The 57,413-nt window shown below is 59.5% G+C and carries 50 protein-coding genes (2 of these 50 running past the window's edge); 33 read left to right on the forward strand and 17 right to left on the reverse strand.

What is annotated here, in order from left to right; all coding sequences use genetic code 11:
• From speA to GQR90_RS01095, 3 genes are all read right to left on the reverse strand, one after another.
• Positions 1-675: the 5' portion of a biosynthetic arginine decarboxylase gene (speA, locus tag GQR90_RS01085; protein WP_158772528.1), read on the reverse strand. 1,224 nt of this gene lie to the left of the window's left edge; only the first 675 of its 1,899 coding nucleotides appear in the window; its start codon is at positions 673-675; its stop codon lies off the left edge, out of view.
• A 243-nt stretch (positions 676-918) separates the two neighbouring features.
• Complete coding sequence (locus GQR90_RS01090) at positions 919-1,881, reverse strand: homoserine kinase (RefSeq protein ID WP_158772529.1); 963 nt, start codon at positions 1,879-1,881, stop codon at positions 919-921.
• Between the two features lie 162 nt (positions 1,882-2,043).
• The gene (locus tag GQR90_RS01095) at positions 2,044-2,373 is read right to left on the reverse strand and encodes a DUF2782 domain-containing protein (RefSeq protein ID WP_158772530.1); all 330 of its coding nucleotides are present in this window, start codon (positions 2,371-2,373) and stop codon (positions 2,044-2,046) included.
• A 246-nt stretch (positions 2,374-2,619) separates the two neighbouring features.
• On the opposite strand from GQR90_RS01095, the gene polA reads away from it, so the two are divergent.
• Positions 2,620-5,502: a DNA polymerase I gene (gene polA, locus GQR90_RS01100; protein WP_158772531.1), complete on the forward strand. Its 2,883-nt coding sequence runs from the start codon at positions 2,620-2,622 to the stop codon at positions 5,500-5,502.
• Positions 5,503-5,566: 64 nt separating this feature from the next.
• On the opposite strand, the gene GQR90_RS01105 is transcribed toward polA, so the two are convergent.
• On the reverse strand, positions 5,567-6,163 hold the full coding sequence (locus GQR90_RS01105; RefSeq protein ID WP_158772532.1) for a hypothetical protein: 597 nt from the start codon (positions 6,161-6,163) through the stop codon (positions 5,567-5,569).
• 275 nt (positions 6,164-6,438) lie between these two features.
• Between GQR90_RS01105 and GQR90_RS01110 the strand changes: the two genes are divergently transcribed.
• From GQR90_RS01110 to GQR90_RS01130, 5 genes are all read left to right on the forward strand, one after another.
• Positions 6,439-7,929, forward strand: a complete 1,491-nt coding sequence (locus tag GQR90_RS01110) for a sigma-54 interaction domain-containing protein (RefSeq protein ID WP_233266374.1) — start codon at positions 6,439-6,441, stop codon at positions 7,927-7,929.
• Positions 7,930-8,377: 448 nt separating this feature from the next.
• On the forward strand, positions 8,378-9,502 hold the full coding sequence (locus GQR90_RS01115; protein ID WP_233266375.1) for a TRAP transporter substrate-binding protein: 1,125 nt from the start codon (positions 8,378-8,380) through the stop codon (positions 9,500-9,502).
• Positions 9,499-10,224 (forward strand): TRAP transporter small permease subunit, encoded by a 726-nt coding sequence (locus GQR90_RS01120; protein WP_158772533.1) that lies wholly within the window; start codon positions 9,499-9,501, stop codon positions 10,222-10,224. Before GQR90_RS01115 ends, GQR90_RS01120 begins: the two co-directional genes overlap by 4 nt.
• Positions 10,199-11,563, forward strand: coding sequence for a TRAP transporter large permease (locus GQR90_RS01125; RefSeq protein WP_233266376.1), 1,365 nt, complete (start codon positions 10,199-10,201; stop codon positions 11,561-11,563). The genes GQR90_RS01120 and GQR90_RS01125 overlap by 26 nt, the downstream gene beginning before the upstream one ends.
• A 106-nt stretch (positions 11,564-11,669) precedes the next feature.
• The gene (locus tag GQR90_RS01130) at positions 11,670-12,257 is read left to right on the forward strand and encodes a hypothetical protein (RefSeq protein ID WP_158772534.1); all 588 of its coding nucleotides are present in this window, start codon (positions 11,670-11,672) and stop codon (positions 12,255-12,257) included.
• A gap of 136 nt (positions 12,258-12,393) precedes the next feature.
• Here GQR90_RS01130 and GQR90_RS01135 read toward each other — a convergent pair whose 3' ends face one another.
• Positions 12,394-13,071, reverse strand: a complete 678-nt coding sequence (locus GQR90_RS01135; protein WP_158772535.1) for a TetR/AcrR family transcriptional regulator — start codon at positions 13,069-13,071, stop codon at positions 12,394-12,396.
• A gap of 276 nt (positions 13,072-13,347) precedes the next feature.
• On the opposite strand from GQR90_RS01135, the gene GQR90_RS01140 reads away from it, so the two are divergent.
• Positions 13,348-14,505 (forward strand): HlyD family secretion protein, encoded by a 1,158-nt coding sequence (locus tag GQR90_RS01140; protein WP_158772536.1) that lies wholly within the window; start codon positions 13,348-13,350, stop codon positions 14,503-14,505.
• A 2-nt stretch (positions 14,506-14,507) separates the two neighbouring features.
• A complete protein-coding gene (locus GQR90_RS01145; protein WP_158772537.1) occupies positions 14,508-16,085 on the forward strand; it encodes a DHA2 family efflux MFS transporter permease subunit in 1,578 nt (525 codons plus the stop codon).
• A gap of 139 nt (positions 16,086-16,224) precedes the next feature.
• On the opposite strand, the gene GQR90_RS01150 is transcribed toward GQR90_RS01145, so the two are convergent.
• The 4 genes from GQR90_RS01150 to GQR90_RS01165 all read right to left on the reverse strand — a co-directional run bounded on the left by GQR90_RS01150 (position 16,225) and on the right by GQR90_RS01165 (position 19,737).
• Positions 16,225-17,670, reverse strand: a complete 1,446-nt coding sequence (locus tag GQR90_RS01150) for a 4Fe-4S binding protein (RefSeq protein WP_158772538.1) — start codon at positions 17,668-17,670, stop codon at positions 16,225-16,227.
• A 35-nt stretch (positions 17,671-17,705) separates the two neighbouring features.
• On the reverse strand, positions 17,706-18,566 hold the full coding sequence (locus GQR90_RS01155) for an FTR1 family iron permease (protein WP_158772539.1): 861 nt from the start codon (positions 18,564-18,566) through the stop codon (positions 17,706-17,708).
• A 123-nt stretch (positions 18,567-18,689) separates the two neighbouring features.
• Positions 18,690-19,052, reverse strand: a complete 363-nt coding sequence (locus GQR90_RS01160) for a cupredoxin domain-containing protein (RefSeq protein WP_158772540.1) — start codon at positions 19,050-19,052, stop codon at positions 18,690-18,692.
• Positions 19,053-19,176: 124 nt separating this feature from the next.
• A complete protein-coding gene (locus tag GQR90_RS01165; protein WP_199269453.1) occupies positions 19,177-19,737 on the reverse strand; it encodes an iron transporter in 561 nt (186 codons plus the stop codon).
• A 308-nt stretch (positions 19,738-20,045) separates the two neighbouring features.
• On the opposite strand from GQR90_RS01165, the gene GQR90_RS01170 reads away from it, so the two are divergent.
• Positions 20,046-22,466, forward strand: a complete 2,421-nt coding sequence (locus GQR90_RS01170; protein ID WP_233266377.1) for a GNAT family N-acetyltransferase — start codon at positions 20,046-20,048, stop codon at positions 22,464-22,466.
• Positions 22,467-22,806: 340 nt separating this feature from the next.
• Positions 22,807-24,270 (forward strand): aminoacyl-histidine dipeptidase, encoded by a 1,464-nt coding sequence (locus tag GQR90_RS01175; protein WP_158772542.1) that lies wholly within the window; start codon positions 22,807-22,809, stop codon positions 24,268-24,270.
• An 89-nt stretch (positions 24,271-24,359) separates the two neighbouring features.
• Here the strand turns inward: GQR90_RS01175 and GQR90_RS01180 are convergent, their stop codons facing one another.
• Positions 24,360-24,734: a hypothetical protein gene (locus GQR90_RS01180; protein ID WP_158772543.1), complete on the reverse strand. Its 375-nt coding sequence runs from the start codon at positions 24,732-24,734 to the stop codon at positions 24,360-24,362.
• A gap of 332 nt (positions 24,735-25,066) precedes the next feature.
• A complete protein-coding gene (locus tag GQR90_RS01185; protein WP_158772544.1) occupies positions 25,067-25,630 on the reverse strand; it encodes a type 1 glutamine amidotransferase domain-containing protein in 564 nt (187 codons plus the stop codon).
• A gap of 185 nt (positions 25,631-25,815) precedes the next feature.
• Between GQR90_RS01185 and rmuC the strand changes: the two genes are divergently transcribed.
• The 5 genes from rmuC (at position 25,816) to GQR90_RS01210 (ending at position 30,551) form a co-directional block, all read left to right on the forward strand.
• The gene (gene rmuC / locus GQR90_RS01190; RefSeq protein WP_233266378.1) at positions 25,816-27,561 is read left to right on the forward strand and encodes a DNA recombination protein RmuC; all 1,746 of its coding nucleotides are present in this window, start codon (positions 25,816-25,818) and stop codon (positions 27,559-27,561) included.
• A gap of 287 nt (positions 27,562-27,848) precedes the next feature.
• Positions 27,849-28,148, forward strand: a complete 300-nt coding sequence (locus GQR90_RS01195) for a BufA1 family periplasmic bufferin-type metallophore (protein ID WP_158772545.1) — start codon at positions 27,849-27,851, stop codon at positions 28,146-28,148.
• Between the two features lie 90 nt (positions 28,149-28,238).
• Positions 28,239-29,165: an MNIO family bufferin maturase gene (gene bufB / locus GQR90_RS01200; RefSeq protein WP_158772546.1), complete on the forward strand. Its 927-nt coding sequence runs from the start codon at positions 28,239-28,241 to the stop codon at positions 29,163-29,165.
• Positions 29,162-29,992, forward strand: a complete 831-nt coding sequence (locus GQR90_RS01205; protein WP_158772547.1) for an HvfC/BufC N-terminal domain-containing protein — start codon at positions 29,162-29,164, stop codon at positions 29,990-29,992. Before bufB ends, GQR90_RS01205 begins: the two co-directional genes overlap by 4 nt.
• Positions 29,993-30,077: 85 nt before the next feature.
• Positions 30,078-30,551: a DoxX family protein gene (locus GQR90_RS01210; RefSeq protein ID WP_158772548.1), complete on the forward strand. Its 474-nt coding sequence runs from the start codon at positions 30,078-30,080 to the stop codon at positions 30,549-30,551.
• A gap of 101 nt (positions 30,552-30,652) precedes the next feature.
• Here the strand turns inward: GQR90_RS01210 and GQR90_RS01215 are convergent, their stop codons facing one another.
• From GQR90_RS01215 to GQR90_RS01225, 3 genes are all read right to left on the reverse strand, one after another.
• Complete coding sequence (locus GQR90_RS01215) at positions 30,653-31,765, reverse strand: App1 family protein (protein ID WP_233266379.1); 1,113 nt, start codon at positions 31,763-31,765, stop codon at positions 30,653-30,655.
• 238 nt (positions 31,766-32,003) lie between these two features.
• Positions 32,004-32,480 carry a Dps family protein gene (locus tag GQR90_RS01220; protein ID WP_158772549.1) on the reverse strand — a complete coding sequence of 159 codons (477 nt, stop codon included), beginning with the start codon at positions 32,478-32,480 and terminating at the stop codon, positions 32,004-32,006.
• A gap of 386 nt (positions 32,481-32,866) precedes the next feature.
• Positions 32,867-34,864, reverse strand: a complete 1,998-nt coding sequence (locus GQR90_RS01225; protein ID WP_158772550.1) for a BCCT family transporter — start codon at positions 34,862-34,864, stop codon at positions 32,867-32,869.
• A gap of 356 nt (positions 34,865-35,220) precedes the next feature.
• On the opposite strand from GQR90_RS01225, the gene GQR90_RS01230 reads away from it, so the two are divergent.
• From GQR90_RS01230 to GQR90_RS01255, 6 genes are all read left to right on the forward strand, one after another.
• On the forward strand, positions 35,221-35,832 hold the full coding sequence (locus tag GQR90_RS01230) for a hypothetical protein (protein ID WP_158772551.1): 612 nt from the start codon (positions 35,221-35,223) through the stop codon (positions 35,830-35,832).
• Complete coding sequence (locus GQR90_RS01235; protein ID WP_158772552.1) at positions 35,832-36,260, forward strand: hypothetical protein; 429 nt, start codon at positions 35,832-35,834, stop codon at positions 36,258-36,260. The genes GQR90_RS01230 and GQR90_RS01235 overlap by 1 nt, the downstream gene beginning before the upstream one ends.
• Positions 36,261-36,303: 43 nt before the next feature.
• Positions 36,304-38,304 carry a sensor histidine kinase gene (locus GQR90_RS01240; RefSeq protein ID WP_158772553.1) on the forward strand — a complete coding sequence of 667 codons (2,001 nt, stop codon included), beginning with the start codon at positions 36,304-36,306 and terminating at the stop codon, positions 38,302-38,304.
• 2 nt (positions 38,305-38,306) lie between these two features.
• Entirely contained in the window at positions 38,307-39,788 is a 1,482-nt protein-coding gene (locus GQR90_RS01245; RefSeq protein ID WP_158772554.1) for a sigma-54-dependent transcriptional regulator, read from the forward strand.
• A 131-nt stretch (positions 39,789-39,919) separates the two neighbouring features.
• Complete coding sequence (locus tag GQR90_RS01250) at positions 39,920-40,624, forward strand: DUF1007 family protein (RefSeq protein WP_233266380.1); 705 nt, start codon at positions 39,920-39,922, stop codon at positions 40,622-40,624.
• Positions 40,621-41,961 carry a nickel/cobalt transporter gene (locus GQR90_RS01255; RefSeq protein WP_199269454.1) on the forward strand — a complete coding sequence of 447 codons (1,341 nt, stop codon included), beginning with the start codon at positions 40,621-40,623 and terminating at the stop codon, positions 41,959-41,961. Before GQR90_RS01250 ends, GQR90_RS01255 begins: the two co-directional genes overlap by 4 nt.
• A 171-nt stretch (positions 41,962-42,132) precedes the next feature.
• Here the strand turns inward: GQR90_RS01255 and GQR90_RS01260 are convergent, their stop codons facing one another.
• Positions 42,133-42,561: an HIT domain-containing protein gene (locus tag GQR90_RS01260; protein ID WP_158772555.1), complete on the reverse strand. Its 429-nt coding sequence runs from the start codon at positions 42,559-42,561 to the stop codon at positions 42,133-42,135.
• Positions 42,562-42,890: 329 nt separating this feature from the next.
• Here GQR90_RS01260 and GQR90_RS01265 point away from each other — a divergent pair, with 329 nt between their 5' ends.
• The 8 genes from GQR90_RS01265 (at position 42,891) to GQR90_RS01300 (ending at position 50,290) form a co-directional block, all read left to right on the forward strand.
• Entirely contained in the window at positions 42,891-43,898 is a 1,008-nt protein-coding gene (locus GQR90_RS01265; protein WP_158772556.1) for a TAXI family TRAP transporter solute-binding subunit, read from the forward strand.
• Between the two features lie 461 nt (positions 43,899-44,359).
• Positions 44,360-46,432 carry a TRAP transporter permease gene (locus GQR90_RS01270; RefSeq protein WP_199269512.1) on the forward strand — a complete coding sequence of 691 codons (2,073 nt, stop codon included), beginning with the start codon at positions 44,360-44,362 and terminating at the stop codon, positions 46,430-46,432.
• A 159-nt stretch (positions 46,433-46,591) separates the two neighbouring features.
• Positions 46,592-47,371, forward strand: a complete 780-nt coding sequence (locus tag GQR90_RS01275) for a sulfite exporter TauE/SafE family protein (protein ID WP_158772558.1) — start codon at positions 46,592-46,594, stop codon at positions 47,369-47,371.
• A 190-nt stretch (positions 47,372-47,561) separates the two neighbouring features.
• Positions 47,562-48,557, forward strand: coding sequence for a zinc-dependent alcohol dehydrogenase family protein (locus GQR90_RS01280; RefSeq protein WP_158772559.1), 996 nt, complete (start codon positions 47,562-47,564; stop codon positions 48,555-48,557).
• Positions 48,558-48,619: 62 nt separating this feature from the next.
• Positions 48,620-48,754: an entericidin A/B family lipoprotein gene (locus GQR90_RS01285; protein ID WP_158772560.1), complete on the forward strand. Its 135-nt coding sequence runs from the start codon at positions 48,620-48,622 to the stop codon at positions 48,752-48,754.
• Between the two features lie 45 nt (positions 48,755-48,799).
• A complete protein-coding gene (locus GQR90_RS01290; protein WP_158772561.1) occupies positions 48,800-48,931 on the forward strand; it encodes an entericidin A/B family lipoprotein in 132 nt (43 codons plus the stop codon).
• A 222-nt stretch (positions 48,932-49,153) separates the two neighbouring features.
• The gene (locus GQR90_RS01295) at positions 49,154-49,285 is read left to right on the forward strand and encodes an entericidin A/B family lipoprotein (RefSeq protein ID WP_158772562.1); all 132 of its coding nucleotides are present in this window, start codon (positions 49,154-49,156) and stop codon (positions 49,283-49,285) included.
• A gap of 147 nt (positions 49,286-49,432) precedes the next feature.
• Positions 49,433-50,290 carry a LysR family transcriptional regulator gene (locus tag GQR90_RS01300; protein ID WP_158772563.1) on the forward strand — a complete coding sequence of 286 codons (858 nt, stop codon included), beginning with the start codon at positions 49,433-49,435 and terminating at the stop codon, positions 50,288-50,290.
• Between the two features lie 115 nt (positions 50,291-50,405).
• Here the strand turns inward: GQR90_RS01300 and trhO are convergent, their stop codons facing one another.
• Positions 50,406-51,452 (reverse strand): oxygen-dependent tRNA uridine(34) hydroxylase TrhO, encoded by a 1,047-nt coding sequence (trhO, locus tag GQR90_RS01305; protein WP_158775221.1) that lies wholly within the window; start codon positions 51,450-51,452, stop codon positions 50,406-50,408.
• Positions 51,453-51,791: 339 nt separating this feature from the next.
• On the opposite strand from trhO, the gene GQR90_RS01310 reads away from it, so the two are divergent.
• From GQR90_RS01310 to GQR90_RS01325, 4 genes are all read left to right on the forward strand, one after another.
• Entirely contained in the window at positions 51,792-52,610 is an 819-nt protein-coding gene (locus GQR90_RS01310) for a formate dehydrogenase accessory sulfurtransferase FdhD (RefSeq protein ID WP_158772564.1), read from the forward strand.
• 123 nt (positions 52,611-52,733) lie between these two features.
• The gene (locus GQR90_RS01315; RefSeq protein ID WP_158772565.1) at positions 52,734-55,127 is read left to right on the forward strand and encodes an FdhF/YdeP family oxidoreductase; all 2,394 of its coding nucleotides are present in this window, start codon (positions 52,734-52,736) and stop codon (positions 55,125-55,127) included.
• A gap of 220 nt (positions 55,128-55,347) precedes the next feature.
• Positions 55,348-55,788, forward strand: a complete 441-nt coding sequence (locus GQR90_RS01320) for a VOC family protein (protein ID WP_158772566.1) — start codon at positions 55,348-55,350, stop codon at positions 55,786-55,788.
• A gap of 294 nt (positions 55,789-56,082) precedes the next feature.
• Entirely contained in the window at positions 56,083-57,279 is a 1,197-nt protein-coding gene (locus GQR90_RS01325) for a GGDEF domain-containing protein (protein ID WP_158772567.1), read from the forward strand.
• A gap of 59 nt (positions 57,280-57,338) precedes the next feature.
• Here the strand turns inward: GQR90_RS01325 and GQR90_RS01330 are convergent, their stop codons facing one another.
• Positions 57,339-57,413 carry the final stretch of a phosphatase PAP2 family protein gene (locus GQR90_RS01330; RefSeq protein ID WP_158772568.1) on the reverse strand. 636 nt of this gene lie beyond the right edge of the window, so only the last 75 of its 711 coding nucleotides appear in the window; its start codon lies off the right edge, out of view; the stop codon is at positions 57,339-57,341.

Raw genomic sequence — 57,413 nt, forward strand, 5'->3', positions numbered from 1 at the left:
GCTGGCGGTCAGCCCGAACTTGGATTTCTCGCCGCCGGTATTCTGCCAGTTGCCCTTGCCGATGGTCGCCAGACGGGCGCGCAGGCCGATGCGTGGACGCACGCCCAGGCGCTCGGCCTCTTCCAGCACCAGCTCAAGCTCGCTGGCCTTCTCGACCACCAGATGCACGCGATGGCCGAGCTTTTCGCCCATCAGCGCCAACCGCACGTATTCGCGGTCCTTGTAGCCGTTGCAGACGATCACTGACGGGCCGTTGTCCGACAGCGCCAGTACCGCCAGCAGCTCCGGCTTGCTGCCGGCTTCCAGGCCGACTCGTCCGCGTGAGCGCTCGTTGGTCGCCAGCAGCTCTTCGACGACGCGACGCTGCTGATTGACCTTGATGGGATACACCGCGGTATAGCTTGAGCCATAGCCGCGTGACTCAATGGCGGCATCGAAGGCGGCACACAGCTGCTCGACGCGGTCATGCAGGATGTCGGCAAAGCGGATCAGCAGCGGCAGGCGCAGGCCTTGCTCGCGTGCCTTGTGGATCAACGAGATCAGTGGCAACGCGGGGGTGCCCGGCTCGCCCTGAGGGCGGACGAGTGTCAGGCCATCCTGACCGACGTCGAAATAGCCGCTGCCCCATTGGTCAATGTTATAGGTACGGCGTGCTTCGGCTGCAAAGGAGGTCATCGCGGTCTCCGGAGATGGACGGCGTGAAGATAAGCCCGACAGCGCCGCATCCACATGAGATAAGGCGCATCAATAAAGTGAGCGCGTCATGTGAAGAGTGTGGGCGCGGCAGCGCCGGAGAAGACAAGGACGCCCGCACGGAATGCGGGCGCTCAGGGGGCGCATTATGCCTGCTGACAGGCTGCAGGCAATCGCTTTCACGCGTGACAGCGTGAGGAATGTCGAAATGTCCACCGTCTCGAATCAGACCGGTAGCGCTGCGTCGGGCAGCGGCAGGACGCCTTCTTCGATGCGACGGCCCAGCAGCTGACGATATTGTGACGGATCTTTCGGCGTCAGGCTGTGCGCAGGCGGATCGACATACACCACCAGCAGGCGTGATAGCCAGTAACGCAGCGCAGTCATGCGCAACATCGTCGGCCATAGGCGGCGTTCGTCGGCATTCATCGGGCGCTCTGCAAGATAGGCGCCGAGCAGGGCGTCATGACGTGCGACATCCAGGCGGCCATCTTCACCGGAGCACCAGTCATTGACCACGATCGACAGATCGAAGATCAGGTCGCCAGTGCAACCGTTGTAGAAGTCGATGATGCCGCCGAGGCGATCGCCATCAAACAGGGTGTTATCGCGGAACAGGTCGCCGTGCAGCGTGCCCTGTGGAAGATCAACACCACTGAAGGCCTCTTCACAGATATCTATCTCGTCGGCCATCAACGCCTGATCGCTCGGTGTCAGATAGGCGAGCACCTTGTGGTGCATCGGCTTGATCCAGTGCAGATCACGTGTATTGGGGCGCTGGCCAGTGAAGTGGCGCGATACGGCGTGCATGCGGCCGAGTGCGGCACCAATCTCGGTGCATTGAGCCACATTGGGTGCGACAGGCCACTGCCCCGGCATGCGCGGGAAGAGTAGCGCAGGCTTGCCGGCCAGCATCTTGAGCGCCTGGCCGTCGTTGTCATGCAGTGGGCCCGGTACGGGCAGCTTGTGATTGGCGAGGAAGTCGAGCAACTCGACGAAGAAGGGCAGCTCATCGTGCTCGCCCTGTTCGAAGAGAGTCAGCACCATCTCACGGCGATCCGTGGTGACGAAGAAGGTCGAGTTCTCGGTACCGTGCGCGACATCCTCAAGGGAGGTCAGTGTGCCTGCGTCGTACTCTGCCAGAAACTGTGCGACCTGCTCGTGGCTCAGGGGGGTAAAGACTGCCATCTGTGACTCTCGCCGAATGTGCCTGTCCCAGCGCTGCCCTGCACGTCATGAGCGTGCAGGGCAGCGGAAGGAATTATTGTAGGGATGCAGAGGTGAGACTGCGCCCAAGGGCAGGCCGCCAGGATCAGGCCTGCCATCAGGCATATTACTGACTGGAGCTTATCATTTTTTACGCGCCCAGCCCGGCACCTGCAGCTGGCTTGCATTTTTTACGCCGGACTTGATGAAATTGCCGTTGCCATCGCTGTCGAGCAGGAAGAAGGACGGCGCGCTCTTGGGGATGATCTCGATCGCGAACAGCTGGCCGTTGACGCGATATTCACGCAGCGTGCGGTCATCCTGCTGGCGGCTGGTGACCTGCGGCTTGGGGGCGTCACTCTCGGCCACGGCCAGTGGTGCGCTCAGGCTGGTGACCGCCACCAGCAGGCTGGCGGCCAGCAGGCGAGGCAGTGTCAAGGTAGAACGCGTGGCGGAAGATGCAATCGTGCGCATGGCATGTCTCCTGAGCGCAAAAGTCCTGTGCGCTGACGTACAGAAGGGAGGTTTGCCTGTCGTCTGGCAATCAGGCGCTCCCGTTGCAGGCAGTTTACGCCGCCCGTCTCTCGGCTGCACTAGCCCACCTGCGTGTCGTTGATGGTGGATGGCGGCTGGGCGTGTCGTCAGCCCTTGCGTATCATGAGCGCATTGCCGCCGGCGTTTACCCCGGCCCCACCTTTCAGCCTACGGATGCGACTGCTCATGGCCGCCACGCCGATCGTTCTCGTCGATGGATCTTCCTATCTCTATCGCGCCTTTCACGCCCTGCCGCCGCTGACCACCTCCAAAGGGCTGCCGACCGGCGCCGTGAAGGGGGTGATCAACATGCTCAAGAGCCTGATTCGCCAGTACCCGGATAGCCCCATGGCGGTCGTGTTCGATGCCAAGGGCAAGACCTTCCGCGATGACATGTACGCCGAGTACAAGGCGCAGCGCCCGCCGATGCCGGATGACCTGCGTCTGCAGATTGAACCGTTGCATGCCTGCGTGCGCGCTCTCGGACTGCCGCTGCTGTGTGTCACGGGTGTCGAGGCGGATGACGTCATCGGTACCCTGGCGCGCCTGGCGACCGAGGCCGGGCGTGATGCCGTCATCTCTACCGGCGACAAGGACATGGCGCAGCTGGTGAATGAGCACATCACGCTGGTCAACACCATGAAGAACGAGACGCTGGACGTGGACGGCGTCACCGAGAAGTTCGGCATTCCGCCGAATCTGATCATCGATTTCCTGGCGCTGATGGGTGACAAGGTCGACAACATTCCCGGCGTACCGGGTGTGGGCGAGAAGACCGCACTGGGCCTGCTGCAAGGCATGGAAGGCGGTCTCGACACCATCTATGGCGATCTGGATCGCATCAAGACGCTCAGCTTCCGTGGCGCCAAGACTCTGGCCAAGAAGATGGAAGCGCATCGCGACGAGGCCTATCTCTCCTATCGCCTCGCCACCATCAAGCTGGATTGCGAGCTGGAACACGGCCTGGATGATCTCGCGATTGCCGCGCCGGACACCGCTGCGCTGGTCGAGCTGTATAAAGAGATGGAATTCAGGGCGTGGCTGAAGGAGCTGCAGGAAGGCGGTGACATGGCCGCCACGCCGCACGCCGACGAGAAGGACAGCGGTGTGGCCGCGACAGATCTGTTCGGTGACAGCATCGCGGCGGTGGCGACTCCTGCCGCTGGCAAGGACAAGGCCGCCTCGGCGCCCACGCCGGTACTTGAAGTGGAAGGCGACGAGGACATGACGCCTGACGTGCTGCCGCCGCGTGAAGCGCGCAACTATCGCGCCATCACCACACAGGCCGAACTGGATGAGTGGCTCGAGCGCGTGCGCAAGAGTTCCTCGCTGTGCTTCGATCTCGAGACCACTAGCCTCAACTACATGGAAGCCGATATCGTCGGCATCGGCATGGCACTGGAAGTCGGTGAGGCCGTCTACATTCCGGTCGCGCACAGCTATCTGGATGCCCCCGCACAGCTGGACCGCAAGGCGGTACTGGCGGCGCTGACGCCGATTCTGGCCGACTCCGCCATCACCAAGATTGGCCAGAACCTCAAGTACGATATCGAGGTGCTGGCGCGCTACGATATTCCCGTCTCTGGCCCACTGGCCGACACCATGTTGATGTCCTACGTGCTCAACTCCACGGTGACACGTCACGACATGGATTCGCTGGCGCTCAAGTATCTGGGTGAAACGACCATCAGCTTCACCGATATCGCGGGCAAGGGCGCCAAGCAGCTGACCTTTGATCAGATCGCGCTGGAAGAGGCGATGCCCTATGCCTGTGAAGATGTCGATATCACCCTGCGTCTAGCGGCGCTGCTGGGGCCACAGGTCGCCAGAACCGGCCGTCTGGAAGAGGTGCTCCAACAGCTCGAATTTCCGCTGATTCCGGTGCTGGCGCGTATCGAGCGCAATGGTGTCGCGATTGACCCGGAGCGGCTGCACACCCAGACGCGTGAGCTGATCGAGCAGATTCATACAGCCGAGAAAGAAGCCTTTGCGCTGGCGGGCCGTGAGTTCAATCTCGCCTCGCCCAAGCAGCTGGGGGAAATCCTCTTCGAGGAGCAGAAGCTGCCGGTCAAGAAGAAGACGCCCAAGGGCGCGCCGTCGACGGCTGAAGCGGTGCTGGAAGAGCTGGCGCTGGACTTTCCGCTGCCCAAGATCATCATGCGCCATCGCGGCATGACCAAGCTCAAGAGCACCTATACCGACAAGCTGCCGCAGCTGGTGAATCCGGTCACGCGTCGTCTGCACACCAGCTATCACCAGGCGGTGACCGCGACGGGGCGTCTGTCATCGTCTGATCCGAATCTGCAGAACATTCCGGTGCGCAGCGAAGAGGGGCGGCGTATTCGTCAGGCCTTCATCGCACGTCCCGGTTATCGCATCGTCGCGGCGGATTACTCGCAGATCGAACTGCGCATCATGGCGCACCTCTCGGGGGACAAGGGGCTGCTGTCAGCCTTCGCCGACAACCGCGATGTGCACGCTGCCACGGCGGCGGAAGTCTTCGGTGTCGAGGAGTCGCGTGTCAGCACGGACCAGCGCCGCAGCGCCAAGGCGATCAACTTCGGGCTGATCTACGGCATGTCGTCGTGGGGGCTGTCGCGTCAGCTCAATATCGAACCGGGCAAGGCCAAGACCTATATCGAACGCTACTTCGATCGCTATCCGGGCGTTGCGACCTACATGGAAGACACGCGCCGTCTGGCCGCTGATCAGGGCTATGTCGAAACCATCTTCGGCCGTCGCCTCTATTTGCCGGAAATCGGCTCGCGCAATCACGCGCGCCGCAGTGCCGCCGAACGCACCGCCATCAACGCCCCGATGCAAGGCAGCGCCGCTGACATCATCAAGCGCGCCATGATCGACGTGGATGCCTGGCTGGCGGACAGTGATTCAGGCTACGACGCCATGATGGTCATGCAGGTACACGATGAACTCGTCTTCGAAGTCGCCGAAGCGCAAGTCGACGCCTTCATGAAAGACGTTGCCCAACGCATGCAAGACGCCGCCGCCCTCGACGTCCCGCTGCTCGTCGAAGTCGAGCAAGGCGACAACTGGGAAGAAGCGCATTAGGTTTTAATTTAAAAAGTATAGAAAAGCCAAGATTGATGATTTCGGTCTTGGCTTTTAATGTTATTTATTTACCCTCGAAGCAGTGCTCTAACTCCGGATCTATCGAGAACATATATTGGCGAAGTTCGTTTACATAATCCTCTAACTCCTTCATTGTTGTTATTTCGGCAAGGTTTTCTTTACAATCGTACTCTTTTTCTAATTCCACTGCGTGATCGGTGTTTTTGTGTCTACATATAACGGTCGCACATATATAGACGCAGTATTCTGAAAGCAGCATTATTTCTGCATAGCTCTTGGGCACTTCAGCATCGAAATAGCGCTTTTTTAGGCATGTTATCTTTCCATTTTTATTATCGTCCCTAAACCCATGTGCTAGCATAGTATTTCGCATACCTTCTATGCCTCGCCACTTTTTTATTCTATCGATAGCAGGTTTAACTATTTTCATTGTTTCTCTGACTCTTAAATCGTCTCTTGCATAAGTGTTGAACCTCTTCCATTTGTTCATAATAGAGTATATATCTATAATCATCTTGATGCTGATTGAGAATTTTAGTTCTTCATCTTGCTTGTAACGCCTTATTAATTTCAGGTCACTTTCCATAAGGCCTTTTATTGCACCAAGGATTACTATTGAGTCTTGTAGTGCCGTGGACATTTTTATGCCCTCCACTATTACTTGTTTTTTTATTGTTGATTGATTTTCTCAATGCTCATTTTCACTGTAGTGGTCGTAGAAAATAATTAAAAATTTATTTTCTACGACCACTGGCTACGTTGATCCTTGGCGGCGGTAGGCCGATGCTGTGAGTGGTGTCCGGTTTTCCGGACGCTGGCTGCGTGAGGGCGCAGCTCACAACAATCAGATCCGGCGGGTGTGGTGGCGGAGGATGGCTACCCACGATGATCGGACACGCCAAGGGGGAGCGGAAGATGGCTCAGCAGATGCCAGTGTTAGGCGGTGCAGGAGTGGTGACGCCGCTGCGCAACGATTTACCTGCAACGTCGATTCTTCTGGAGAGTGCACGTCGAGAGCTGTTGAAGGCGGCGATGAATGCGGTGGAGGAGTGGGTGGTGGTGGTGGATGCCCGCGGCTGCATCCAGTTTCTCAATGCGCCGTACGCTGAGTTTCTCGGCGTCGACCCTGAGGCGGTATTGGGACGTGATGCCCGCGAGGTGATCGAGAACACCCGCATGCATGAGGTGCTGGAGAGCGGACGGGCAGAACTTGCCCAGCTGCAGTTGATTCGTGGCCATCACATGATCGCCCATCGCTACCCCATCCTGCGTGATGGCGAGGTCATCGGCGTCATCGGTTCGGTGATCTATCACGATACCTGGGAATGGCGGCAGGTGAATGCGCAGGTGCAGGCGCTTGAAGCCGAGGTGGATTACTACCGTCAGGCACTGGAAACTACCACCGGTGCCCGCTGGAAGCTGAGCGACATCATCGGTGAATCCCCTGCGATGCGTGAGTTGGCGGCACGCGTGCGCAAGATTGCCCCTGGTGGCGCATCGGTGTTGATTCGCGGTGAATCGGGTACCGGCAAGGAGCTCTACGCCCACTCGCTGCATCGTGCCTCGGCACGCGCGGAAGGGCCTTTCATCAAGCTCAACTGCGCCGCGATTCCCGAAGCTCTGTTGGAGGCCGAGCTGTTCGGCTACGAGGAGGGCGCTTTCACGGGTGCACGGCGTGGCGGCAAGCCCGGCAAGTTCCAATTGGCGGATGGCGGCACGCTATTTCTCGATGAGGTCGGCGACATGCCGCTGGCGATGCAGGCCAAGCTGCTGCGCGTTCTGCAAGACCGTGAAGTCGAGGCCGTCGGCGCGACGCGGCTGGTGACGGTGGATGTGCGCGTGATCGCCGCGACCCACCGCCCGCTGGAGGCGCTGGTCGAGAGTGGCGAATTCCGTGAAGACCTCTTCTATCGCATCAACGTGGTACCACTGGTGATACCACCGCTGCGCGAACGCCGCGAAGACTTGCCTACCCTGGCCTCTCATCTGTTGGGGCGGCTGGCACGACGTAGTGGCCGCCGCCCGCCAGTGTTGTCACCCGCGGCGTTGGAGCGACTGTGTGCCCATCATTGGCCCGGCAATGTCCGCGAGCTGGAGAACGTGCTCGAAGCGGCCTTCTATCTCGGTGGCAGCCATATCCAGCCGACAGACCTGCCGGACGCCATTGGGACTCGGCGTAATGAGATATCCACACCCCCTTCCTGCCAAGCAGTCAGCGCAACTCCATCGATGACGCTGGATACCTTTGTGACGACGGGCTCACTGCGTGAAGCCATGGCATACGCTGAGCGGCAGTTGATCGAAGAAGCCCTGTGCAGCTGTGGCGGCAACCGCACGCAGGCGGCGCGCCAGCTGGGCATCGCCAAGTCATCACTCTACGAGAAGCTCGCGCGGCATGGGGTGTAGGCGGCCGAGTGAGAAGAATGTCACAAGGCGTCCGGAAATCCGGAATTATGTCCGGCTTTCCGGACGTTTTTGGGAAATCACTCTGTCATCACGCTACATGCCCCATCAGCCGTGAACCTTGCAAGATTCATGGCGGATCAGAAGGTCTTGGCTACTGTCATTGGTACGCGACCTTGGTGGCGATTTTAGGCAAGCAAACCTGCGAGGCGTCCGGATAACCGGACGCCTCGCAGGTTTTGGGGAGGACCAAACTGCATGGCAGGCAGAAATTGCGCGACGATGTGAGTGTAGATGGCTGAAATAATTGATATTCCAGTGGAGTGGTCAGTGACTTGCGTTACTCAAGGGCGAGTTGACGTAAGCGTAAGCTATGCGCGTGGCAGCATGTTTCATCAGTACGTCTGGCCAGCACCATGGGTCAGTAAAACAATAATCAGGGAGCCGCCCCATGCCTCATCACGCTGTTTCTCATCTGTCCGCCACTCCACGTCGTCTGCGTCTCGGAGTCGCCATCGCGGCAGCCGTCGCTACCACGACGTTGATGGTCGCCATGCCCGCACAGGCCGAAGGCCCGAAGAAGCTCGACGTGGCCAGTACCTTCTCGACCAAGAACTTCCTCGGTGCAGGCGCGGTGCGCCTGTCTGAGGAGCTCAAGACTGCCACCGGCGGTGCCGTCACCCTGCGTGTGCATGAACCGGGTGATCTGGTACCGGCCTTTGAAGTCTTCAACTCCGTATCTTCCGGTGCCATTCAGGCCGGTTGGGACTGGATGGGCTACTGGGCAGGCACGGTACCGATCACCAATCTCTACGGCGCACTACCGTTCGGCCCGAGTCCGGAAGCCTTCATGTCGTGGATGTGGGCCGGTGAAGGCACCGAGCTGATACAGGCCGCCTATGACCCGTACGGCGTGAAGGTGCTGCCGTGCTTCATCTCTCCGCAGGAAACGGGCGGCTGGTTCAACAAGGAGATCAACACGCCGGACGACTTCAAGGGGCTGTCCATGCGCATCTCGGGCCTCGGCGCCAAGGTGCTCAACAAGCTGGGCGCTTCGACGCAGCTAGTGCCGGGCAGCGAGATCTACCTGGCGCTTGAGCGTGGCCGCGTCGATGCCACCGAGTTCTCGGTGCCGCAGGTCGATCAGGCGATGGGCTTCAATGAAGTCGCCAAGTATTACTACTTCCCGGGCTGGCATCAGAGCGCGAGCTGGTTCTCGTTGCTGGTCAATCAAGAGGTGTGGGACAGCTACAGCGATGAGCGCAAGGCACAGTTCCAGACCGCTTGCCGCGCGACACTGCAGTGGGCTATGGCAGAAGCGCCGCCGGCACAGGTCAAGGCGATTCACGAGCTGGAGGCCAAGGGTGTCGAGGTCAAGCGCTTCCCGGAGCCCGTCATGACGGCGCTGCAGAAGGCGTGGGGTGAGGTGCTGGAAGAAGAGAAGAAGACCAACCCTGACTTCGCCAAGGCCTATGATTCGCTGATGAAGCACGCGGCGCTGATCGACGAGTGGTATGAACTGCAAGCCATGCCGCCACCGATGGCCATGAAAGACGATGGGGGCAGCGCACAATGACCGACCCCCGCCTTGCGCCCTGGCGGGCAAGAGGCGGGGCGGTGTGTGGAGCCCTGGGGCGACCGTTGGTCGGCCTGGGGCTGTGGGTGGGTCGCTGGACCAGTTGGCTGGGTCTGGCGATCATCCTGGCTGTGCTCACCACCGTCACGCTCAACGCCCTGGGTATCAATGAAGTCGCCAACTGGGGGTCGCCCGATGTGCTGCTGTTCGGCACCGCGATCACCATCAATTCCGTCACCGAGCTGCAATGGCATCTGTTCGGGATCCTGACGCTCTTCGGTGGTACCTACGCTCTGCACAGCGATACGCATGTGCGGGTCGATCTGTTCTATCAGCGGCTTACGCCGCGTGGCCGTGCCGTGGTCGATATCCTCGGCCACCTCATCATGCTGATTCCCTTCTGCCTATTGATCGCCTGGCTATCGAAGCACTCCGTGATCATGTCGTACACCTCGGGCGAGAAGTCCAACTACGGCGGGCTGGTGGATCGTTATCTGATCAAGGCGATATTGCCGATCGGGCTGGTATTCCTGGCCCTTGGGGCGCTCGGGCAGATCTTCGAGAACCTGTCCTGCCTGTTTGACCCGGCGCGTGTGCCGGAACGTCTGAAAGATCATGAGATTGCCAGTCTGACCGGCCTTGCCCCCCAGACGGCAGGCGCGTCGACTGACGCCGCGGCCCCCCACGACTCTGCCCATGGGAGCCACGACAATGCTCGCTGAATACGCTCTGCCCATCACCATGGTGGTGGCGCTGCTTGTTGGTATCTTCTCCGGCTACCCGGTGGCCTTCCTGCTCGGCGGGCTGGGTATTCTGTTTGCCTTCATCGGCGATATACCCGTGGCATTTCTGGGTACCGTCGGTTCACGCATCTTCGGTGGAGTGATCGAGAACTGGCTGCTGATCGCGATTCCACTGTTCGTGTTCATGGGGCTGATGCTCGAAAGCTCCGGCGTGGCGCGCAATCTGCTGATGACGCTGCAGCGCCTGTTCGGCCGTGTGCATGGTGGCCTGGCGGTATCGGTCGCGCTGCTCGGTGTGGTGATGGCGGCCAGTACCGGCATCATCGGTGCCTCCGTCGTGATGCTGGGGCTGCTGGCGCTACCCGTGATGCTGGGCCAGGGCTACAAGCCGGAGATGGCCTGTGGCGTGATTGCGGCCTCCGGCACGCTGGGCATCCTGATTCCGCCCTCGATCATGTTGGTATTGATGGGCTCCATCCTGCAGATCTCGGTTGGCGCACTGTTCAAGGCGGCACTGGTGCCCGGCCTGCTGCTTGGCGCGCTCTATGTCGCTTACCTGCTGATCACCGCCAAGCTGCATCCCGACTGGGCACCACTGCCAGACCAGAAGCTGCTGGGCACCGACAAGACACCGCTGGCACTGGCGCTGCTGCGGGATCTGTTCGGCCCGATGGTGTTGATCGTCGCGGTGCTCGGCTCGATCATGACCGGTATCGCCACGCCCACCGAGGCTGCGGCCATCGGCGCGGGCGGAAGCTTGCTGTTGGCATTGGTGATGGGCGGGCTGTCCTTCTCCACATTGCGCAACACACTACGTGATACCTCACGCACCAGCGCGATGATCCTGTTTGTCGTCATCGGCGCGACCTGTTTCTCGGTGGTATTCAAGCGTCTCGGCGGCGATTACCTGATTGAGGACGTCATCACCGGCACTGGCCTGGGCCCCTACGGCTTGCTGCTGCTGTTGATGGGACTGATCTTCGTGCTCGGCTTCTTTCTTGAGTGGATCGAAATCAGCTTCGTGGTGCTGCCGCTAGTGGCACCGGTGGTCGAGGTGCTGGACTTCGGCATGGGGCTTTCCGGTCAGGGCCTGCTGGTGTGGTTCGCGATTCTGGTCGCCATCAACCTGCAGACGAGTTTCCTGACGCCACCGTTTGGCTATGCCCTGTTCTACCTCAAGGGCATCACTGCGGGTCAGATCTCCATCGGTACCATCTATCGCTCTATCCTGCCCTTCGTTGGCCTGCAGCTGGCGGGACTGAGCTTGTGCATCCTGTTCCCGTCACTGGTGCTGTGGCTACCGGGATTGATGCCCTGACCCTGGGTGTCACGCTGGATGTCAGGCAACACCATGGCGCATCACAAGGTGGTGATGCGCTCGATGAAAGCGGTAATTCGCTGAGTGAACGAGCAGGGAGAACATCATGCTGCCACGACGCAGGGTGTTGATCGCGGGGCAGGGGGCATGGCTTGAAGCCATGGCGCGCACCTTCCTGGAAGAAGGCGCCATCACCGGGCTGATGGGCACCGGGCTTGCGGATCTTGAGCAGGTGCTGGATGCGCTGGGCGGCGAGCAGAGTGATCGCTTTGGGCAGGTGATGGGCGAGGGCTGCTTCGAGGCATTGGTGGCCCGCCTGGGACGACTCGATGTACTGGTTTGCATGCCACCGTCTGCGGCCATTGCTCAGTCGCTGGAGGAGTGTCTGGTGCAGCAGGTGGCCGGGCCGGCGGCCCTGCTCAAGGCTGGCTGTGCGCGGATGTTGCGCCACGGCGGACGTCTGCTGGCCGTCGCACCACCGCTGTCCTCGCTGGACCATCACGGCACTGCCATGGCACAGGCGGCACTGAGTGAGTTGATCCAGCGGCTGGCATCACGCGCGCCGGACAAGGTACGCGCCAATCTGCTGTGTCCCCAGGGCAGCGGGCCTTCTGCTGTCGCGGAATGTGCGCGATTTCTGGCAGGGGGAGCAGGGCGCTCGCTCAATGGCCAGGTGCTGCATTTGAGTGAGTAGCATTGTGCCTCTGCTTCACTCCTGCCCCTCTCGCTGTACTATTTCTCCGCACTCTCCGCACTCTCCGCACTCTCCGCACTCGACGCGTGTGTCTGGCGTTGCCTTCGCGACGCTCATGCGCCGACACCGGCTGCTCTCAACTGGCCCCAAAACCGGCAATGAAGACACGCACGCAGCGTTGTACATGCGGGCGATGGATTTCCATGCTGTCGGTTCGGCAAGCGCGTCCCAGCAACGCATCGATATGCAGCGGACTCAGCAGCATGCCCATCAGCATGTTGGCGGCGTTCAGCGGCTGCGTGCCCAGCCCGCTGCCGGGTAGCGTGCCTTTTTCCACCTGTTGACTCAGATAGTCGGCGAGTCTCTGGCGCGTGACGTCGGGGCCATTCTCCAGAAACAGGCGACCCAGTTCGGGCGTCCGCCCGCTTTCGAAAGCCAGCCCGCGTAGTAGTCGGATCAGGCGTGGCTGCAGTGCCAGCGAGAGAATGGCCATGCCGAAGCGTTCCAGTGCCTGTGGCGGATGGCTGCCATCGCTGACCTGCTGGTCCATCAGCGCCCACACGGATTTGGCCTCCTGCTGCATGACCGCCAGAAACAGACCCTCCTTGTTGCCGAAGTTGCGGTACAGCGTCGCCAGCGAACCGCCTGCTTCGCGTGCGATGTCATTGATGCTGGTCGCCGCAAAACCCTGCTCAAGGAAGTGCTCGCGTGCCACGCTCAGCTGGCGCTTGCGACGCGCATCGCCACGTGGAGAGGCACGTGTGACAGAAGCCTCTAGCGGTAGTGCCGTCAGTTCTTCAGGGTTGTCGGTCATGTGAATGTCCTGCTGGAGAGTGGGGCGTGTGTCTCATGACATCATGCAGTTCTGTGGTTGCAGTTACCTGAACGGACAGGGACGTAAGGTGCAACTGTTGGAGTGCGCAAGTTAACTGTAGTATTTATTACACTTAATAGCGATGCATGGCGGTAACTGTCCAACGCTGGTGGTGGGTTGGATGGTCGTCGCGACCACGTCGCTCGACAGATTCTGAGTGTGCTTCCTGCTAGTCACGAGACTGTCGGCAAGACGGGCAGTAAAAGAGGTTTGCTAATGAACAAGGCAGGAAAAGGCGTTGTAGCCATCGTCGTCATCGCAGGCATCATTGCGGGCGGGGTGCTGGGGTTGGAGTGGTGGCGGGTTGGTCGCTTCATGCAGGAAACTGACAACGCCTACGTGCGTGCCGACAGTGTGCCTGTGCGCGCCGAGACCACGGCGCGTATCACGCGCATGCTGGTGCACGACAATCAGCCGGTGACGGCGGGCCAGCTGCTGGTGGAACTTGATGATGGTGATGCCAAAGCCAATCTGGATCAGGCCAGTGCCCAGCTGGACAACTCGCGCACCGGCGAAGTGCAGGCCGAGCGCCAGTTGACGTTGCAGCAGGCGAAGATCGACGAGGCCAAGGCCGCGTTGGATTCCGCCAAGGCTGAGCGCGATCAGGCGGCACTCCACCTCAAACGCTCCAAGAGCCTGGAAAGCCGTAGCTACGCCTCGCAGCAATCCTATGAGGATGATCAGGTGACACTGCGCACCACCGAGGCCAGTGTTGCGCAGAAGCAGGCCGCACTGACGTCTGCCCGCGGACAGCTTGAGGTCTACAAGGCCCAGCTGGATTCGGCGCGCGCCGAGATCGTCTCTGCCGCGGCGGACCTGGCCTATGCCCGCCATCAGCTGAACAAGACGAAGATCATCGCGCCGCAGGATGGCGTGATCGGTAATCGCAGTGCTGAGGTCGGTACCATGGCCAGTGCCTCGCTGACGCTGATGCAGTTGGTGCCGGTCGAGAGTGCCTACGTGGTCGCCAACTACAAGGAAACCCAGACCGAGCGCATGCGCGTCGGGCAGCCGGTGAGTCTTGAGGTGGACGCCTATCCTGACGTCGAGTTCGAAGGGGTGGTGGATAGTCTCTCGCCCGCCACCGGGACCGAGTTCAGCCTGTTGCCGACCGACAATGCCACCGGCAACTTCAACAAGATCGTGCAGCGCGTGCCGGTGCGCATTCGCCTGACCGGCCCCAGTGAGGCGCTGCCGCGTCTGCGTGCGGGCCTGTCGGTCATTCCGTCGATCGACACGCGCGAGCTACCGGACACCGGCACCTATGCCCTGGGCGATGCCCACCTCGATGCGTCGGCGGCGGGTGATGCTGCTGCGCCAAGTCTGGCGCCGGCCAGCAAGACTGACGCTGCTGTCACGGCCGGGGCGCAGTAAGCATGGCCGAGGCAGGTACCGTATCGGGGGCCACCCACAATGACATGCCGACGCGCACGCAGCAGATAGGCTTCATTGCGGCGGTGTTCGGCATGTTCATGGCGATTCTGGATATTCAGATCGTCGCAAGCTCTCTCAACGAGATTCAGGCGGGTCTCTCGGCCAGCCCCGAGCAGGTCTCGTGGATCCAGACCAGCTATCTGATCGCCGAGATCGTGATGATCCCGCTGTCCGGCATGCTGGCGCGCATCTTCTCGACCCGCGTGGTGCTGACGGTCTCGGCGCTGGGCTTCACGGTGGCGAGTCTGGGCTGCGCGCTTTCGACCTCATTGGAAGCCTTGATCGTGCTGCGGGCGGTACAGGGCTTCATGGGCGGGGCGATGATTCCACTGACCCAGGCGGTCAGCTTCTCGATCTTCCCGCGCCGCAAGATGGGCAGCATTCAGGCAGTGATCGGACTGGTCGCGACCATGGCGCCCTCCATCGGGCCGACCGTGGGCGGCTATCTGACCGAGTACTTCAGCTGGCACTGGCTGTTTCTGGCCAACCTGATCCCGGGCATCATCGTGGCCACGCTGGTATGGCGCAATCTGGATATCGATCAGGGCGATCGCGCTCTGCTCAAGCGTCTGGATACGCTGGGACTGTCACTGATGGCAATCTTCCTCGGCAGTCTGGAGTACGTGCTGGAGGAGGGGCCGGGTGACGACTGGTTCTCGGACACGGGCATCCTGCTGTGGACCATCGTCTGCGCGCTATCCTGCATCGGCTTCTTCTGGCGGGTGCTGACCACGGACAACCCCATCGTCGATCTGCGCGTGTTCAAGAATCGTAACTTTGCACTGGGTGCTCTGGTGGGCTTCTGGCTGGGTGTGGTGCTCTACGGGCTAGTCTATCTGGTGCCGCTGTTTCTCGGCACCATCCGCGGCTTCTCGAGCCTGCAGATCGGTGAGGTCATGTTCGTGGCGGGTGTCGCGATGTTCCTGATGGCGCCGTTGTCCGGCAAGCTCTCCGATCTCATCGATCTGCGGCTGATGATGTTCATCGGTCTGGTGCTGACGGGGTTGGGGACGGGCATGAATGCGCATCTCACCTCGGGCTCCGGGTATGACGAGTTCTTCTGGCCGCAGGTCGTGCGTGGTGTTGGCCAGATTCTGGTACTACTGTCGGTCTCACGGCTGGCCATGGGGCTGCTGGCGCCGAAGGAGATCGGCAACGCCAGTGGTCTGTTCAACGTGATGCGCAATCTGGGCGGCGCGGTGGGGCTGGCGTTGATCGATACCGTGCGTGACATGCGCGAGGACTATCACTGGAATCAGATGATCAGCTCCATTGATCTGGGCCAGCAGGCAGTGGTCGATCAGCTCTACAGTTATCAGCTGTCCTTCCAGAGTCTGGATGATGCCTGGCGCGCCGGCGTCGGGATGATCGCGCAGCGCATCAGCACCCAGGCTGAGGTACTGGCCTTTGACAACATCTTCCTGTGGCTGGGCGCGGTCTATGTCATCGGCAGCGTGGTGGCGTTTGCCTTCCGCAAGCCTGAAAGCGCAAAGGATGCAGAAGATGGTGGGGCGCACTAGGTCGTGATTCATCAGGGCAGCCATCAGCTATCAGTCATCCTCGTTCTCTGTGCCACAGACAAGAAGACCCGCCAATCGGCGGGTCTCTTGCGTTGTCACTGCTGATGTCCGGCTGAAGTGGCCAGTGGGAAACGCGGGCTTACCAGCCCCAGAACATCAGGTACCAGATGGCCAGTACCGGCAGACAGGCGACCGCGACACTGGCAGTCCCGATCACGCGGGCAGCGCTGCCTGCCAGCTGGCCGCTGTTCTGTTGCTCACCGGTGATGCGCCAGGCAAGACGCAGCCCCCACAGACACGCCAGTGCCAGCAGGGTGGCGCGCAGGTCATTGGCCCACAGCAGGTTGATGCCATCACCGCGCAGCAGCGTCATGGTGGTGGAGGAAAGCCCGAGGAAGACGCCAAGTCCGCCCAGTGGAATCAGGCTCAACGAAAGATGCCACATGCGCGAGAGCGTAGCCTTGCCGCCCATCAGCAGATTGCCCAGCAGCAGCGGCAGACTGGTAATGGCCCCCAGCAGACAGCCACCGGCCACGATCCACAGCGTGATCAAGCCGCCATCGAGCAGGTTGAAGACATCGTTGTGCTCGGGGTAGTTGGTCAGAATCCACGCGGGCAGCGATGTCGTCAGCGCCCACATCATGTCGTGCTCGATCAACCACACGGCCAGCTGCTGCTTGATGGCCACGAACCACGGGCTGGCGCTCCAGCTGAAGGCGCCGATGGCGATACCGAGCAGGCCGAACACCAGCACGGAATAGTGCGTGAACTGCACTGGCTGCGGCGGCTCGACCAGCTCGGCCCCCGGTGCGCGCCATTCCAGCTGCATGGCGTCCTTGTAGCCGCTGCAACGTCCGCAGGCATGACAATCGCCGGCACTGTCGAGTTGCTTGAGCGGAATCAACGGCGCGCAGTCCGGTGCGTGCGAACGAACGGCGTCACCGTTTCTCACGGCTTGATTGTGTGCTGCCCACTGGGCCTGATCAGTACGAAAGTGGGTCGGCGACAGGCGTGCCAATAGATTGAACACGCCATTGACCGGACACAGCTGCCGACACCAGACACGGGTGCCCTTGCCGTAGATCAGTCCGACGATGATCGCCGCCACCGTCGATCCGCCCAGTACCATCAGCGCGCCAAGCGGATACTGATACACGCTGGCCAGCTGGCCGTAGAGCGTCGTGCCGAGAAAGGCCACGAAGGGCCAGCCGCCCCAGCGCATCCAGTTGGGGATAGGGCGGCCGAGGCCGATGCGGCTGGCGGCTTCGGTCAGCGTGCCTTCCGGGCAGAAGACGCCGCACCACACCCGCCCCATCAGCACCATGCTGATCAGCACGAAGGGCCACCACAGCCCCCAGAACACGAATTCGGCGAACACCGTCAGACTGGTCAGGATATGCGCCTGATAGTCTGGCAGTGGCAGCAGCGCGGGCACGACCAGCAGAAAGGCATAGATCCCCACCACCAGCCATTGGATCAGCTGGATCAACCCACGGCGCTGCTGCATCGCCTGCCCGAAGCGCGCGATGCGCGTCGGGCGTGAAGTCATCGTGCCATTTGCTGTCTGAGTGCCGCAGTTGGCCATGGATGCTTTCTCCTCGGAATTGGCTGCCTAGCGACTTAGCTACGTGCCCGTGCGGCCAGCTGACTGCGCTGATCACTGCGTTCATTCTTGCGTTGGTTCTTCATCATGCTGATCACGACGACCCAGTAGAGAGCGTAGCCACCCACCATGGTGGCGGCAGGCCACGCGCGATAGCCGGCGAAGGTTGCCAACAGGCCACCCAGGCCGCTGCCGTCATCCAACAGCCAGCTGGAATCCCATAGCGGGTCCATGCCTGCCGGCAGATAGCCGAGGCCGATCAACTGCTCAAGACCCGACATCAACAGCGAGGCGGCCAGTAGCAGCAGCAGTATCTCGGTGACACGGAAGAACAATTTCCAGGAGAACAGGCGCGACCCCAGCTGCAGTGCCATGAAGGTCGCTACGGCGAGTGCGAAGCCGATGCCGGCAGCCAGCGAGAAGCTGGCGATACCGCCGGATTGCAGGCTGGCGGCGCCCATGCCGTAGAGGAAGACGACCGTCTCGGCGCCTTCACGTGCCACGGCGATCGCGACCAGAATCGCCACGCCCCAGTAGCTGCCGGAGGAGACGGCATTCGCCAGTCCACTCTCCAGTTCTGCCTTCAGCGTGCGGCCCTTGGTACGCATCCATAGCACCATCTGGGTAATCAACAGGCAGGCGACCAGCACCAGGATGGCCTGGAAGACTTCCTGCGCGGTGCCGGTCAGCCACGTTTTGGCGCCCATCAGGGCAGCCCCCATCAGACCGGCGAGTACCAGACCGGCGACAACGCCACCCCACAGGTAGCGCAAGCCGGCGCGGGTACCGGACTGGACCAGCCAGGCATGCATGATGCCAACGACAAGAATGGCTTCGACGCTTTCGCGCCAGACGATAAACAGAACCTGATCAAACATGGCGGGACTCTCGGGAGCAGCGTGCGGATGAAAGGAACCGCGAAGCAGTTCGCACACGGACAGAGGGGAGATGGATTGCGCAGCGTTGCGGGACGTACGTGACAGCGGACATGAGGCTAGCCATCAGTCCGTCGCCACGACCTGGCCACGTGCATCTGGCAGATGGAAATCATCGAAGTAGTCATAGCTTCCCGCGCGCAGTGGATGGATGACCACGAACGATTTCACGCCCGGTGCCAGCACCTTTTCCTTGCGCAGCGAGTTGCTCTCGAATTCGGCGGGCGTATTGCCTGAGTTGTGCAGCTGAATGATGAATTTCTCACCGGCCTTCACTTCCAGCACGCGCGGCGTCAGTGTGCCGTTCTTGAGCGTCAGATCATAGGAAGGCATGTCGGAGGCTGAGGCCATGCGTGGCAGCAGGGCGGCTGACAGGATGAGCAGCAGTACAGTAGATAACCGGGCGTACAAGCGACGGGACAGACGCATGGTGAGCTCCATGGCAGGGAGTGAGGAGCAAGATGCCATCAGCATGGAAAGCGGATTGGCAAAGCGACCAATGGCCGCCACTAGGGCAGCCATTGAGCGCGGGCAACAGTAGGCGTGTCAGGGATCAGTAGCCGCCTTTCTTGCCGATGCCAGCGTAGACGAAATCGTAGTCAGTCGTGATGGTCTCCGGCCATTCAGCGACACCGGTTTCCTTATCGATATGACGCGGCATGTCAGGGTGCTGAATGGCGAGGGTCAGGTGGTACTTGCCCGGGCCGTCCAGCTTGACGTTTTTGCCATAGTGAGTGCCATCGTTGGCGATCATCGGGACCAGATCACCCTCGATCGGCGTCTCGCTGCCCTTCTTGGTCAGGGTGTAATGGATGCTGAGATAGGGAATCCAATCGCCCGGTGCGAAGCCGTTGTCATTCTCCATCAGTGCGTGGATGTCAGCTTCCAGGTGAATATCGGCCTTGTTGGCCGGCAGCTTGCCCGCGGGTGCCATGACGACTGGCTGCAGATAAACGGCAGCGATTTCCATGCCGCCTTCCTTGGCCGGCGTACCGATGGGGTATTCCAGTGCCGATGCCTGACCTGCCACAAAGGGTGCTACCAGGCTCATGGCGAGCAAGGCAGGCTTGAGCGCACGAGACAGTGTGGTGGTGACAATGTGACGTTGTGGCATCAGTAGAAGCTCGCATGATTGGGGAAAGGTGGTCTCATTATCCTGATAAGCATAAATATAACCATTCTCATTAGTGCGCCGCGTGTGTTGCTTATCTTGCAACCTGGCGTTTTCCTATATGCGATAGGTCTCAATTATCAGATATCTTGTCGCTGCCGGTTTTCTCTGCCATGGGCTGTCTCGACAAGCCGTCTAGAATGACCTTCTGGTCTGGTTCGCTACCATGCGGCATGCTGTATTCCATGACGACTCTCCCTATGACTGACGCCCCCGCGATAGACCAGCCTGCTCTGCAAAGCGGATGCCGGATGTTGCATGAACGATTGCTGGCCCGTCAGCATCGAGCCTGCCTTTGGATCAGTGCGCCAATGGCCATGGCACAGTCACGTGCCTTGGCGCTGTGTGATGCCTGGCCTGGTGATGCAAGCCCACCACTATGGCTGGGAGGTCGCGTCGTGGAGGGTGACACCCTCTCAAGCCGCTCAGCAGTCCGTTACCTCCCGATGGCCAAGGCGGCGACTCAGCTTGGCGGTGAGCAAACCTTGGTGATCTTCGATGCGGCAAGTGTCGATAGCGGCTTTGATCCCGATGCCTTCGGGGCTGTTTCCGGCACGCTGAAAGCCGGTGGCCTGCTGGTGTTGCTGACGCCGGCCGAGTGGTCGTCCGCTGACCCTGTACCTCTCCCCGATGCCGACTATGCGCGGTTGGCGCACTGGCCGGTAGCGCGTGAGCACCTGCCGACACGTTATCTGGCGCGTCTTGCACGGCGGCTTCAGCTCGATGAAGCGGTCATGTGCTGGCCTGAGGCAGAGGCATTGCCTCCCGAACTGCCACTGGGGCGGTTGCCGGAGCTGCCGCTTGAGTCTTCTGCTATCTCTGTCACCTCTGTCACCTCTGTCACCTCTGCTGCCTTTGCTGCTGATATAGGCACTTTTCCTATGGCAGAGGCGCCTTCGCTTGCAGCAGTGACGGCATGCGATGACTCAAGCGCTGATGTCGAGGCAAGGGATGCTGTTTGTTTGACGCAAGATCAAGGCAAGGGGGTGGCAGCGCTGGCGGCGCTTGCGCCTCATCAGCCACTGGTCATCAGTGCGGACCGCGGGCGCGGCAAGAGCGCAGCGCTGGGTATCGCCGCGGCACGTTGCCTGATGGCCGGTGAAGATGTGTGGCTGACGGCGCCGCGCCCTGCTGCGGTGCTGGCCATCTTCGCACGGCTGGCAGCGTTGTTGCCTGATGGTCGGCGAGAGGGAAATAACTTCCGCCTCCCTGCACAGGGCGAGCGCCCAGCTGCGACGCTGCGCTTCATTGCTCCCGATGCCTTGGCGGTGGCGCTCGCAGAAATACAGGTCGCGACATCTCGTCTTCCGGCCGCCATTCCCCGTCTCTACGTGGATGAAGCCGCGGCGATCCCCACGCCGCTTCTGAAAGACTATCTGGCGCATTTTCCGCGTATCGCCTTCGCGACCACCGTGCATGGCTACGAGGGGACCGGTCGTGGCTTCCAGCTGCGCTTTCGCGCGCATCTCGATCGTCAGTGCCCTGCCTGGCAGGCACTGGAGATGAATGCGCCGGTGCGCTGGGCGCTGAATGACCCACTCGAACACCTGACGAGTGACTTGCTGCTTCTGGCCGCTGAACCGTACGAGGTTGAGGCCGCGAAGGCCTCATCATGGCTGGCGAAGACGCAGGTCGTAGCGCTTGATCGTGAATGTCTGGCACATGATGAGGCGGCACTGACGCAGCTGTTTGGCTTGCTGGTACAGGCACATTACCGCACCACGCCGTCTGATCTACGTCAGCTACTCGATACCCCTGGGCTTACCCTGTTGGGCATTCAGGGTGATGACCCTGCAGCTGAGGCAGGCGCAGGCGACACACGATGGCTTGGCGTAGTGGCCGCGGTAGAGGAGGGAGGATTTCCTACAGCACTCGCGCAAGAGATCTGGAGTGGTCAGCGGCGGCCGCGTGGGCATCTGCTTGCCCAGTCGCTGGCGGCTCATGCCGGGCACCAGGCGGCCGCCGAAGCACGTTGGTGGCGCGTGCTACGTATCGCGGTCCATCCTGCGCTATGGCGGCACGGACAGGGCGCACGACTGTTACAGGCATTGGAGAAAAAGGCCTTGTCGAGCGGTATTACGCGACTGGGTACCAGCTTTGGGGCTGAGGCCGGATTGATGGCGTTCTGGCAGGCGCAGGGGTTTTCGCCGCTGCGACTGGGGCTCAAGCGAGATGCCGCAAGCGGTGAACATGCCATCATGATGGGCAGGGCGCTGGCGTTCGAAGCGACGCCATTGCTCTCGGCATTGCAGGCTGACTTTCAGTCTCTGCTGCCCTCTTTGTTGGCGCATGAGTTATCGGGCTTGCCAAGCGAGCTGGTGAGTCAGTTGGCTCAATCTGAGCAACGACCGCTCAGCCACCGCGATTTTTGCTCTGATGACGGCCAGCAGCAAGTGCACCATCGTCTCGACTGGTATCGCCGTGGAGGAGGAGGGGTGGCGTTGGTTCGTCCCTGGCTGACGGCTGCACTCAATGATGATACGAGTGCAGCACGTCTGAGCGATGAGATGCGCCATGGACTGACATTGGCGTTGAAGGGACAGGATGCTCCGGCCTTTATTCACTGGGCTACCACCAATGGACTTGATGGCCGTAAAGCCCGTGATCGCTGGTGTCGCGTGACGGCGGGACAGCTGATGGCTGACGAGTGTTTTCCGTTGAGCCAGCCGTGATCTATAGGCCGGGAATGCCGATCGGGCCGGGCAGATCAGGGATCGGCGAGCAGCCGCTCAGCATCAAGAGGCCCGCAATGGTTGAGATCACGGATAATAGCAGTAGGTGACGTGGCATAAGGACTCCGAGGCTTGAGGGTAGGGAAGATGGCACGGATTTACGGCCTGAGTTGGCGTTCAGGCAGATTTTTCGGCGACAAGCGTGAATCGCCAAAGGGAAGATCCACTACTGCCATCCTTGCATATTCGCACTCGCTGATCGACAGCAGCCGCCAATGACTAGCCACATCTATCGCGTGTTACGTATGCTCTGGTGAGACATGAATAGGAATCTTTCGCCATGAATGAGCATATCGACTCGTTGGAACCCGCTATCCTGTGGCGGCATTTCCGGACACTTTGCAATATCCCGCGTCCTTCCGGACACGAAGCGGCATTGGTAGCTCACCTCATTGCCTGGGCAGCGTCGCGCGGCCTCGCACATGATCGCGATAGCTTCGGTAATCTGCGTCTGCGCAAGCCAGCCACATCGGGCCATGAACAGGCCCCTGGCATCGTGCTACAGGGCCATCTGGACATGGTGGCTCAAGCGGCCAGTGGCTCTGCACATGACTTTACGCGTGACTCGCTGGATACCTATCTGGAAGACGGCTGGCTGAAAGCACGCGGTACGACTCTAGGGGCTGACAATGGCCTCGGTGTGGCAGCGGCGCTGGCCGTGCTCGAAGATGATGAGCTGGTGCATGGCCCGCTTGAGGCGCTGTTCACCCTCGAGGAAGAAACCTCGATGGGCGGCGCGCTGAACCTGGCCGAAGGCTGGCTTGATGGGCGTTATCTGCTCAACCTGGATTCCGAAGATCGTGGGCAGGTGTATATCGGTTGCGCGGGTGGTGCGGATATCAACGTCTCCGCTGCGTTTGCCACCTCCTCATTGCGTGAGGATGAGGCGGGTCTGGAGATCACCATTGGCGGATTGGTTGGCGGTCATTCCGGGCTGGACATACATCGCGGTCGTGGCAATGCCAATCGCTTGATGTCTCGGGCACTGGTAGAGCTGGCCGAGTTTTCCCCCCGACTGGTGAGCTGGTCTGGCGGCACATTGCGTAATGCACTGCCGCGTGAGGCACAGGCGAGCCTGGTGCTGTTTGATGAGCATGTCTCCATTGCTCGCCAGCGTCTGGCCGCCTTCGAAGCGCAGATTCGTGATGAGTTGCGTGATACTGACCCCGAGGTGACGCTCACGCTGGGTCGCAGCAACGCCGAAAGTGCCTTGTCGGTCACTGATAGTCACCAGCTGATAGCCGCATTGGATGCTGCACCTTATGGCGTGGAACGCATGAGTGCCGCGGTGGAGGGCGTGGTAGAAACGTCGAATAACCTTGGTGTGGTCCAGCTACGCGAAGGTCATTTCCGGTTATGCGCACTGGTACGCTCACTGCGTGATGATGCGGTAGTCATGATGGAGCAGCGCATCCGCGGCTTGTTTGGGCTGATAGGGGCGTCCACCGTGGCTGAAAATGCCTACCCGGGCTGGAAACCGGTGCCCGAGGCTGCGCTGCTGGCGCGCTTCTGTACGCTGCATGAAGCGGTGACCGGCCGCGTACCAGAGATCAAGGTGATTCATGCAGGGCTTGAATGCGGCATTCTTGGCGCCAAGTATCCGGCGCTCGAGATGATTTCCTTCGGGCCACTGATTCGCGGCGCGCATTCGCCCAGCGAACGGGTTGAGGTCGAATCGGTTGGCGAGTTCTGGCAGGTGCTCAAAGGCTTGATTACGGAGCTGGCAGGACCCAAGGGCGCTTGAGCAGCCTTTAGTATCACGAAAAACGACAACGCCTCACCGGTTAGCCCGGTGAGGCGTTGTCGTTTTTCGTGTAATACCAGCTCTCATCATCAATTGATATTGATGCGTATTGCCGGTATCCCGATCCCTGTACCGCTCCGGTGATAGCGACGCGAATCATGGCGGAGAGACTCATGGTACTGGTGTTGAGGTTCGCGATAACGAGGACGTGGCTGATAACGGTCGTGCTCGTAGTCGCGGCGTTCAGAGTAGCGGCGCTCTACCACGCGTGGCTTATCAAACATTTTGAGGTGGCGGCGCTTGATGGCCTCGTGGCGGCTGCTGGGAGTGCTGTGTCGTACGCTGTGGTCGTTGCCACGTGCCTGGTTGCCGTGGCGCTGGCGGTCATCCGCAGCGGTGGGTGCGGCGACGACTAGCATCAGTCCCAGACCCAGCAGTAGTGGTGCCAATATGGTGGTGTACATGGGGCGGTCTCCCGTGTTGTCGGATAGTCACCCTTATCGATCCCTGCTATCAGGATATCGGGTTGTCCGGTGTTTTACGAAAAGCGTTTCCTAATATGACATGCACTTGCTGAGGTCTTGCAATGCCGTCGCTATCTGGCGTCATCCGGTGTCTGTGGTGTAAGTGACTGCTTGCAAGATGGTTTTTGGAAGAGGTGATGCCATCAGGTGCATAGCAGCACAAGTGAAGCTCGGGAAAGTGCGGTGCGCAATGAATCCCTGAACGACAACGCGCCCTTGCCAGAGCGGCAGGGGCGCGTCAGATGCAGCATTCCAGCGTTTACCTCAAGGGATTACGCGTGCTGGTGTTGGTGCTTTCCTTCGGCCAATTCTTCGATCAGCTTGGCAGTAAAGGCATCCAGATCTTCTGGAGTACGACTGGTGACCAGTGCGTTGTCGCAGACGACCGCACTGTCTTCCCACTGGGCGCCGGCATTCTTGAGATCTTCGGCGACAGAGGAGAATGAGGTCATCCGACGTCCCTCAACGACACCAGCATTGATCAGTATCCAAGGTGCGTGGCAGATGGCGGCGACGGGCTTGTGGGCCTGGAAGAAGGCACATACGAAGTTCAGTGCCGTCTCGTCCTGACGTAGGGTGTCAGGATTGAATAAGCCGCCTGGCAGCACCAGACCGTGATAGTCGTGCTCGCTGGCTTCACCGAGCAGTTTGTCGACCTGGTAAGTGTCGCCCCAGTCGGTCTCTGCCCAAGCACGAATGCCGTCTTTCTGTGGAGAGACGATGTGAACCTCCACGCCTGCTTGCTGGAGTGCAGCGCGAGGGACTGCCAATTCTGATTCTTCGAAGCCATGCGTGGCGAGAATGGCGACGCGCTTGCCTTGCAGTTGCTGAGCCATACGTATCTCCTTCCCTTCATGCGGGTCTTGGTAGCGAGAGGGGCGAGCTGACGGTAAGCCGACCTACACCCTGTGGCAGGTGGGGACTCACCCGATTTCGCCCTGACACTCAAGACATGGATGCGCGATACTGACTTTCAAGGGGGCTGAGCCCTCGTGTTTCTTCCTTGGCCGCGGAGTGCCCGATGTCGCTGTTTTCTGAATCTGTCGCGCTGTTATGGCTGTTGCTTGGCATTCTGTTGATGCTTTCATTGGTTGCCGGGCTGGGCTGGCGGCGTGCGCGTGAGAATGTTCATGTGCTTGAAGTGCGTGTTGACGAGACACAGGAAGCGTTCGAGCAGACGCGCGAGGCGCAACAACAGGCAGTCCAGCGTGAAGCACTGGTCGAGCAGCAGCAACGCCATGTCGGTGAGGCATTGCAAGAGGCGCGTCAGACACGCGATGAGCTGATGGAGCAGCGTGAGACTCTTCAGATACGGCTGGATCAGCAAGCGCGTGCCCTGAGTGAGCAGCAGACACTGGTGCGTGGCCTGACGCGTCAGCAAGAGGTGCTGGAGGCACAGCTCCTGGAGCGAGACGAGCGCTTGGAAACACTGGCCGAGCGTTATAGCGAGCTACGTGAAACTCACGCTGCTCTCGTGACTCGCCAACGACAAGAGGCCGGCCATCATGCCGAGCAACTGGCGCTGCTCAACGACGCCCGCGCGCGGCTGAGTCAGGAATTCGAGCAATTGGCCGGTCGGATCTTCGAAGAGCGTCAGCAGCGCTTTACAGCGTCCAGTGGTGCCCAGCTCGAACAGTTGCTCAAGCCGTTTCGTGAGCAGGTCGGCGACTTCCGGCAGCGCCTTGAGCAGCTGCATGGCGAGGAAGTGCGTGAGCGCACCAGCCTCAAGAGTCAGCTCGATCAACTGGCAGGTCTTAATCGCCAGATCACCGAAGAAGCCGCCAATCTGTCGCGCGCACTCAAGGGCGACAGCAAGATGCAGGGCAACTGGGGCGAGATGATTCTCGAGACGGTACTGGAGCGCTCCGGACTGCGTGATGGCATCGAGTTCAAACGTGAAGTGTCGTTTACTGGCGAGGGTGGGCGTCAGCGGCCGGATGCCATTGTCTATCTGCCCGATAACAAGCATCTGATCATCGACGCCAAGGTCTCGCTCAAGGCCTATACCGACTACGTGAATGCCGATGATGAGATCAGCCGTAGCCGTGCGTTGCGGGCGCATCTGACCTCGGTTCGTGGGCATGTCACAGGGCTGGCGCGACGAAACTATCCGGCCATCGATGGGTTGGCCTCACCGGACTTCGTATTTCTGTTCTTGCCGATGGAGCCGGCCTTTGCACTGGCCTTTGAGCACGATGACAGCTTGTTTCAGGATGCCTTTACGCAGGGTGTCGTGATGGTGACGCCAACCACGCTGTTGGCCAGTCTGCGCACCGTGGCCAGCCTGTGGAGCCTTGAGCGCCAGAATGACAATGCCCGAGTGATCGGTGAACGGGCAGGGGCACTGCTCGACAAGTTCCGCGGGTTGGCCGAGTCGCTGGAAGAGCTGGGGAGCCAGCTAGGCCGTACTCGTGAAGCCCATGAGACGGCCATGAAGCGTCTGGCCAGTGGGCGGGGCAATCTGATCAGTCGCGCCGAGGAGTTGCAGGAGTTGGGCGCACGCATGAAGAAGCCGTTGCCAGAAGCCCTGGTGCGTCAGTCGCGGGAAACCTCTCACCTTGCTCAGGCGCAAGAGGCAGCGTCCCCATCCGCGACAGCGTCATCGCCAACAGCAGTACTTGCGCGGCACGAGGAGGCGCCGGTGTCAGACTCTGTGCACCAGACGATGGCGAATGACGAGCCAGAGCCATCAGCATCGCAGGATTCGGCGTCATCACTCTCCCGTTGGGAGCATCTTGAGCGCAAGTGGCAGGGCGATACCCTCTGACGCATCTTGCTTTCTCTTTCCTGCAGACATTCTCATGGCGGCTCCCGAAAGGGGGCCGTTTTTGGTTGCGTCGGAAAGGCCAACGCAAGCTAGCGCTATCTTGATATTGCCCATCGAGAAGTGGCGTTGCTGGAGGACTATCGAGGCGATGCAAAAAATTAGCGTTTTCTTTGCATCCATCTCCAGTACCCCCGCGTAAGTTGGATTGAGCCCGCAGTGATGGGGTGAAAGTGACACATTAATAACTTTTGGCTCATCAATGAGCATTTTTCTCAGGAGATGTACCCATGTCTACCAAGTCCAACAAGTCCGCCAAGACCGCTTTTGCACTCGCTTCAGCACTCGGTACCGCTGTTGCCTTGTCTGCTGCTGTCGTCTCCATTCCGGCTCACGCTGCCGACATGGAAAAGTGCTACGGCGTGTCGCTGACCGGTGAAAACGATTGCGCTGCGGGCCCGGGCACCTCCTGTGCCGGTACGTCCACCTCTGACTACCAGGGCAATGCCTGGAAGCTCGTCCCGGAAGGTACCTGCACGTCCATCGAAACGCCGAATGGCATGGGTAGCCTGGAAGAAATCAAAGGCTAAGCACTGGGTTCCGGGTAATTGATCCGCGACCGACGTCCGGTGGCATATTCACCATCGTCCACCGGACGTCAGCAGATTTCAGAGGTCTACATGCACAATCAACAACGACTCGCTGGTCATTCCGATGTCTATATCGCGCCATCCACACTGGATGACACCGCGATAGGCATCAGCCTCAAGGCGCAGCATGTTCGTGAGTTGATGTCGTCACGCCCGGTGCTGGGGTTTCTCGAGATACATGCCGAGAACTACATGGGCGCTGGCGGGGCTCCTCACGCACGGTTGGATGCATTGGACGAATATCCACTCTCCATTCATGGTGTGGGTTTGTCGCTGGCCTCGGATCGACCGCTGGATGCTGCGCATCTGGCACGCCTCAAGACGCTCTGTGAGCGCCACCCGCCCGCCAGTGTGTCAGAACACCTGGCCTGGGCCGGCCATAGCGGCCACTTCTACAATGATCTGCTGCCGGTACCGCTGACAGACGCGATGCTGGCACGGGTCAGCGATAACCTGGCACGGCTGCAGGACGCCCTGGGCCGTCAGGTGCTGATTGAAAATCCGGCGCATTATCTGCGTTTCGATGCGCAGGCGCTTGGTGCCGAACTGATTCCTGAAACTCACTTCCTCAACCAGCTGGTGGAGCGCAGCGGCTGCGGACTGCTGATTGATGTCAACAATGTCTTTGTCTCCGCACACAATATCGGCGTGGACCCTGTTGCCTGGCTTGAGGACATACCGGCCTCAGCCGTGGGAGAGATCCATCTGGCAGGCCATATCGAGGATGAGCACGAGGGGTTGTTGATCGATAACCACGGTGCACTGGTCAGCGATGAGGTCTGGGCGCTCTATGCCACTTTCATCGATCGGATCGGCACACGCCCGACCCTGATCGAATGGGATACCCAGGTGCCTGAGCTGGAGGTATTGCTGAGTCAGGCAGCGCGCGCCCGGACGCTGATGCAAGCATCTTCGACGCAGGCTGTCGTCTGTCTGCGCGAGGAGAGTCGCTCATGAGTGCCTCGGAACCGGCGCTTCCCTCCGGGGATCTTGTCAGCTGGCAGCAAGACTTCGTGTCAGCGCTTGGGAAGCCGGATGTCTGGCTGGTGGGAATCGAAGCGGCACATCAGCAGCGGCTGGACGTCTATCGTAACAACGTCTGGGCCAGCCTTATCGCAGCGTTGGAAGAGGCGTATCCCGTGACCCGTCAGGTCGTCGGTGAGCGCTTCTTTGCGGCATTGGCGCATGATCATGCCCATCAGCACCTGCCGGAATCGCCCTTGATGATGCACTACGGGCGCGGCCTCGATGAAACGCTGCAGAGCACGCTGGCCATACTGGTGGCGAATGGCCAGGCATTGGCTCAACAACTGCCGTTCTACGCCGTGGATCTGGCGCGCCTGGAAGCGGCACGGCTCGAGGCGTACCACGCAGCGGATGCCGAACCTCTGGCGCCAGCTGAGCTGGCCTCATTGGCGCCAGAATCACTGATGGAGCTACGTTTCACAGCCCATCCTGCTGCCAGGTTACTGCAGCTCGACCACGCAGTGCTGGAGATATGGCAGCGTCATCAGCAGCCACAGGCCACCTTGTCAGGGCTCGATGTCGAACGCCCTCAGGCGCTCTTGATTACCCGGCCGGTGCTTGAGGTCCAGGTACTGACGATATCGGCTGCCAGTGTCGTGTTGCTCAAGGCACTGATGCGAGGTGACACCCTCGCGGATGCCGCCGAGAACCTCGCGCAGCAATACCCCGAGGAAGATCTCGGGGTATTGCTGGCTCCGGTATTGAGCAGCGGTGCATTGCTATCTCTTGCCGATCATCCGACATGCTTGACTGACTGACCGAATTCTTCCATGCGGCCGGACATTTCTGGATGTTCCATGCCACGCCATTCCGCGCGCAGGCGCAATTACTGGAGGTTTCATCATGAGCCTTGAGTCATCATCGACGCCCGTGGTTCACACGGGAATTGCAGGACAATTGCTGAACGTATTCAGGTGGCTGGAAAACCTGCGCATGGACGTCGTGTTGATACTGATGAGGATCGTTGTTGGCGCCGTCTTCTTCATGTCGGCACAAACCAAGGTCGACGGCTTCGCCCTCAAGGAAAGCACCTTCTTCCTGTTCGAGTATGAATACGCGCTGCCGCTGGTTTCGCCCGTGTTGGCGGCGTATCTGGCAACCTTTGCCGAACACTTTTTCCCGCTGATGTTGTGGCTGGGCCTCGGGTCACGTTTTGCAGCGTTGGGACTGGCTGTCATGACATTGACCATTCAGCTATTCGTCTATCCTGAAGCTTGGGTTACTCATGGTCTGTGGTTGGCCAGCTTGCTGGTGCTGGTGTTGCAGGGTCCGGGACGCCTGTCGCTGGATCATCTGATCCGTGCACGTCAGGGCTGATGTGCCGAGCAGTCATTCGTCAGAAAGCACAACGGAGACCCATGGGTCTCCGTTGTGCTTTCTGACGTCTAGGAGTCACCTGCGTATTGAGACGTAGTGTCTCAAGCAGCTTCATCTGAGCGTTGGTGCTCAATCTCAGCGCGAACCATCTCGACACTGGCGGCATCGATATAGTCATTGGCGTATGCATGGCGCGCCATATCGAGACTATCAGTGCTGAGCAGCATGTCGCAGCCGAGCGCTGAGAGCTCCTCGCTTAACGTGGCCAGCTCGGTCTTGCGCGAGTTGGAATCGCCGATCTGGCGGATATAGATCGCACAGATACGCCCCGGGTAACGGCGCACGACATCAGCGTAGACTTCAGGGTCATGCTGGCCGCTATCACCGATCAGCAGGAATTGCATTTCATCGTAGAGATCGAGCATCTTCTCGATCAGTGCCTGTTTATGGTCTTCCGAGCGCTTGGGCAGTGGGCGCTGCAGCGTCAGACCCCATTCGCGCAGGAACAGTATTGGCCCGACGGGGATGCGGTTGTGCTGAAAGAAGACCTCGAGCATTTCGTAGATGCTCCACGGTCCACGAGAGACGTAGAGAAGGGGGCGTTGCTGTTGGCCATCAGACCCTTCATGCAATGCCTGATAAAGCGCCGCCACGCCGGGAAAGGCCATGCGGCGTTCGGCAGATTCGATAAATAACCGATAAAGCATCTTCAGTTTGTTGGCGACACCGGTATGCATCACGGTGTCGTCGATATCGCTGATCACACCTAGTCGGGTACTGGCGGGAGGCAGGTAGATCTGTGCCTCGCCCTCCACCGCAGCCTGCTTCGGCGGGCGCGCGATCAGTTGGGCCGTTTGCCACTGGCCTTCATGCGCGAGAGATGAGGTGAGAGGAAGATGCACGCTGAAGTAGCCATCACGATCAGTGGTCACGGTCGTGTGGTTATCACCGAGACTGACGTCTACTTCCACGCCGCCCTTGCCCCAGCGCAGCATGCGACGAGCAACATCCATCAGGTCGCGTCCAGCACCTGGTGCGAGCTGGCTGCGTGAACCGGGCTGCTGGAAGATACGACCCATCAGAAAAACTTCACTGCGAGAGCCATAGCCACGGTAGGCATGAATGACGCAGCCGTCTTTTCCTTGTGAGTGACGCATGGGTTTGGCGGCCACATGCAGCAGCTTGCGTAACAGACGTGTCAGTGGCAATGACATGCTTTCCTCCTTGAATATCGGCCAGATGATCCGCTCCGGGTACAGGTCATCCCTCTGTTTTCTGCGTCATAACTACAACGCCGCCTTCTGCCCTCCGTGAGAATACGGGGGAAGAAGGCGGCGCTTGCTCTGACGATGCCTGGCGGTGGAGCTCGGCCGTGTAGTGCTGGATATTGGAACTGAATGTCAGAGTCGAATATCAACGCTGTGCAGCCGAGTGATCCTGGCCAAAACGATATCAGCCGAGGTAGGCAGACAGCATCCAGACAGTTTTTTCCTGCTCGCGGATGTAGTCGCCAACCAGCGAGGCGGTACCTTCATCGTCGGCATCAGACGCCACGGAGAGAATCTCGCGCTGCAGTTCGATCAGTGACTTGTAACCTGCCAGTAGACCCTTGACGCAAGTGATGCCATCACTGACGTGAGTGTCTTCCTTGATGGTCGCCACGCGAGAGTAGTCGCTGTAGGCGTGCATCGGCTCGTGGCCCAAGGTCAGGATGCGCTCGGCAATCTCGTCGACCTTGGTCAGCAGGTCGGTGTAGGTTTCTTCGAATTTCACATGTAGCTCGAAGAATTGATTGCCCTTCACGTTCCAGTGATAACCACGCGCGTTCATGTAGAAGGTCTGGTAGTTGGCGAGCAGAATGTTGAGGTGTTCGGCCAACTGAGTGGCGGTTGACGTGTGCAGGCCAATGGCATTGGTATCGGTGGACATGAATGACTCTCCCTATGGAATATGAAATTAACCGGCGCTGTGAGATAGGCCGGCGACGCAGGGGATGAGCCTACGACGCGTCGATGAGACCAGTGTAGAGCGTGCCGTTGCAAGGAGGGTAACGAATTTGCTGCATTGCCCTCATCGTTGATTTCTATCACGGCGCTTCCTACCTAGATGAGGCATGTGGTTGGCCTTTTCAAGGCAGGTGCAGCATATCGTTTTGATGTTGGTCGGCCGATAAACGCAAAGACCCCGCACGGGGCGGGGTCTTTGCGACAGCCGATGCTTTGGCTGTCGATCACGATACCTGTATCAGGGTACCGTTTCTCACAGTGCTGTCGAATACATTGGTATCCAACAAGGGACTGTCAGTGATCGCTTGCTCAGTTACGAGCCATGTGCAGGAAGTGCATATGCTTCTCGTACTGATCCAGCACATCACCGATCACCTGCTCCTTGGTATAGCCCATCACGTCGTAGGTCTGGCCGCCTTCACGCAGGAAGACCTCGGCGCGGTGCTGGCGCTTGACATCGCTTGAGCCCTTGCGCTTGACGTTGCGCAATGCAAAGGCTGGTGCCGCATATTCGCGTACCCGAACGCCATAGACGAAGTCGATTTCTGTGCCATGACTGACCTGCAGGTAGCTACGGTCATCTTCATTATTGATGCGCGTGTCCAGCCCCTGAGCTTCAAGCTCGGTGGCTACGTCGGCGAGTGCAGGCGTCACGATGTCACTGACAAATTGCTCGACATTCTTCTGACGTGGTGTCTCGACCAACGTTTGTACACGCTTCTGCCAGCTGCGAGCACCACCGGCCGTGTGGCCCGGTGTGTTGCTCAGGTGCTGCATGGAGCGCTGCTTCACGCCTTCAAGACGCAACGCCTTGAGCAGGCCGTAGCATACGAACATCAGGATGATGGCGAATGGCAATGCCGAGGCCAAGGAGGCCGTCTGCAGAGCGCCCAGGCCACCGGCCATCAGCAACGCCACCGCGACAAAGCCTTCCGTGAAGGCCCAGAAGATGCGCTGCCATACCGGTGATTCATCACCTTCCTTGGAGGTCAGCATATCGATGACCAACGAACCGGAGTCAGAGGACGTGACGAAGAAGGTCACGACCAGAGCCGTCGCCAGCATGGAGGTCACACCACTGAACGGGAACAATTCAAGGAACTTGAACAGCGCCACGGAAGCATCGTTGGAAACGGCACCTGCCAGATCACCCGCAGTGTCGGTCAGCAGGAGATGCAGTGCGGTATCGCCGAAGAAGGTCAGCCACAGGAAGGTGAAGCCCATCGGCACGAACAGCACGCCATAGACGAACTCACGAATGGTACGGCCGCGCGAGACACGGGCGATGAACATCCCTACGAACGGAGACCATGCAATCCACCAGCCCCAGTAGAATAGCGTCCAGCCACCTAGCCACTTGGATGGACCTTCCTCGGGCATGTAGGCGTACATGTTGAAGGTCTTGTCGACGACCTCGCTGAAGTAGCCACCGATGTTCTGAATCAGCGACTGCAGCAGGAACACGGTCGGACCGACGCACAGCACGAACAGCATCAGCGCCAGTGCCAAGCCGAGGTTGAGCTCGGAAAGACGACGAATGCCACCGTCCAGGCCCGCTACCACGGAGATGGTCGCCAGGCAGGTGATGATGGCGATCAGAATGATCTGGGTGTTCAGGCTATTCTCGATGCCGAACAGATAGTTCAGGCCGGAACTGACCTGCTGAACCCCCAGGCCCAGTGAGGTCGCGACCCCGAACATGGTACCCAGTACGGCAAAGATATCGACGGCGTGGCCGATCGGACCATGCACGCGCTTGCCGATGATCGGATACAACGCAGAGCTGATGCGCAGCGGCAGATTATGACGGAAGCTGAAATATGCCAGCGCCAGCGCGACGACAGCGTAGACACCCCATGCATGCAGGCCCCAGTGGAAGAAGGTGGTCTTCATCGCTTCGCGAGCGGCTTCCACAGTACCTGCATCACCGACAGGCGGTGCAGTGAAGTGCATCACTGGTTCAGCGACGCCATAGAACATCAGGCCGATACCCATGCCTGCTGAGAACAGCATGGCGAACCAGGATTTGTAACTGAAATCCGGTTCCGAGTGATCCGGGCCGAGTTTGATATCGCCATAGCGTGAGAAGGCGAGACCCAGCGTGAAGATGACGAACAGACCCATGGCCAGCAGGTAGAACCAGCCGACCGTGTCGATGATCCAAGTCTGTACGTGGCCGAATATATCCTTGGCCGCATCTGGCCAGAGTACGGTGAATACCACGAATGCCAGGATTATGATGGCGGAGCCAAAGAATACCGGCGGATTCAGCTTCGCGACCGTAGGTTGGTCAGCGTTTTCTGACATAAATTTATCTCCCTGATTGCCTATTCGTTGATAATGGTAACTTATTGAACAAGCTGCGTCGTGAGTTGTCCGTGCGTACGAGCTACGTGAGTGTGATGGAGGTACCGATTCTGCTCGTCCGATCTGTCGCCACATTGCGGGCCATTGGCGCGCAAGAAGTCGGTGTTGCAGCGCTGGTGAGGTAGGCGCTGTGTCGGCTGAGCGCTAAGATGAAGGTCAGTGGCCTATTGAGTGCATGACAATAAAGTTATGCAGCAATCATACAAGACTTATGTGTCAGTCTAGCGCCTTTGACGCGTTTCGCATGAAGAATAGCGAGATAGCGCCTTGCTCGTGGGCTGGCAGGAGATGTCCGCATGTCCCACCGACTTACCGCACTCCGCTTTCTATCGCCCCGCGCTTGTTGGCAAGCGCCGCGTATGGCATTGACTGCTGTCAGCTTGCTGTTGCTGAGCGGCTGTTCTGTATTCGCTCCGCAGGACCCACTCGCGGCTCAAGAAAGTACCGGCCTGCCTGAGGCGTGCATCTTTCCGCGTCAGGGTGATGCGCTTCAGTGGCTACGGGCAGCGACTCAGGTCGTTGAAGCGCGCGGCTATAAAGTGCGCGAGAGCGAGCAGACACTCGGTGTCGTGACCGGCGAACGCAAGGTTGATCAGCCGGGGTTGGGTGCCATCAGTGGTCCCTTCGGTTCTCGTATAGGCCTCTCTGTTGGCTATGGCGTGGCAGCTGGGCGCGGAGTAGGTGTGGGTGTCGGCAACGATGTCTATCGCGATGACCCGGTCAGTTTTGAGCGCATCTCGTTGGTCGCCCCGGACGAGCGTGTCCGGGTGATCCGTGATGAGCAGGTCATCAATCAGGGCGGCTACGTCATCGACGCCCGTTCTCAGAACTTCATGGATGGCTGCCAGCAGATAGAGCGGCAGTTGGCTGCCGCACTTGCAGGCCGTGACCCACGGGAGATTCGCTGATGAAAGTTCGTGTCCTGACACCGCTGCGCCGCATGGCATGCCTTGCGATGGGAGTTGGTCTACTCGTGCTGAGTGGTTGCATGACGCAGCCCACCCACGCACCTGATTCTCGTACCGCTGTCATCGTGCCGAACAGCGGGGCGCTGACCTCGCAGCAGGTGTTCGTCACGCTACTGACGACGCTTGCCGAGCGCGGCTTCATCATTGATCGCGCGGACCCTGATCTGGAACGTCTCGACGCCAGCTTTGCCGCACGTCCGCCGCTGATGCTCGAGGCCTGGGTCAGTGAGGTCGACGGTCAGATTCGTCTCAGTGTCACCGGTGACAGCAATGGTGCCGATATCGCGCCAGGTCGCCTCGATAACCTGCTGGTGGACGTTGCAGTGTCGCTTGACGCCCGCACCGTGCCAGTGATTGGCGTTCCGTGACAAATGGTGGGGTGAGCGGCTGCAGCCGCAAGCAGCGTGCGCCATGCCACTAAGTGCATTGCGCCATCGCCGCTTGGTGTGGCTCGCGCTGACCGCAAGTCTTCTGGTGGGGCTGGTAGCGCTGTTTGCCCTCTGGCATTGGGAGTTTTCACGCGGGGAGCGTGATGCCCGTCAACACGCCGCTACGCGCTTGCATTTCTATGCCAGTACTCTCAATGCCGAGCTGTCACGTTTCCAATGGCTGCCGAACCTCTTGGCGCGGCAGCCGCGCGTGCGTGCCGCTTTTGATGAGGTGGCCTCCAGTCCGCTTGTCTCAGATGATGACGCCAGTGAAAACAGTCTGGACTGGCATCTGCGGCGGGTCGCGCAGGAGTCCGGGGCCGCCGCTATCTTCCTGACCGACAGCCAGGGGCTGACGCTGGCAGCGAGCAACTTCGATCAAGCGGATAGTTTTGTCGGTCATCGTTATGCCTATCGTCCCTACTTCATCGATGCCATTGCGGGCGGGCGCGGTGAATTCTTTGCGGTGGGCAATACCACCGGCCGTCCCGGTTATTTTGTGTCTGCACCCGTCATGGGGGCAGAGAATCAACCGTTGGGCGTGTTGGTGGTCAAGGTCTCGCTGGAGGCGCTTGAGGATACCTGGCGGCAAGCAGGTGAGACGGTGCTGCTCGCGGATGCCAATCGTGTTGTGTTGCTGGCGTCGCGGCGTAGCTGGAAGTATCGCGCACTGGCGGCGCTGACACCCGTTGCGATGAGCAATATCCGCACTCAGCAGCAATTCCGTGGTGCGCCACTGACACCGCTGTCGCGCTCACTCGAAGATGGCAGCCTGGTACTAGGTGATAACGGAGGCGGGCGAGAGGTTGATTCCGCGATGCTCCCCTCTACTGTTGTCGGGCAGCGTTATCTGGATGAGTCCTTGTTCAGTGGGCCTCTCGAATGGCAGCTGCATTTTCTGATGCCATTGCGGCCACTTTATGCCCAGGCGCGCAATGCTGTTCTGGTTGGGCTCATGGCATTGTTTGGTCTCGGTCTGATAGCGCTGTGGATGCGTGAGCGGCAGGCGCGTCTACGCCTGATTCGACGCGAAGCCAATGTCATGCGTGAGATCAATGAGCGGCTCGAGGACCGGGTGGCTGAGCGCTCCCGCGAGCTGGAAGCCACGCGTGATGAGCTGGTGCAAGCCGGCAAGCTGGCGGCACTCGGCACGATGGCTGCGGGCATCGCGCATGAGCTCAATCAGCCACTGGTCGGCATTCGTACCTACGCGGCCAGTGGCAGCAAGTTGCTGGCGCGAGGTGTTTCACTGCCGGAGCAGGCACCTCGCGTTGCCGAGATGGCAGGGGCTAACTTTGCGCGTATCGCTGAGCTGTCTGAACGCCTGGGTGACATGATTCGTCAGCTGCGCGTATTCGTACGCCCTGCTAGCCAGCAGCCTCCGGTACCGTTGGCACTGATGCCGCGAATAGACTTCGCATTGGAGCTACTCGACGCACGGCTATCGCAGCTCGGGATCACGGTCGAGCGCGAGGGGCTCACCGATAGGCTAGAGGTCATCGGTGAGCAGAGACGTCTTGAGCAGCTACTGACCAATCTACTTCGCAATGCGCTGGATGCATTGGATCGTCAGCACGCGGAAGGAGTGATGAGTGAGGCACCACGCTTACGTCTTCGCTGGCAGGCGTGGTCGAATATTGTCTTTTTCGAGGGTCAGGCGGGCGGTTGCCTGCGTATTGAAGACAATGGTCCCGGGATTGATCCGTCGCTGCGCGCCACGTTGTTCGATCCGTTCATCACGACCCGCGAAATTGGCGAAGGCATGGGGATGGGATTGTTCCTGAGCTACGGCATGGCACGAGATCTCGGCGGCGCTCTGCGGCTGGCTGACAATATGGCATCGTCACCACTGCCTTCTTCAGCCTCGTGGCCGCCACCATTGGAAGGCGCTGTCTTTGAGTTGTGGTTGCGCACGCCGGACACCGCGTCGACCGCACTCTTGCGGCGTGACGATGCAGAGCCGATACCCTCGGAGATGTCTTGAGCATGCATGAATTTTCTGACGAATCCGCAGATGGCTTGCGTGGTGATGCACTGCGTACAGATGGCCTTTCTGCGGCAGAGCAGCGCCTGACTCATGACAGTGAATTGACGCGAGAGGCACCCATCTGGCTGGTGGATGATGATCCGGCCGTGCGCGAGTCACTGTCACAATGGTTGGAGCTGGCTGAGCTGTCGCTCCGCTGTTTCAGCCGTGGAGAGGTGCTGCTGGAGGCGCTGGCCGCCGGTGAGCCGGTCAGTGTGGTAATCAGCGATATTCGCATGCCGGGCATGGATGGCATGACGCTGCTCTCTCGACTTGCGCTCGCCGCACCGGAGTTGCCGGTATTGATGATGACGGGCCACGGCGATATCGCCACGGCGGTAACGGCCATGCAAAGAGGCGCTCGCGACTTCATCGAGAAGCCGTTCGACCCGGAGGCGCTTGAGCTGAAGCTGCGCCAGGCGCTGGCAGGACGCCGCTTGAGCGACGAAAACCAGCGCCTGCGCCGCCGCCTGAGTGTCCGGGGCCTGAGCGGCCTGCTCCGTGGCGAGAGTCCGAAGATACGCCAGCTGCGTGACCAGTTGCTGGAGTTGCGCGGCCGCCCGGCGCGTCTCTGGATCACGGGTGAGCCCGGTAGCGGGCGCACGGCAACGGCGCTCGCGCTGGCCGAACACGCTGCACCACATGCGACCGCCCACTCTGAGCCCGCGCGCAATGATGGCAGCGTGGCGGAACACGTGCTGTTGGCCAAGGTGGAGTGCCGTTTGCTGGCCGGTGATGAGCGAGGTGCTCAGGCACTGTCAGATGCCATTGATGAAGCTCTGGCAGCGGCACCTGATGCCACGACGCTGCTGTTGCATGAAGTCAGTGGTCTGACGGATGAGCAGTGGCAGGGACTGGAAGGCTGGTTGGCGACTCAGCCCCATGCCGGGCGCCAGTCGCCTCGACTGGTATGCAGTGCCAGCCATGGCGTGAGTGATCTGACGGCCAGTAGCGCCGTGGGTCTGACGCTGGGACACGCACTGGCTGACATCGAGTTGAGTACTCCGCCGCTGCGTGAACGACGTGAGGATATCCCGTTGTTGATGGCGCATTTCAGTCGTCAGGCAGCAGAGGTGCATCAGGTGCCAGAGGTGTCCTTTGCTGCAGGAGAGCTTGCGACGATGATGGCGGCTGATTGGCCCGGCAATCTGTGGCAGCTTCGTCAGCTGGCCAGTCGACGAGTGGTGTTGGGTGAGAGTGCGCCTACCCCGAAGACCAGCGGAGGGGAGCATGACGAGGAGGATGAGTCGACTGGGCTTGCCGCTGAGGTGGCACTATTTGAGGCGACACTGATTCGCGCTGCTCTTCAGCGCGCACGCGGCAATATCGCACTGGTACTGGAGGAATTGGCATTGCCGCGACGAACGCTGAATCTCAAGATGCACAAATATGGATTGCGTCGTGACAGCTTTCGCCAAGGTGGCGATACCTCGGGAGAGTGATGCATCTGCCTATGTTATAAGGTAACGTTTTGTGCCAGTCGTTTCGTGAACATCATCGCCGTCGGACGTGATTCCTTCTCGTCTCTTCCCCTTTCCTGAATTCTTTCATTCGTCCTGCTCGGAGTCTTTCGATGTCTGTTGCTGTCTATCGCAACGCCTGCATGGCGTTGCTGTTGCCCTTGCTGACGATCGCCTTGCTGGGCGTCAGTCAGCCGGCGGCTGCGCACCCTCATGGTTGGGTCGATCTGCGTGTCACCTTGCGTCTCGATGATCAGGGGCGGGCGGTTGCCCTGCGTCAGTACTGGTTGCTTGATCCGTTCTATAGCCTGACCCTGCGCCAGGAGCTGGCGGCGCTTGAGGACGACTCCAGCATGGAGCAGCGCCTCGATGCCTTGGGCAACGAGATTCTCGCCAATCTCTCGCAATTTGAGTATTACACCCATGTCACCCTGGATGGCGCACCAGTCGCGCTGGGAAAGGCGAACAACCAGACCACCTGGCTCAAGGGCGAGCGGGTCGCTTTCCAGATGGAGTTGCCGCTGGACAAACCTATCCCCATGGCAGGGCATACGCTCAGCTATCGCATCTATGACCCCACTTATTACATTGAGATTCTGCACGACCCGGATGCCATCGCCATCAAGGAGGGACTGGTCATCAGTGGGCTGGAATCACAGGCTTCGCCATTGAACTGTACGCCGAGCATCAAGCCCGCGGATCCTGATCCCCAGAAGGTGGCGGAGGCGTCGATGCTGGATATCAATGCCACTGCACCGATGGATCTTGGTCAATATTTCGCCGAAGTCGGCAGTGTGCATTGCGAGGCCACTCAATGAGTCATGGGTCGGAAGATTCCAGTGGTCTGGCAGATGTCAAAAGTCTCAAGGGCATGCGCGACAGTCTCATGAAGCCTGCCTCTTCTCGCGGTCGCCAATGGGCAGGAGTGTTGGCGATAGCCTGTGGCCTGGTCGTGCTGGGCATGCTGGTGTGGCCGAGTCTGGTGCAGGGCTGGGGGGAGGCGTTGGGTTGGATATTCGCTGAGCAATCGCGCTTCCAACGCTCGCTGGGTCGTGCCATGAGCGAGCTGGCTGCTCATCCAGGCACGCCCTGGGCATTGATCGGTATCTCCTTCACCTATGGTGTGCTGCATGCCGCGGGTCCCGGGCATGGCAAGGTCGTCATCAGCACTCTGCTGGCCAGTCAGCCGGTGGCCCGTCGTCGCGCGTTGTGGTTGTCGCTGTTGGCAGCATTGATGCAAGGCGTCAGTGCACTGGCGCTGGTCGGACTGGGGGCTGGATTGCTCGGTTGGGCCGGGCGTGAGGTGCTCGGGCAGGTCGAGAAGGTCACGCTACTCAGTCACATCGGCGTGCTGTTGCTGGGGGTGTTGCTGATACTGCGCGCGGCCCGCGGATGTTGGCGAGCGGCTCGGCTCTCTGCGCAGGCGTCTGCACAGAATCGTGCACAAGATCATTCGCACGGTCACTCTCACGGACATTTGCACGATCACGACCATTCAAACAGTCACTCGCATGATCCTTCTCACGACCACGACCACGACCATACACATAGCCACTCGCACGACCACGACTGTGGCTGTGGGCATGCGCATGGTGTGACGGCAGAGCAGGCCAGCGGTGATTGGCGCACCATGGGAATGGCAGTGCTGGCCATCGGGCTGCGACCGTGTTCCGGTGCGATTCTGGTCTTGTTGGCAGCACTGGCGCTGGGCATGGTCGGCAGTGGCGTGCTTGCTGTGTTGGCAATGTCGCTGGGTACGGCGCTTACGGTGGGGAGTGTCGCGATGGCAACCCTTCTCATGAAAGCCAGCGGCCGTCTAGCGGCGGCGGGTGCACGTCTGGGCAAGGAGGGCGGCAACTCACGTTCTGACTTGCGCCGCTGGCCCTGGGCTGGGCTGATCGGATTGGTGGGTGGCATCATCATCAGCGTATTCGGCGCCTTGCTGGTGGCCAGCAGCCTCAAGGCCATGGAGTCGCCGACCGGTCGAGGTGCCTCGCCGTTCGGGCTTCCGGCACAGGGTGCGTCAGCCCCCATTGTCTCCGAACCACTCGCTTCCCAGCCACTCTCGTCGACATCGCTTGTTCCTGGCGCGGCGTCAGGCGAGCGTTCGTCATTTACCAGCTCTTCATCCTCAGAGGAGGAGGTGTCACGGTGATCCCGCCAGTGGTACGGCAATGACAGAGAGTCGCGATACTTTCATCGACAGAGACGGGGCCCTTGTGGGCCCCGTCTCTGTTTTTCGATGGCAAAAGCTTGCCGCAAGAGCCGTCAGCAAGGGGCTGGTGACAAGACATGGCCAGTGGCTTGGCCAGCAGGAATAGCTTGGCTAGAAGGAATAGCTCGGCAGCTCGGCAATCCTCATGCGTAGCGTATCAATCAGCACCGTCAGTGCTTCGCTATCGTAGGCTTCCGGACGGCCTACGCCCCACACCGGGCCCGGCCAGGTGGCATCATCGCTGCTGCGGGCGATCACGTGCACGTGCAGCTGCGAGACGACATTGCCCAGCGTGCCAATGTTGAGTTTCTCGCCGCCACTGACCTGCATCAGCAGCTCGCCCAGCAACGTGGTTTCATGCCACAGCTGGTTCTGGGAGGTACTGTCCAGCTCATAGACCTCTCGGATATCGGCACGTCGTGGAATCATCATCAGCCAGGGATAGCGCGAATCATTCATCAGACGCACGCTGCAAAGTGCCAGATCGGCCACGAAGTGAGTGTCTGCTTCCAGTCTTGAGTGCAGGTAGAAATCGTTCATCGTTTCTCCTCTATATCGCGATGCTGTCGGGCGTCGGGACGTGCCATCAGTTCTGCCAGCAATCCTTTCAGCTATACGTCTGACTGCCGTCAGTGTGACCAAACCGGCAGAATCCTGCCACTTTGATGAATCCTCTGCGTCGACTCAGCGCTGACGCAATGCCCCCATCGCCACATACCGCGGGCGGCCATGACTTGCTAGTCTTCAATCGAGACGGAGCACGCGCCTGACAACGTCCAGCCGCCAGCGCAGCAGTGCCATCGTGTTTCACCACTTCCAACAATAAATGCCAAGCCTGCGTCCCGGCAGGTTCGCCAAGGAGTCATTCCATGCAAAAGCGCCAGTTCCTCAAGGCCGGTCTCGGTCTCGCCATCGCAGCCTCTCTTGGTCTCAGTGCCGTAGCCCAGGCGGAAGGCAGTTACATCATGGGTACCGCCACCACTGGCGGCACCTTCTATCCGGTCGGGGTGGCACTGTCCACGCTGATCAAGGTCAAGCTTGAGCCGACCAACGGCATTTCAGTCTCTGCGATCTCGTCTGCCGGGTCCGGTGAGAATCTCAAGCTGATGGATGAAGATCAGGCTCAGTTCGGCATCATCCAGGGCCTCTATGGCGCCTGGGCATGGAATGGCACTCCGCCGGTCAACAAGGCGCACAAGAACCTGCGTAGCATCTCGATGCTGTGGCAGAACGTCGAGCACTTCGTGGCACGCAATGATGAAGTCAAGACCGGCACCATCGATGACATGACCAACTTCTACGGTGAAAGCTTCTCGATCGGCAAGAAGAACTCCGGTACTGAAGGCTCTGGTCTCTACATCCTTGATCAGCTGGGCGTGGATACCAGCAAGATCAACCTGGCCTACATGGGTTACGGCCCGAGCGCCGATGCCATGCAGAACGGCAATATCGATGGCATGAATATCCCCGCCGGCGCACCGGCCTCCGCCGTGACACGTGCTTACGCCAACCTGGGTGACGAGATCACCACACTGGACTTCACCGCAGAGCAGCTGGCCAAGGTCAATTCCGAGTTCGAGCTGTGGACACCTTACGAAATTGCCGCTGACACCTATCCGGGTCAGACCAAGGCGATCAATACCATTGCCCAGCCGAACATCCTGGTCGTGCGTGATGATGTCTCCGAAGAAGACGTCTATCAGATCACCAAGACCATGTACGAGAACCTGCCGTTCTTGAACAACATCCACCCGGCCACCAAGGCGATGGCGCTGGACAAGGCCATCGTGGGCTTGCCGTTGCCGCTGCATCCGGGCGCTGCGCGCTACTTCAAGGAACAGGGCATCGAGATTCCGGCACGTCTGATTGCCGAGTGATCCTTGCCTGACGGCTGTTTTAACGGCTGAACCTGCCTTCATCGGTTGCTTTCTGAGCATTCGGTGAGGGCAGGGCAGTCGTCACATACCTTTCGGCGAGTGGCGCCACGCATTTTTGGCAGTACGCCGCCGGACTCGCAAGACATGCTTATCAATGAGCCCTCATTCACGAGGGCGTATTGATAAGCCATATCCAATAACCATTGCCGGCCTGATGCCAGAGCAATGCATACGAGTCTGATGCTCAGGCTCAAGCATCAGCATTGAGACCCGCTCTACCTTCGCAAGCCTGCGCGTACATCGTTAAGTCGATGCTTCGCCTTCGCTGCCTGAACCTGTCCCGAGGCACCGCCATGCATGATTCTCGCTCGCCAGAGCCTTCCCACTCTCCTGATATTTCGTCTGATGTGCCGGATCTTTCCGGTGTGCGTGACGAGTCCGCCGAAGCCGCACCGTGGCGTATGGATTTGCCCTGGTTGGGGCGTGCCGTCTTCGTGCTCTCCATTGTCATATGCTTCGCACACCTGTACTTCAACACGCTTTCTACCCTGTCGGAGCTATGGGTCAGTGCGCTGCACTTCGGCCTGTTTGGCCTGTTGTGCGCGCTGACCATCCCGATGCTCACGCCTGCGAGTGATAGTGGCAAGCGCTGGGTGCTAGGCGTAGATATCGTGCTCGGGCTGGCGGCATTGGCGTGTGGGCTGTATCTGATCGGCTTTGAGGATGCGCTCTATGATCGCGGTGTGGTGTTCTCCACTGCTGATTGGGTGGTCTCCATCGTCGCTGTCGGTCTGATTCTTGAGTTCGCACGCCGCACCACCGGCTGGTTCATTCCGGTGCTGTGTCTGATCGCGCTGACCTACGTGGCCTGGTGGGGCAAGTATGTCGGCGGCGTATTCAACTTCCCGGGCCTGACCTGGGAGACAGTGCTGTTCAGAAGCTTCATCGGTGGCGAAGGGATGCTGGGGTCGATTGCACGCATCTCCTGGTCCTTCGTGTTCATGTTCATCCTGTTCGGCGCCTTCCTGGTCAAGTCCGGTGCAGGTGACTTCATCATTGATCTGGCGCGCTGCGCGGCGGGTCGATTCAAGGGTGGCCCGGGCTTCGTGGCCGTGTTCGCCTCTGGCCTGATGGGATCGGTGTCCGGTTCCAGTGTCGCCAATACGGTTTCTACCGGTGTGATAACGATTCCCCTGATGCAGCGTGCGGGCTTCCCTGCGCGCTTCGCGGCAGGCGTTGAGGCTGCAGCCTCTACCGGTGGCCAGCTGATGCCGCCCGTCATGGGCGCAGGCGCCTTCATCATGGCGTCTTACACTCAAGTGCCTTATCTGACCATCGTCGGCGTGGCAGCATTGCCGGCACTGCTCTACTTCCTGTCTGTCGCGATGTTCGTGCGTATCGAAGCCAAGCGTTCTGACGCCACGGCGCTGGATGATCCTGAAGGTCCGCGTCTCAAGGACGTGTTGAAGGATGGCTGGCACTACCTGGCGCCGCTGGTGGTGCTGGTGGGCGCGCTGATCTACGGCTTCACACCGACCTATGCCGCCGGTATCGCGATCCTGTCTGTCATCGTGGCCTCGTGGCTGTCGAAGAACCCGATGAAGGTCGCTGATATTCTTGATGCCATGCTGTCCGGCGTGCGCAACATGACAACGACGGCGGTGCTGTTGATTACTGTCGGACTGATCGTCAATGTCGTGTCTACCACCGGTATTGGCAATATCTTCTCGTTGATGATCACCGATTGGGCCGGCGGTAGCCTGCTGATCACCATCATTCTGGTGGCATTGGCTTCGTTGATTCTGGGAATGGGCTTGCCGGTGACGGCGTCCTATATCGTGCTGGCGACTCTGTCTGCGCCGGCACTGTATAACTTGATCGCTCATTCTCAGCTGGTGGACTTGCTTGCAGCAGGTAACCTGCCGGATCAGGCCAAGGCGATCTTCATGCTGGCGGCCCCTGACAAATTGGACCTGCTGGGCGCACCGATGAACATGGATGCGGCGCGTGAGTTGCTGGCACTGGTGCCGGATACCTTCCAGAGTCAGCTGTATGAGCAGGCGCTGTCGCCCCATGCTCTGGCCATGGCGCTGGTAAGTGCCCACATGATCATCTTCTGGCTGTCTCAGGATTCCAACGTGACACCGCCGGTGTGTCTGACCGCCTTCGCGGCCGCCGCGATTGCCAAGACGCCACCGATGAAGACGGGGCTGACGGCCTGGAAGATTGCCAAGGGGCTGTATATCGTGCCGCTGCTGTTCGCATGGAGTCCGCTGATTTCAGGGGACATCGGCGAGATGCTGACGGTCTTCGTGTTCGCGCTGTTCGGTATCTACGCTATCGTGGCGGGCATGGAAGGCTATCTCGAGCATGAGTTGCCGTGGTGGCTACGTCTGGCCATGTTCCCGCTGGGTGCACTGATGCTGTGGCCGCATGACATGCTGGCAGTGGATCTGGGCGGATTGGCCGTCTTCCTGTTGGTGCTGACGTATAGTGTTCGTCAGAGCAATCGGCAGGCAGCGCTGGCGCACTGATTCTCTGGCGCGTCACATGATCGATAGGAAAGACTGATTGATACGGTATGCACGATGCCCGGCATCACTTTCCCTCATCAGGGGCAGTGATGCCGGGCATCGTGCGCTTGGGACACCATTGGTGAATGTTCATTTCATGCTTGGACAAGGAAGATATGCATGGCATCTGAAGTTGCAGGCTTGGCGGTGGGGTTGGATGTCGGTAGTGTTCTGGCGCTGATTGCGCTGGGCGGTGTTGCCGGGTTCATCAATGTGCTGTCTGCTGGCGGCTCGATGCTGACGCTGCCGCTGTTGATGTTCCTGGGGCTGCCACCAGCGCAGGCCAACGCTACCAATCGGGTCGCGATTGCGTTGCAGAGTGCCACCGCCACTAGCACTTTCCTGCGTGCTGGCGCGCACAACATGGGTGTCGCCTGGCGGCTGGCGTTACCGGCAGTGGTAGGCGCCATGTTGGGTGCCTGGATGGCGACGCGTATCAGTGCCGAGGCATTCGAGAGTGTGCTGATCGTGGTGATGGTGGTGTGTTCGGTATTGATGCTGTTGCCGACCCCGACACTCGATACCCGCGAGCTGACGAAGGAGCGCATCACGCCGACCGTTCTGGTCGCGATGTTCGGCATCGGCATCTATGGTGGCTTCATTCAGGTCGGCGTCGGGGTGCTGTTTATCGTAGTGCTCTATCGGTTGCTACGAATCGATCTCACGCAGGTAAATGTCTTCAAGGTCTTCATCGTACTGATGTACACCCTGCCTGCATTGGCGGTGTTCGTGCTTGATGGACAGGTACGCTGGGCCTTCGGGCTGGTGCTGGCGCTCGGCAACATGAGTGGTGCTTTCCTGGGTGCGCGGGTCAACATGAGTCCGGCAGGCGCACGCTGGGTCAAATGGCTGACGGTGGCGGTGATTTTCATTATCGTGTTGCGTCTCTTGCTGACCTGATTCGCCTTGCCCGCCGATCTGCTCCTTGTCGTCTACAGACCTTGTGCCTGACTCGGAGTAAGCTCGCAGTATTTGAACGTCTGGTACTCTCGCGACATACCGGTAGCAGCACACAGACAACCGTTTATCACGATGCCGTCATGAGTTGTTACGGCGCCCCTCTTTTTTCATTGTTCAGGAGTCTTCACTCATGCAAGCCATGGTCATCGAGCAGTACGGCGGTCCCGAGGTGTTTGTAGAGCGCGAGGTGGATACACCAACCCCAGGGCGTGGTCAGGTACGCATCAAGGTGGTGGCCTCTAGCATCAACCCTATCGAGACCAAGCTGCGCAGCGGACTGGTCAAGTCACATCCTGATTTTCCAGCCATTCTCAACGGTGATGTGGCAGGCGTGATTGATGCCATCGGGGAAGGCGTGAGTGACTTCTCGGTCGGTGACGAGGTGTTGGGTTGTGCTGGTGGGGTGAAGGGCTGGCAGGGCGCACTGGCTGATTTCATGATTGCCGATACGCGTGTCATCGTGAAGCGCCCGAGTCTTGCGGCACTGACGCTGGAAGAGTGTGCAGCACTGCCATTGGTCTTCTTGACCGCTTGGGTGGCGCTGGTCTCGCGCAGTCAGATCAAGGAAGGCGAGAATGTACTGATTCACGCCGGTACCGGTGGGGTAGGTCATGTTGCCATCCAGATTGCCAAGTATCTGGGCGCGAAGGTCACCACGACGGTCTCCAGCGATGAAAAGGCCGAATTGGCGCGCCAACTGGGTGCCGATGAAGTCATCAACTATCGTGAAGAAACCGTCAGCGAATATGTGGCACGCCTGACCTCTGGTCGTGGTTTTGATCTGGTTTTCGACACCGTAGGTGGTGATAACCTCGACCGCTCCATCGAGGCGACCGCCACCTCGGGTCGTCTATGCTCCATCAACACCCGTTCGACGCATGACTTGAGTCAGTTACATGCCAAGAACCTGTCACTGCATGTCATCTTCCGCTCCATACCGCTACTGACGGGGATTGGCATGGATGACCAGCCTGCATTGCTCAACGCGCTGAGCGAGATGCTGGAAGCCGGCGCGGTGCGTCCGCTACTCGACGAGCATCAGTTCAGCTTCCGTGATATTGCCAAGGCACACGCACTGATTGAATCAGGCGACGCACTGGGCAAGATCCTGCTGGTGAATCGCTGAGATCTGGCACCTTTGGGCTGCCGAGCTGTCATAACAGCGTTGAACATTGATCAGGGACTGGCATGATGCACGTGACTCGCTTGATGATTGTCGCGCTATTGGTGGCAAGCGTGGCCTTGACGGGCTGCAATACGGTGGCCGGTTTCGGCAAGGATCTCGAGCATCTAGGCGGGAAGATCGATAACGCGGCCAGCTGAGTCCAGCTCCATGTCTCGACACACCTGTTGAACAGAGGAATACCTATGCGACGATTCATGATGATGACCGGCTCTGCACTCCTGTTCAGCCTGTTTCTTGGTGGCTGCAATACCGTGGAAGGCTTTGGGCAAGATCTCGAGCATCTGGGTGGTTCAATCGAAAATTCTGCCAGTTGATGAGGCTGGGGGAAGGGTAGTGTGCTGATGATGCTGGGCGGGGCATCCCCCTCGAGATGAATAAAACATGAACTCGGCCCCCTTGAAAGCCAGCAGGCTGGCCCAAGATATCTATTGCTGGCACGTGTTATGGCGTGCCGAACGACAGAATTCATGATATTCATCACGACAGAGCATTGATGGCGAATATCGCTTTCGATGTTCACGCAAAGGAGCATGGCCATGACTCGCACCATCGCACTGATTTTCGCGTCTTTCTTCACTCTGGCGGCGCTGTCTGGCTGCAACACCGTTGATGGGGCCGGGCAGGATGTCGAGCATGCCGGTGAAGCGGTTCAGGACGCGGCCCAATAACGACAGCTGCTTTACCGCATCACCCACGCTGCCCATCAGGCACGCTGTCGGTGAAGCTACGATGAAAACGCTCGGCTCTTTAGCCGGGCGTTTTTGTGTCTGAATCTCCGTCCACCCCCTCTTCTCTGCAATGAAAGGTCGCTCCTCATGGATCATCGTCAGCTAGGCTTTCTGGTCGCCCTGGCCAGTGAACGCCATTTTGGACGAGCGGCGCGGGTCTGCCATGTCACCCAGCCGACACTATCGGCGCGCCTCAAGCAGCTTGAAGAGGAATTGGGAACGGCGCTGGTCATCCGTGGACATCGTTTTGAAGGTTTTACGCCGGAAGGGGAGCGCGTCCTGACGCATGCCCGGCGCATTCTGGCCGAGCTGGATGAGCTAAAGGGAGACTTGGCGCCAGGTGCCGTCCTGACTGGGCGCTTGACGCTGGGCGTGGTGCCGTCGGCACTCGGCGCAGTGGGCGATTTTCTGCCGCGACTGCGTGAGGCCTATCCTCAATTGTCATTGCGACTGCGTGAGCTATCTACCTCATCGCTGGCGCAGGGGTTGGAGGATGGCGAGCTGGATCTTGCGGTCGGCTATCCTGCTGCTCCCGCGATGAGTAGCTTTGCCTGTCGACCGTTGTATCAGGAGCACTCGGCGCTGATTGCCAGTCGGGAGCATTTCAGTTTGCCGACTGCACCTGAATGGGGCTGCCTGCGTGACTATCCATTGGTACTGCTGACGCCAGAGATGCAGCAACGGCGTCGACTCAATCAGCAGTTTGAGCGACTGGGCCTGCGCCCGTCGCCATTACTGGAGGCGAACTCGATTGCCGCTCTGGGCGTGATGCTGGAGGCTGGATTGGGTGTCAGTGTACTGGCAGAGGGGTTGGCGGATGCACGGTTAGGCAAGAATCTGGTTGCTCAGCGCTTGCCTGGCGATGGCGAGACAGTAGGTCTCCTGTGGCGTGCAGGCCAGCAGCGCAGTCGGCGTCTGTCAGCGGTACTGGAGTTGCTGCGCTAGGTGAAGCCTGCCTCCTCGTCAGAAGCCCGGATGCACACTCATGGACAGACCTGAAAAAACCACCCCATCTTCACAGGGTGGTTTTTTGATGAGGGTCAGAGGCGATCAGGAGGCTTCAGCTCTTCTTGTTGCCCTTGAGCGCAGCGAGACGTGCCGCATCGCGTTGCTGCTGCTTGGCTTCACGGCGGGCCTGCATCTGTGCGACGGCATCCATCCCCAGGTGCGCTTCGCCGCGTTCACGCGCGAGCTGAATCTGGTTTTCGCGCTCGGCAAAGCGCTTCTTCTGTGCGTCACTCTGTGTGTGATAGCAGCGCGGACAGCTGACACCTTTCTGGTATAGCTCGCTCTGCTGATCTTCGGCGGTGATCGGCAGGCGGCAGGCATGGCACTGGTCGTACTGGCCGGGGCGCAACTGATGATCAACGGTGACACGTTCATCAAAGACGAAGCATTCCCCGCGCCACAGGGTATCCGCCTCCGGCACATCCTCAAGGTACTTCAGAATGCCGCCCTTGAGGTGATAGACCTCATCGAAGCCCTGCTCCTTGAGGTAGGCCGTCGATTTCTCACAGCGAATGCCTCCGGTACAGAACATCGCTACCTTGCGGTGCTTCTGCGGGTCCAGCTCGCGCGACACATATTCGGGAAAGTCGCGGAAAGCGGTGGTGTTCGGGTTGACGGCACCTTCAAACGTCCCCACTTCCACTTCGTAGTCGTTGCGCGTGTCGATCAGCAGTACTTCTGGATCAGAAATCAGCGCATTCCAGTCTTTCGGCTCTACATAGGTACCGACGGTATGGCGCGGATCGATTCCCTCGACGCCCATGGTCACGATCTCTCGCTTGAGCTTGACCTTGGCACGCAGGAAAGGCGCCTGCTCGGTCAGTGACTGCTTGGTATCGAGCTCCGCCAGCCGCGGGTCGGCGGTCAGCCATCCGAGCAGTGCATCGACACCCGCGCGTGAGCCGGAGACCGTGCCATTGATGCCTTCACGTGCCAGCAGCAGAGTGCCGCGAATATTGTGCTCATCCATGACAGCCAGCAGTGGGTCGCGCAATGCCTCGAAGTCTTCAAGTGCGACGAACTTGTAGAGTGCGCAGACCACGTGGGCAGGTACCAGTGGACTGGGGCGCGGGGCAGAGTCTGGAGTCACAGGTGTCATGTCGGTCATGCGGATAGTGTCCTCGTGCGAGCCGAATCGTAAATCCGGAGCAGGATGGTGAAAACGTTGCCCTGCAGTCAGGGCAATCACAGTGTTGCTAAAGACGTGGCGGTATATTTTACGCGACTCACGCGGGGATTTCCTGTGTGAGGTCAAACGAATACTACGGCGTGTTGGCGCATGGTATGAGTACGCGGTGGTAGTTTCATTGAGGGTGTCTATCAATAAGCGATAAGGCTCAATTGGTCACGATCGATGCATGACCCTAGAATATTCCCAATTAGCGTGGCGCATGTCTGAGGTATTCCACGGCAATGCGATAGGTAACGGAGTGCTTTAATGAGTGATTTACTCTATCAAGATGCGATGGGTCATCCATCCGCTGTCAGCCGTCAGTCTGAAATGGGTTATCAGGATGCCCGTGATCTGCCGCTACGCGAGCTGGAAGGGCCATTGGAGCTGCCCGTGAGTCTGGCGCTCAATGACACGCCGATGGGCACGCTACTGGCCAGTCCTGAAGCGCTTGAGCCCCTCGCGCTTGGCCATGCCTTTACGGCAGGTTGGATCACGCGACGGGATGACGTCACGGCGATCCATCTGTCGCGCTTGCGGCACGGTCTCGCCGTTCGTCTTGATGTCAGTGAGTCACTGGCACGCAATGGCGCTCATCACCAGCGTCGCGAGAGTTCTGTTTCCAGTTGTGGCGCTTGTGGCGTGCAGGATGAAGCCGAGTTGATGGCGGGACTGACCCGCTTGTCGCCACGCGCGGCGCTGTCACCTGTGGCACTTGTGCGCGGGCTTGAGAGGCTTGATCGCGCATCGCGACGCGGCATGCATCTAGCGCTTGGTTTGGCCGCAGATGGGTCGCTGACAGCGCAGGGTGCGGACATCGGTCGTCATAACGCCTTGGATCGTGTCATCGGTATGAGTCTCGATAGCGGCATCTGGCCAGAAGCGTTGCTGGTCTCCAGTCGCTGCAGTCTGGAGCTGGTACAGAAGACCATCCGCGCACGCATCCCCACACTGGTGACGCTGGCGGTACCGTCACGGCTGGCGGTGGAAACCGCACGCGCCTGTGATCTCAACTTGATCTGTGCTCATCGTGGTCAGCGCCTGGAATTGTTGAGTGGTCATGTTGACGGTCGCCATCTCGACTAGGGCGTCTATCAGTGTCGTTGATGGTTCCCACCTGCTCACTCCTGCCAGCTTCTTCTTGCGGGCTTGCCGATCTGCTTGATCTTTTCTTCCCCTGCTTTTCCTCTTATCCCAGTGGACACTGAAATGACTGATTCTGCCGCTCCCGAAAACTTCGCTCCTGCCAATGAGTCAGCGCGCCTGCCACGTGAGGATGCGCAGCAGACACGTCACCCCCGGATTGCCCCTTATGGTGGTCCGGCAGGAGGTTGGGGAGCGCTCAAGAGTGTGGGGCGGCATGTCACACACTCGAAGGCGCCGTGGAAGAGTGTGCGTTCATTGCTCAAGGCCAATCAGGATAAGGGCTTTGACTGCCCAGGGTGCGCATGGGGGGATCCGGAGCATGGCTCGTCCTTCGAATTCTGTGAGAACGGCGCGAAAGCGGTCGCTTGGGAAGTGACTGCCAAGCGTGTAACGCCGCGCTTCTTCAAGCAGCATACCGTCAGTGAATTGCTGGAGTGGGATGACTTCATGCTTGAAGATCAGGGGCGCCTGACCGAGCCGGTGCGCTATGACGCCGCCAGTGACCGCTACGTAGCGATTGGTTGGGGGGAAGCCATCGATATCATCGCTACGCATCTTGGTGCGCTGACCTCGCCGAATGAGGCGCTGTTCTATACCTCGGGGCGGGCCAGTAATGAGGCAGCTTATCTTTATCAGCTGTTCGTGCGCTTGTTCGGCACCAATAATTTCCCGGATTGCTCCAATATGTGTCACGAGGCCAGTGGTGTCGGGATGAAGGCCAGTCTTGGCGTCGGCAAGGGCACCGTGCTGCTCGAGGACTTCGAACACGCTGATGCCATCTTCGTGTTTGGTCAAAACCCCGGCACCAACCATCCGCGCATGCTGGGGGATCTCCGGCGCGCCTCACGGCGTGGTGCGAGAATCGTCAGCTTCAATCCGCTACGTGAGCGCGGGCTTGAGCGTTTTGCTGACCCGCAGTCACCGCTGGAGATGATGACGTTCTCTAGTCAGACCATCAGCTCGCGCTACTATCAGCCGCGCATGGGCGGTGATATGGCGGCAGTGCGCGGCATGGCCAAGGCGCTGTTTGCGCTTGAGGAAAAGGGCGAATTCACGCGTGCGCGTGGCTTTATCGACGCCTATACACAGGGTGTCGAGGCCTGGCAGGCGGTAGTGGAATCCACGTCATGGGGCGCTATCGTCGATCAATCAGGCCTCTCCCGTCAGGAATTGGAAGAGGCCGCAAAGCTCTATGCTGGTGCCGAGAATGTTATCTGTACCTGGGCGATGGGGATTACCCAACACCTGCACGCAGTCGATAGTGTGCGTGAGATCGTCAATCTTCTGCTGTTGGGCGGGCACTTCGGACGCCCGGGCGCAGGCGCCTGTCCAGTGCGCGGGCACTCCAATGTGCAGGGGGATCGCACCATGGGCATTGACGAGAAGGCACCGGCAGCGCTGATCGCAGCACTGGAAGCGCGTTATGGCGTAACGATGCCGCGTGAGGCCGGCTTCAACACGGTCGAGAGCCTCGCCGCGCTGGAGGCGGGCAAGGTAAAGACCTTCATTGCACTGGGCGGCAACTTTACCCGCGCGACACCGGACAGTGAGCGCACCGAGGCTGCCATGCGTCAGCTCACGCTCAATGTTCAGATCAGCACCAAACTCAATCGGAGCCATCTGGTGATGGGTGAGCAGACCGAGGCGCTGATTCTTCCCTGTCTCGGGCGCAGTGAGATTGATCGCTCGGGATCTGTTGCCTCCCAGCACATCAGTGTCGAAGACTCGATGTCGATGGTGCATTCCAGCGCCGGCATCAAGGCACCTGCGAGTGATGGACTGCGCTCAGAGCCTGCCATCATCGCGGCGATTGCGGGTGCGACCCTGGCGCGCGTGCTGCCGGCACGTGGCGTGAGTGACCCGGTGAACTGGTCAGCACTGGCGGAAGATTACGATCTGATTCGTGACGAGATTGCAGCCGTCATTCCAGGCTTTGATGAATTCAATGCGCGCCTCGCACACAAGCGAGGCTTCCATCTCGCGAACCCGGTACGAGCGCTGACATTTCCGACCGCCAGTGGCCTGGCCGAGTTTGGGCATGCCGCATTGCCAGAGGCTGTGATTCACCAGCAACAAGCGCGTCGCGAGGGCTGGCTGACATTGCAGACCATGCGCAGTCATGATCAGTACAACACGACTGTCTATGGCTATAACGACCGCTATCGTGGCGTGTCTGGTCAACGTCGGGTGATCTTCATCAATGCGCAGGATTTGGCGCGACTCGGGTATTCGAACGGTGACTGGGTCGACATGCTGGGTGAGCCGCGCCCTGATGGGCATGAGCGCCGCGCACCTCAGTTTCGATTGGTCGAATACGATATACCCACTGGCTGTATCGGGGCGTACTACCCGGAAACCAATGTGCTGATAGCGCTGGAAAGTCATGGCAGTGATACCGGCACGCCTTCCTCGAAAGCCGTCCCCGTTCGACTGGAACGCAGTACACGTATCGCCTGACGATATGGCGTTTGCGTTGTTGATGGTCATTACGAAAATCAGGGCGTTAACGATGCAACAAAGCCGTGCTGCGAGGCGACTCGCAGCACGGCTTTTGTACGCCTAGAATGTGCTTGGAATACCGTCATGGAATACCGCCCGCCAGCGCCGAGTGATCATGTCGCTGGCTTTGGCCGTGACTGACACTGATACCTGACACCACAGCCAAAGAGAGTCATTCATGCAATATCTGCACACCATGCTGCGTATCACTGATCTCGATGCCTCACTGCATTTCTTCTGTGATCTGCTGGGTTTCGAAGAAATCTCGCGCAAGGATTCAGAGCAGGGTCGCTTCACACTGATTTTCCTGGCTGCTCCGCAAGATGTCGAGCGTGCGCGTGACATGCAGGCACCACTGCTGGAACTCACCCATAACTGGGACCCTGAGGAATACAGTGGCGGACGCAATTTTGGCCATCTCGCCTATCGCGTCGAGAATCTCTACGCGACTTGCCAGTTCCTGATGGATAACGGCGTGACGATCAATCGTCCGCCACGCGATGGTCACATGGCGTTTGTCAAAAGCCCCGATGGTATCTCGTTGGAGCTACTGCAGCAGGGGGATGCGCTTGAGCCGCAGGAACCATGGACTTCCATGAATAACATTGGCAGTTGGTAATTGAATTTTAGTGAATATTGACGTGTTCATGAGCGTCGCATAAAGGGAGAGCGTTTATACGAGGTCTGCTGGTACATCCTCGGTGAGCGCTTATGATGTAGGAAGAATAGTAAGCCCCGGTGCATGGTGACCTGACTACTCATGCTCGGTCGTAATGGAGTGCAAGCGTAATAGTCGGCCAGCCGTGTACAAAAAATCGTCATGGTTGCTTCGCTGACGCGGCACACCATACTTTCGCTGTGCCGCGTAGATAGCGATCTGCGTGGAGAGTGTCCTGCTGGCAAGGATTGCCTGATGCTGAGTGTCATTCGTACCTGGTTACGCCATGAACCACGCTTGCTCGCGGTAGAGCATCGTCGTTTTTATCACGGCTATCTATGGGTTTATCTGATGCTTTTCGGGCTATTTGTCATGTGGTTGCCCTTTTTCAGCCTCCTCAAGGAACCTCGTCTTGCGTTCGCCAGTGGCATCATGATGCTGCTGGCGGTGATGGGCATCATGTTGCATCGCTATCATCAACTGACGCTTGCGCTGTCATTGATGCTGAGTGCCCTGACGCTGATGACATGGTTGTCGGTCTATTGCTTCGGTCACTCAGCAGGCTATGAATATTATTTCTTCATCGTGATGGCCGGCATCCATCTTGCGCCGCTACCTGGCAAGGTACGTGTGCTGGCGACACTGGTGTTGTTCAGCGCGGCAGTATCAGCCCTCTGGGTCTCCCCGCTGCATGCGAGTGATGGTTATATCGCCGTCTGGCTGATGCAGTCGACCAATCTCTTCGTTGTCTTCCTGCTGATGGTGACTTTTTTATGGCGGATGCTGGCACTCACCGAGCATTTCGAACGTCAGTACCGCAAGGATGCCAGTCGTGATGAGTTGACGGGGCTGCTCAATCGGCGACAGATACTCCGTCAGGCCGAGCGTTGGTGGCGAGATGAAGTCCCTTGCTCGGTGCTAATGCTGGATGCCGATCACTTCAAGCTGGTCAATGACCATCATGGCCATGCGGTCGGCGATGAGGTGTTGCGGCATCTGGGCCGGCTTTTGAACGCCACGTTACGTCAGGGAGATTGCGTGGGACGTGTTGGTGGCGAAGAGTTTCTGGTGATGTTGCCCCGTAGCGGGCGTGCAGAGGCGGTGTCTATTGCTGGTCGTATACGCTCACTGCTGGCCAGTTCCCCGCCGATATCTGCAGGACGCCCCATCCCGATGACGGTGTCGATAGGTGTCTCCGTCAGTCATGAGAGCGATAGTCTTGATGACTTGCTGCTACTGGCTGATCGGCGTCTCTATCATGCCAAGCGGACTGGGCGTGATCGTGTCGTATCGGGAGGAGAACGTGAAGAGGGTTCTCCTCGAGATGATTTTCGTTCAGCGGAGGCGGGGAGTGAAAAAAGCCCAGGAATCACGCCACAGGCCAATCTCGAGGTGGCGGGGAATCGTCATCACCCACAGGGAACATTTCCTGACGACCCTGTCAGAGGTTGAGGTGTTGAGCGAGGCATAGGCGGCTCCAGCTTGTTCCCGGCTACGGATCAGATCAAGACTCAGGCTAACGTGCGGCGGCGATCGAGTCTTTCAAGACTATGTTCTATATGGCTAGTTGCCGCGTGTGCCAGCGG

The sequence above is a fragment of the Cobetia sp. L2A1 genome, assembly GCF_009796845.1.
Classification (GTDB): domain Bacteria; phylum Pseudomonadota; class Gammaproteobacteria; order Pseudomonadales; family Halomonadaceae; genus Cobetia.

What these genes read in the sequence shown, in the direction of transcription:
- GQR90_RS01090 (WP_158772529.1), bottom strand. Translation starts at nt 1,881, where the DNA reads ATGGCAGTCTTTACCCCCCTGAGCCACGAGCAGGTCGCACAGTTTCTG.
- GQR90_RS01095 (WP_158772530.1), bottom strand. Translation starts at nt 2,373, where the DNA reads ATGCGCACGATTGCATCTTCCGCCACGCGTTCTACCTTGACACTGCCT.
- polA (WP_158772531.1), top strand. Translation starts at nt 2,620, where the DNA reads ATGGCCGCCACGCCGATCGTTCTCGTCGATGGATCTTCCTATCTCTAT.
- GQR90_RS01105 (WP_158772532.1), bottom strand. Translation starts at nt 6,163, where the DNA reads ATGTCCACGGCACTACAAGACTCAATAGTAATCCTTGGTGCAATAAAA.
- GQR90_RS01110 (WP_233266374.1), top strand. Translation starts at nt 6,439, where the DNA reads ATGGCTCAGCAGATGCCAGTGTTAGGCGGTGCAGGAGTGGTGACGCCG.
- GQR90_RS01115 (WP_233266375.1), top strand. Translation starts at nt 8,378, where the DNA reads ATGCCTCATCACGCTGTTTCTCATCTGTCCGCCACTCCACGTCGTCTG.
- GQR90_RS01120 (WP_158772533.1), top strand. Translation starts at nt 9,499, where the DNA reads ATGACCGACCCCCGCCTTGCGCCCTGGCGGGCAAGAGGCGGGGCGGTG.
- GQR90_RS01125 (WP_233266376.1), top strand. Translation starts at nt 10,199, where the DNA reads ATGGGAGCCACGACAATGCTCGCTGAATACGCTCTGCCCATCACCATG.
- GQR90_RS01130 (WP_158772534.1), top strand. Translation starts at nt 11,670, where the DNA reads ATGCTGCCACGACGCAGGGTGTTGATCGCGGGGCAGGGGGCATGGCTT.
- GQR90_RS01135 (WP_158772535.1), bottom strand. Translation starts at nt 13,071, where the DNA reads ATGACCGACAACCCTGAAGAACTGACGGCACTACCGCTAGAGGCTTCT.
- GQR90_RS01140 (WP_158772536.1), top strand. Translation starts at nt 13,348, where the DNA reads ATGAACAAGGCAGGAAAAGGCGTTGTAGCCATCGTCGTCATCGCAGGC.
- GQR90_RS01145 (WP_158772537.1), top strand. Translation starts at nt 14,508, where the DNA reads ATGGCCGAGGCAGGTACCGTATCGGGGGCCACCCACAATGACATGCCG.
- GQR90_RS01150 (WP_158772538.1), bottom strand. Translation starts at nt 17,670, where the DNA reads ATGGCCAACTGCGGCACTCAGACAGCAAATGGCACGATGACTTCACGC.
- GQR90_RS01155 (WP_158772539.1), bottom strand. Translation starts at nt 18,566, where the DNA reads ATGTTTGATCAGGTTCTGTTTATCGTCTGGCGCGAAAGCGTCGAAGCC.
- GQR90_RS01160 (WP_158772540.1), bottom strand. Translation starts at nt 19,052, where the DNA reads ATGCGTCTGTCCCGTCGCTTGTACGCCCGGTTATCTACTGTACTGCTG.
- GQR90_RS01165 (WP_199269453.1), bottom strand. Translation starts at nt 19,737, where the DNA reads ATGCCACAACGTCACATTGTCACCACCACACTGTCTCGTGCGCTCAAG.
- GQR90_RS01170 (WP_233266377.1), top strand. Translation starts at nt 20,046, where the DNA reads ATGTTGCATGAACGATTGCTGGCCCGTCAGCATCGAGCCTGCCTTTGG.
- GQR90_RS01175 (WP_158772542.1), top strand. Translation starts at nt 22,807, where the DNA reads ATGAATGAGCATATCGACTCGTTGGAACCCGCTATCCTGTGGCGGCAT.
- GQR90_RS01180 (WP_158772543.1), bottom strand. Translation starts at nt 24,734, where the DNA reads ATGTACACCACCATATTGGCACCACTACTGCTGGGTCTGGGACTGATG.
- GQR90_RS01185 (WP_158772544.1), bottom strand. Translation starts at nt 25,630, where the DNA reads ATGGCTCAGCAACTGCAAGGCAAGCGCGTCGCCATTCTCGCCACGCAT.
- rmuC (WP_233266378.1), top strand. Translation starts at nt 25,816, where the DNA reads ATGTCGCTGTTTTCTGAATCTGTCGCGCTGTTATGGCTGTTGCTTGGC.
- GQR90_RS01195 (WP_158772545.1), top strand. Translation starts at nt 27,849, where the DNA reads ATGTCTACCAAGTCCAACAAGTCCGCCAAGACCGCTTTTGCACTCGCT.
- bufB (WP_158772546.1), top strand. Translation starts at nt 28,239, where the DNA reads ATGCACAATCAACAACGACTCGCTGGTCATTCCGATGTCTATATCGCG.
- GQR90_RS01205 (WP_158772547.1), top strand. Translation starts at nt 29,162, where the DNA reads ATGAGTGCCTCGGAACCGGCGCTTCCCTCCGGGGATCTTGTCAGCTGG.
- GQR90_RS01210 (WP_158772548.1), top strand. Translation starts at nt 30,078, where the DNA reads ATGAGCCTTGAGTCATCATCGACGCCCGTGGTTCACACGGGAATTGCA.
- GQR90_RS01215 (WP_233266379.1), bottom strand. Translation starts at nt 31,765, where the DNA reads ATGTCATTGCCACTGACACGTCTGTTACGCAAGCTGCTGCATGTGGCC.
- GQR90_RS01220 (WP_158772549.1), bottom strand. Translation starts at nt 32,480, where the DNA reads ATGTCCACCGATACCAATGCCATTGGCCTGCACACGTCAACCGCCACT.
- GQR90_RS01225 (WP_158772550.1), bottom strand. Translation starts at nt 34,864, where the DNA reads ATGTCAGAAAACGCTGACCAACCTACGGTCGCGAAGCTGAATCCGCCG.
- GQR90_RS01230 (WP_158772551.1), top strand. Translation starts at nt 35,221, where the DNA reads ATGTCCCACCGACTTACCGCACTCCGCTTTCTATCGCCCCGCGCTTGT.
- GQR90_RS01235 (WP_158772552.1), top strand. Translation starts at nt 35,832, where the DNA reads ATGAAAGTTCGTGTCCTGACACCGCTGCGCCGCATGGCATGCCTTGCG.
- GQR90_RS01240 (WP_158772553.1), top strand. Translation starts at nt 36,304, where the DNA reads ATGCCACTAAGTGCATTGCGCCATCGCCGCTTGGTGTGGCTCGCGCTG.
- GQR90_RS01245 (WP_158772554.1), top strand. Translation starts at nt 38,307, where the DNA reads ATGCATGAATTTTCTGACGAATCCGCAGATGGCTTGCGTGGTGATGCA.
- GQR90_RS01250 (WP_233266380.1), top strand. Translation starts at nt 39,920, where the DNA reads ATGTCTGTTGCTGTCTATCGCAACGCCTGCATGGCGTTGCTGTTGCCC.
- GQR90_RS01255 (WP_199269454.1), top strand. Translation starts at nt 40,621, where the DNA reads ATGAGTCATGGGTCGGAAGATTCCAGTGGTCTGGCAGATGTCAAAAGT.
- GQR90_RS01260 (WP_158772555.1), bottom strand. Translation starts at nt 42,561, where the DNA reads ATGAACGATTTCTACCTGCACTCAAGACTGGAAGCAGACACTCACTTC.
- GQR90_RS01265 (WP_158772556.1), top strand. Translation starts at nt 42,891, where the DNA reads ATGCAAAAGCGCCAGTTCCTCAAGGCCGGTCTCGGTCTCGCCATCGCA.
- GQR90_RS01270 (WP_199269512.1), top strand. Translation starts at nt 44,360, where the DNA reads ATGGATTTGCCCTGGTTGGGGCGTGCCGTCTTCGTGCTCTCCATTGTC.
- GQR90_RS01275 (WP_158772558.1), top strand. Translation starts at nt 46,592, where the DNA reads ATGGCATCTGAAGTTGCAGGCTTGGCGGTGGGGTTGGATGTCGGTAGT.
- GQR90_RS01280 (WP_158772559.1), top strand. Translation starts at nt 47,562, where the DNA reads ATGCAAGCCATGGTCATCGAGCAGTACGGCGGTCCCGAGGTGTTTGTA.
- GQR90_RS01285 (WP_158772560.1), top strand. Translation starts at nt 48,620, where the DNA reads ATGATGCACGTGACTCGCTTGATGATTGTCGCGCTATTGGTGGCAAGC.
- GQR90_RS01290 (WP_158772561.1), top strand. Translation starts at nt 48,800, where the DNA reads ATGCGACGATTCATGATGATGACCGGCTCTGCACTCCTGTTCAGCCTG.
- GQR90_RS01295 (WP_158772562.1), top strand. Translation starts at nt 49,154, where the DNA reads ATGACTCGCACCATCGCACTGATTTTCGCGTCTTTCTTCACTCTGGCG.
- GQR90_RS01300 (WP_158772563.1), top strand. Translation starts at nt 49,433, where the DNA reads ATGGATCATCGTCAGCTAGGCTTTCTGGTCGCCCTGGCCAGTGAACGC.
- trhO (WP_158775221.1), bottom strand. Translation starts at nt 51,452, where the DNA reads ATGACACCTGTGACTCCAGACTCTGCCCCGCGCCCCAGTCCACTGGTA.
- GQR90_RS01310 (WP_158772564.1), top strand. Translation starts at nt 51,792, where the DNA reads ATGAGTGATTTACTCTATCAAGATGCGATGGGTCATCCATCCGCTGTC.
- GQR90_RS01315 (WP_158772565.1), top strand. Translation starts at nt 52,734, where the DNA reads ATGACTGATTCTGCCGCTCCCGAAAACTTCGCTCCTGCCAATGAGTCA.
- GQR90_RS01320 (WP_158772566.1), top strand. Translation starts at nt 55,348, where the DNA reads ATGCAATATCTGCACACCATGCTGCGTATCACTGATCTCGATGCCTCA.
- GQR90_RS01325 (WP_158772567.1), top strand. Translation starts at nt 56,083, where the DNA reads ATGCTGAGTGTCATTCGTACCTGGTTACGCCATGAACCACGCTTGCTC.